The sequence below is a fragment of the Microbacterium sp. GXS0129 genome (genome assembly GCF_044769785.1).
Lineage (GTDB): Bacteria > Actinomycetota > Actinomycetes > Actinomycetales > Microbacteriaceae > Microbacterium > Microbacterium nymphoidis.
Map to the genome: position 1 here is coordinate 451,697 of NZ_JBIZVZ010000002.1, position 56,821 is coordinate 508,517.

The following is a 56,821-nucleotide window of genomic DNA, read 5'->3' on the forward strand; positions in this document are numbered from 1 at the left end:
TGGACGAGAACCGCGCTCCGAGCTCCTTCGCGACCACGCGCGCCACGATCTGACGCACGGCGGGCGTCCCCAGGACTTCCTTGGTCTGTCCTTCGAACTGCGGCTCCGGAACGGTGACGGTGAGCACCGCCGTGAGGCCCGCCAGCACGTCGTCCTTCTCCGGCTTGTCGCTGCCGGACTTCAGGCGCCGCGCGTTGGCGGCGACCTGGGCGCGGATCACTTTGAGGAGCTCCTGCTCGAAGCCCTGCTGGTGCGTGCCGCCCTTGGGCGTGGCGATGATGTTCACGAACGATCGCGTCGTGGTGTCATAGCCCGTGCCCCAGCGCAGTGCGATGTCCACCGAGCACTCGCGCTCGACGTCCGTGGCCTGCATGGAGCCGTCCGGCTGAAGCACGGGGACGGTCTCGTGGAAGGTGCCCGACCCCTGCAGCCGCCAGGTGTCGGTGATGGGGGCATCGGAGGCGAGGAACTCGACGAATTCGGAGATGCCGCCCTCGTACCGGTGCAGCGACTCGTTGCCACCCTCGGCGCGCTTGTCGACGATGCGGATGCCCAGCCCCGGGACAAGGAAGGCGGTCTGTCGCGCACGCGTCTCCAGCTCGGCGAGCTGGAAGGCGGCGTCCTTCGTGAAGATCTGACGGTCCGCCCAGTACCGCACGCGCGTGCCGCTGACGCCCTTGCGCACCTTGCCCACCACACGCAGCTCGCTGCCGTCCGCGAACGGCGTGAACGGGGCGTCGGGGCGAGGCTCCCCCGCGTCGGCGAACGTGCCGGGCTCGCCGCGGCGGAACGACATCGCGTAGGTCTTGCCATCGCGGTCCACCTCGACGTCGAGTCGCTCAGACAGCGCGTTCACGACCGACGCACCCACGCCGTGCAGACCACCGGAGGCGGCATAGGAGCCGCCGCCGAACTTGCCGCCCGCGTGCAGCTTCGTGAAGACGACCTCAACGCCGGTGAGACCGGTGCGGGGTTCGACATCGACGGGGATGCCGCGACCGCGGTCCTGGACCTCGACGCTGCCGTCATCGCGCAGGATCACATCGATGTCGGCGCCGTTTCCGGCGACCGCTTCGTCGACCGCGTTGTCGATGATCTCCCAGAGGCAGTGCATGAGCCCCGGCGATCCGTTGGATCCGATGTACATGCCGGGGCGCTTGCGGACGGCTTCGAGGCCTTCCAGCACCTGGAGATGATGAGCGGAGTACTCGGCAGTCACGATCCCCATCGTAATTCGCACCGCCGACGCCGCCCGCCAGGCGCGCGGATCTGCGCCGCGCCCGCGTATTCCTGCGGAACGCCGCGTACGCGGTGAGCGAAACACGCGGCCGGACGGGCCCCGCAGACGCCGCACGTGGTTGACTGAAAGCAGTCTTCAGCCGCGCACCCGATCAAGGAGGCACCCGCGATGAACACCACGCTCACCCCCGCCGAGCCGACGGTCTACCGGCTCACCGCGATGGACCGCTGCGATTCGTGCGGCGCCCAGGCTTACATCGCCGCCGAGGTCAACGGCTCAGAGCTCCTCTTCTGCGCCCACCACGGGCGCAAGTACGAGGCCAAGCTCCGCGAGGTCGCCACGTCCTGGCACGATGAGACCGCGCGTCTCGCCGAGGCCAACTGACTCACGAAGAAGGGGGCTCCCGCTGCGGCGGGAGCCCCCTTCTCATATCCGGATGCTCATGCGCGGTAGGTGCGCGGAAGGTCCGATGCGAGCCGAAGGACGATCTCCTCGCCGATCGTGCCCAGACGCTCCGCGAGATCGGTGGCGGAATCCGCCGGCGCCGTACCGAACAGCGTGACCACCTGTCCCGCCTCCGCGTTGTCCCAGTGCGGGATGCGCAGCGTCTCGGCCGCGATCTCCGTCACGGGGAGCCGTCCCCCCGGGGTCGCCGCGGTCAGCACCCCGGCAGCTGTCGACATGAGCCCGGTGACGTAGCCTGCACCGATGATCGTGTCCTTGCGGCCGACCTTCTCAACCTCCGCCTGGAGCGATCCCACGATCGCCAGCCCCAGCTCGGCCTCCGACGGACCGTCGGCTGAGCGGATGCCGTAGTGGAAGGCACCGATGCGCACCATGTCATATCGGAACTCGGGGCGGGCGAAGGCGGCGGCGCTCGCCGCCAGGTGCAGCTTCTGCGGGGCGAGCCCGGCAGCACGCGCCTGAGCCACGGCAGCATCGAACACCGCCCGAGCGTCGTCGTCATCGGCATCCGAGGCTTCGCCGATGTGCGACCAGATGCCGACGACCCGTACCAGCCCGAGGGCCTCCAGCTGGGCCGCGCGATCCACGAACACGGGCCACTCCTCCGGCCGCACGCCGTTGCGGTGCAGCCCGGTGTCGATCTTCAGATGCACATCTGCGGTCACGGCCCGGGTCTGAGCGACAGCAGCCACATCCTCCAGGAGCGCGGCGGAGCCGACCCCGATGTCCAGACGCGCCCCCAGTGCGTCAGCCACATCGTCCCGTCCCGCCAGCATCCACGCGAACACGCGCGCGTCGGGCGCCAGGGCGCGAACGGCCACACCCGTGCACACGTCCAGAGCGCCGAACCACGTGACGCCCTCGGCGACGGCGCGGCTCACGACGCTGTCGAGACCGTGCCGGTAGGCGTCATCCTTCACCACGAGCATCGCCTCCGCCGGGGCAACGCGCTCCCGCACGGTGCGGATGTTGGCCGACAGCGCCGCCAGATCGACCACGAACTCTGCACTCACGCCACGACCTCCCGACGCGCCCGGTTGCCGATCGCCGGCAACAGCTCCTCCAGACCGAGCCCAGTGAGGGAGATCCACTCCGCCCAGGCCGGCTCTCCGCGGTCCGGGTCGCCGAGGAACACGACTTCGCCGCCCGGCGCGACATCGGACGCCCCGACGTCGACGACGCAGACGTCCATCGCCACGCGCCCCACGATCGGGCGGCGGTCACCGTTCACCGTGACCGCCAGGCGATTGCCGAGCGAGCGCACGATGCCCTGCGCATAGCCGCCGGTCACCAGCGCCACCCGGGTGTCCTCGGACGCCGTGAACGTGTAGCCGTAGGACACGCTCTCACCCGCGCGCAACACCTTCACACCCAGGACGTCGCCGCTCAGCGTGACCGCCGGCCGGGTCTGCGGGAGGGCTCCCGCGGCGACGGCCGCCGTCACCACAGCGAAGGTGGGCGGAACCTCACCCGCGAAGGCCGAGGGCCCTGCGTCATCCACGATGCCCGCCAGCGACTGTTCCCGAGCCACGGCGGTGATCAGCTCGGCGCCGAGTCCCCACCCGTCGTGGCGCGCGTCGGCGTACACCTCACGGGGATGACCGGAGAGGTTCGCGGCCACGGCGGAGCGGGACACGCGCAGGATGGGATGGGTGCGGCCGATGAGGTCGTGCGCGGAGGTCATCGCATACGGCCTTCCGTGCGTTCGGAGGGGGCGTTGTCGTGCATAGGAGCCTTTCGGATGCGCTTCGGGACCGGGCGCCGAATGGCGGATCTCCGGTCCATCTGCCGTGCGGACACCGCCGTCGATCCTAGTCGCCACCGCTCCGCAGCCCCTGTGGATCCTGCCCGGATGCTCAGGGGCGCGCGATACCCGCCGGTAAACTGAGGGCGAGAAATCAAAGGAGCACCATGGCCTCGTCTGCCTCATCCCTCCCGGTGCGCGTCAAGTACGCGGTCGATCGCGCGCTGCGCATCAACACCGGATCGCTGATCGCGCGCGCCAAGGAGACCGCCGCGCACCACCACCGTGCGGTCCCCGCCGTGGTGCTGGACATGCTGTGGTCCGCGGCTCGTCACGACGTCGGCTTCCAGGACTACGTCGACTACGACTTCGCGATCCTCAGCCGTGCCGAGCGCGCCACCTACATGACGCACCCGATCTCGAACCGCATGTCGCAGCTGCTCGACAAGCCGGAGGGGCGCGCAACGTTCCACGACAAGATCGCGTTCAACCGCGCGTTCGCACCGTACCTGGGCCGCGAGTGGCTCGTGCTGGGTGAGAACCCCGCGTCGGACGCGGACGCGCTCCAGGCGTTCGCCGAGCGCCACCCCACGTTCATCGCCAAGACCCCGCAGGGCTCCGCAGGTCTCGGGGTGCACCGCTACCAGGCCGCGGAGGTGTCCGATTGGAAGGCCTTCACTGCGGAGCTCGTCGGACGCGGTGAGCTGCTGATCGAGGAGGTCATCCTCCAGCACGAGGACATCGCAGCGTACTGCCCCGGAACCGTGAACACGACCCGCGTCACGGCGTACTTCGACGGCACCAAGACCCACATCCTCGCAGCGGCCCAGAAGTTCGGACGCGGCGCGGTCAGTGACCAGATGTCGTTCGGCGGCTTCTACACGATGCTCGACGACAACGGTCACGCCCGCAGCGCCGGCTACGACTCGCACGAGAACGTCCACGAACTCCACCCCGACACCCACAAACGCATCGCCGACTTCCAGCTGCCCATGTGGGATGAAGTCGTCGCGTACGTGGACCGCATCGCGCGCGTGATCCCGTCGATCCCCTACGTGGGCTGGGACATCGTGGTGACCCCGAACGGGCCTGTCGTCATCGAGGGCAACTGGGCGGCCGGCGTGTACGAGAACAAGCCGAGCGTGAGCGGCATCCGCACCGGACACCGCGAACGCTATCGCGCGGCCACAGGTATCTGAGGCACCGAGAAACGCAGAAGGGGCTCCGTCACGAGTGACGGAGCCCCTTCTGCGTTCTCAGGCCTTGCGGATCACGCCGAGCGGCGTGGACTGGTGTCCCTGGCCCAGCGGATTGTCCTTGAGGATGCGCACGAGGCGCTGCTCCCCCGCCTTCGACAGCGTGGAGCCCAGGATGTTGCCACCCAGGTCGTTGATGTCGACCACGGCCACATCGGCCGGAGTCTTCAGCAGCGCCTTGAGGTGCGCCGCAACCTCGGCCGGACGCTCCGGTCCGAGGACCACGGCCTTGTTGTAGGGCGGGATGGTGCCACTGGTGGGCCCATCGATCGCTCGTGCCTTGTCTCCCGCGATGCGGTAGAAGTCGCCCTTGCGCCCGAACGCCTTGGTCACTGCGGCGACGGCCGCAGCGAACAGGATCTTCGGGGTGCCGCACTCGCGCAGCGCCATCTCCATGGTCTCGGGCATGCCGAGACCGATGCCGTACGGGGTGCGGGTGACGTACTTGGAAAGGAAGTGCGCCAGCTTTCGCGGCGTGATGTCTTCCACCAGGTAGGAGCGCCCCTGCGTGATCGCGACGATCTTCTCGGTCACGAACAGCGTGTCGCCGGGCACCAGGGTGCCCTCGGTGACGTACTGCTGGATGAATGCATCCAGGTCGTCTCCCGGCATGACGACATGCGTCTTGATCGGAAGCCGCTGGAACTGCTCGCCGTCGACCTCGATGAGGAGGTTCTTGCCTTCGTTCGCCTCTGCCATGCTCTTTCCCATCACTCCAGGTAGTCCCGGAGCGACTGTGAGCGGCTCGGGTGGCGAAGCTTCGCCATCGTCTTCGATTCGATCTGACGGATGCGCTCGCGCGTGACACCGAACGTGTCGCCGATCTGGTCCAGGGTCTTGGGCTGACCGTCGCCCAGGCCGAAGCGCATGCGGATCACGCCCGCCTCGCGTTCGCTCAGCGAGTCCAGCAGGCTCTCCAGCTGGCGCTGCAGCATGGTGAAGCCCACCGCGTCCGCGGGGACCACCGCGTCGGTGTCCTCGATGAGGTCACCGAACTCGCTGTCGCCGTCCTCGCCGAGGGGCGTGTGCAGCGAGATCGGCTCGCGGCCGTACTTCTGCACCTCGATGACCTTCTCGGGGGTCATGTCGAGCTCACGCGACAGCTCCTCGGGCGTGGGTTCGCGACCCAGGTCCTGGAGCATCTGGCGCTGCACGCGGGCGAGCTTGTTGATGACCTCGACCATGTGCACCGGAATGCGGATGGTGCGAGCCTGGTCGGCCATGGCGCGGGTGATGGCCTGGCGGATCCACCACGTGGCGTAGGTGGAGAACTTGAAGCCCTTGGTGTAGTCGAACTTCTCCACGGCGCGGATGAGGCCGAGGTTGCCCTCCTGGATCAGGTCCAGGAACTGCATGCCACGACCGGTGTAGCGCTTGGCGAGCGAGACCACGAGTCGGAGGTTGGCGCCGAGCAGGTGGCTCTTGGCACGCTGACCGTCGCGGGCGACCCACTGCAGGTCCAGGCCCAGCTGGCTGGACTTCTCCGCCGCGGACATCTTGGACAGCTTCTCCTCGGCGAACAGGCCCGCCTCGATGCGCATGGCCAGCTCGACCTCCTGCTCCGCGTTCAGGAGCGGGACCTTACCGATCTGCTTCAGGTAGTCCTTGACAGGGTCGGCGGTGGCGCCGGAGATCTGAGTGGAGTAGACGGGGACATCGTCCTCGTCGGAGGAGGAGATGACGATGGCGCCCGTGGGCAGCGGCTCGGTGGCGACGGGCTTGGTCGCCCCCTCCTCGTCGTCCTTCTCCTCGGTGGTGTCATCCGACTTGTCGTCGACGATCTCCGCCTCGACGTCGACGTCTTCCGCATCGTCCTCGTCGGGCTCGTCCTCTTCGGACTTCTTCTTGCGTCCGCCGGCCGCCTTCGCGGTGGTCGCGCGAGGCTTCTTGGCCGCAGGCGTCGCGGCGGCCTTTCCGGTCGTCTTCGCAGCCGCCCCGCGCTTGGCGGCGGGCTTGGCTGCGGCCGCCGTGGCGGTCTCGTCCGTCTCGGTGTCCTTCGCTGCGGTCCGCGTGGTCTTGGTCGTGGCAGGGGTCACGGTTCACCTTTCACCGGCGTGCTCCGGATGTTTCACACACACGTAAGACCCTTGTCAAGTCCCTGAGCCTTTCAGCTCGTGGGGTCGACAACGGGTCGGTCCCCTATTGTCTCACACGTCGGCGCGGGGAAACACCAATCGACGCGTTCAGGAAAACGCGTTCGCGGCCCCCGGTATTCCCGGGGATCGTGGCATGCTGCGGCGTGTCGGGGCTCAGCCCAGACCGGAAGCACCCTTGTCCTCGTCACCGGGCCGGTTGGCGAGGAATCGCTCCAGTTCGGCCGCCAGTTCGTCGGCGCTCGGAAGAGGAGCACCGTCCAGGAGCGTCTCGCTGGTGTACTCCCCCCGCTCCATCTCGTGGAACTGACCCGCTCGATACGCGTCGTAGCGCACCTCGAGAGCGGCGATCATGCGCTGCAGCTCCTCGTTGTCGGCGATCTGCTCCTCCACCTTGCCCAGGAAGTCGCGGTTCGCCTCCACGATCGGATCGGTCGCGAACACCAGTCCGGTGGCGGCCGTCATCTTCTCCAGTGCGACCAGCATCGCACCGGGGTACTCGGTGTCGGCCAGATAGTGCGGAACGAGGAGGACGAGCCCGGCGATCGAGGTGCCGTTCTCTGCGAGGCGGTACTCGAGCAGGTGTCCCGCTGTGGCGGGAACCTGCGTCTCGGGCTGCCAGACCGACAGCGCGGCAATGAGATCCTCCCGGTTCCCCGAGACCGTGACACCGATGGGCCGCGTGTGCGGAACCGGCATGCCGATCGCGTGCACCCACGTGACACCGGACACCCTGTGCTCGGCGGCGAGGTCCAGCACCACGTCGGCGAACGCCTCCCAGGCGAAATCCGGCTCGTAACCGGACAGCAGCAGGAACTGCTGGCCCAGCACGTCGTGGGCGAGCGAGAGCTCCAGCCGCGGCGGACGGTAGTCGGTGAGGTGATCGCGCACGAAGGTGACGATCGGTCGACGCGCCCGGTAATCCAGCAGCACATCGTTGGAGAAGCGCCCGAGCACGTCTGCGGTGCCATCCTCACGGAAGCGGTTGATCAGGCCCGCCACGGCGCCGCCCGCATCCGTGAAGCCGGTCATCAGAACGACCAGCGGAAGGCCGGCCGGAACGGCACGCGGAGGAAGAACGCGTTCGAAGATCTCGGAGGGCTGGGGCATCCTTCCATGCTACGAGGACCACGGCCACCGAGGGCCGGTGCCCCGACCGCTGTCAGCGAACACACCGACGCGACGAGACCGTGCTCTCCCTAGGATGGGGGCATGTCGGTTCCCGAGATTCAGCTGTCCTCGTCCCTGTCATTCGAACCGGAGGCCGAGGCGACTCTCGTCCTCGTCCCGGCGCTGCCGGCCCCCGATGCCCTCGCCGCCTGGCCCGGACTCGCCGATGCCCTCACGGCGATCGGCTTCTCGGGATCGTTCGCAGCTTTCACGCGTGTGCCGCTGCTGTCGCTCACCGACAAGCCCCTCGCCGTGGTCGGACTCGGCGATCGCACGGACGCTGCAGGCGTGCGTGATGCAGTCGGCGCGGGAGTGCGCTCCCTGACCGGCTTCTCCTCCGTGCACGTCCACCTGGACGCCGCGCCCGCAGGCACCGCCACCGCCGCCGCCGAGGGCGCACTGCTGGGCGCCTACACGTTCGACTCCTTCAAGACGTCGGGTCGCACGGAGCGTGCCACCAGCATCACCGTTCACACGACGGAGCAGGTGGACACCGCAGCAGCGGTGAGCATCGCGGAGGCCGTCGCCCTGGTGAAGGACCTCACCACCACCCCCGCGGAGTGGCAGAGCCCTCAGCAGCTGACCGAGTCGGCCCTCGCCGCCGTCGACGGGCTGCCGGTCGAGGTGACCGTCTGGGACGAGGAGCGCCTGGCCGCAGAAGGATTCGGTGGCATCCTCGGTGTGGGTCAGGGCTCCGACCGCCCGCCCCGCCTCGTGCGGCTCAGCTACTCGCCGGCGGACGCCACGCGTCACGTCGCCCTCGTCGGCAAGGGCATCACCTTCGACACCGGCGGACTCTCGCTGAAGCCCGCGTCGTCGATGGTGGGCATGAAGGACGACATGTGCGGTGCGGCCACGGTGCTCGCCGTGGTCCGCGCTGCCGCGCAGCAGCGGCTGTCCACCCGTGTCACCGCCTGGATGTGCATCGCAGACAACATGCCGTCCGGCCGCGCCATCCGCCCCGGTGACGTGCTGCGCATGTACGGCGGCCAGACGGTGGAGGTGCTCAACACGGATGCAGAGGGACGCCTCGTCCTGGGCGACGGCCTGGTGGCCGCCAGCGAGGAGCACCCGGACCTGATCATCGATGTCGCGACGCTGACCGGAGCGATCATGGTGGCGCTCGGCAACCGCCACACCGGTGTGTTCGGCGATGACGAGGCCGTGGAGGCGTTCCTCGATGCCGCTGCCGCCGCGGGCGAAGACGCCTGGCCGATGCCGCTCCCGGACTTCATGGAGAGCGACCTCGACTCCCCGATCGCCGACATGCGAAACGCCAACATGGGCAGCCGCAACGGAGGAGCGCTCTTTGCCGGGCTGTTCCTGCGCCGCTTCGTGGGTCCGGTGTCCGACGAAGAGGACGCGCCTCGCATCCCGTGGGTACACCTGGACATCGCTGCATCGTCCCTGAATGACTCCGCCCCGTTCGGCTACACCGACAAGGGCGTCACCGGAGCGACCGTCCGGTCGATCCTCGAGCTGATCTCGCGCTAGCCACAAGCCGCGCGAGTGCGAACTGGAGATCCCATGACAACCCACACCTTCGACGTCGTCGTCCTCGGCGCCGGCAGCGGCGGATACGCCGCCGCTCTGCGCCTCGCCGAGCTCGGCAAGACCGTCGCCCTCATCGAGCGCGACAAGGTCGGCGGCACCTGTCTGCACCGCGGCTGCATCCCGACCAAGGCCCTGCTGCACGCTGCGGAAGTGGCCGATACGGTACGTGAAGCGGCCCAGTACGGTGTCACGGCGCAGCTGGACGCGATCGACCCCGCGGGGGTAGCGGCCTATCGCCGCGGGATCGTGGCCAAGAAGCACAAGGGGCTGGAAGGGCTGCTGTCAGCCCGCAAGATCACCACTGTGAGCGGCTCTGGCCGACTGGAAGGCGAGCGCACGGTGCGCGTGGGCGATGACCTGTACACCGGCACCGAGCTGATCCTGGCCACCGGCTCCTACAGCCGGACCCTCCCGGGCATCGAGATCGGCGGGCGTGTGCTCACGAGTGAGCAGGCACTGGAGCTCGAGGTGATCCCGGAGCGGGTGCTCGTGCTGGGCGGCGGGGTGATCGGTGTCGAGTTCGCCAGCGTCTGGCGTTCCTTCGGTTCCGATGTGACGATCATCGAAGCGCTCGACCACCTGGTTCCCAACGAGGACCTGGCCGTGAGCAAGGGCCTGGAGCGTGCGTTCCGCAAGCGAGGCATCGCCCAGAAGCTGGGGGTGCGCTTCCAGTCCGTACAGCAGTCCGACGAGGGCGTCACGGTCACCCTCGAGGACGGGACGACGCTGGACGGCGACTATCTGCTCGTCGCCGTGGGCCGCGGCCCCGCGACCGCGGACCTCGGCATCGAGGAGGCCGGGATCACGCTGGATCGCGGATTCGTGATCGTCGACGAGCGTCTGCACACCAACGTGCCCGGCGTGTGGGCAGTGGGCGACATCACCCCGGGCCTGCAGCTGGCACACCGTGGATTCCAGCAGGGCATCGCGGTCGCGGAGCGCATCGCCGGACTCGATCCCGTCGCCGTGCCTGACTCGCAGGTGCCGAAGGTCACGTACTCGCACCCCGAGGTGGCCTCCGTCGGCCTCACGGAGGCGCAGGCGGCCGACAAGCTCGGAGCCGATCGCATCCGCGCCTATGAGTTCAACCTCGCCGGCAACGCGAAGAGCGAGATCATCGGGACGGGTGGATTCGTGAAGGTCATCCGCGAGGTCGATGGCCCGGTGATCGGCGTCCATCTGCTCGGCGACCGCGTCGGCGAGCTCATCACCGAAGGACAGCTCGCCGTGGCGTGGGAGGCGTTCCCCGAGGATCTCGCACCGCTGCTGCACGCGCACCCGACCCAGAGCGAAGCCCTGGGAGAGGCGTTCCTCGCGCTGTCCGGAAAACCGCTCCACGCGCTGTGAATGGTCGCCGACTGCACCAGGGCATCACTAAGCTGGGTATAGACGTTCTGCATTTTTTGAAGGAGAAATCGACATGAGCACATCCGTCGTCCTCCCCGCTCTCGGTGAGAGCGTGACTGAGGGTACGGTCACCCGCTGGCTCAAGAAGGTGGGCGACACCGTCCAGGCGGATGAGGGTCTTCTGGAGATCTCGACCGACAAGGTCGACACCGAGATCCCGTCGCCCGTCAGCGGCGTGATCGAGGAGATCCTGGTTCAGGAAGACGAGACCGTCGAGGTCGGCGCCGTCCTGGCGAAGATCGGCGATGGCAGTGCCGCACCGGCCGCTGCCCCCGCACCCGCCGCCGAGGAGCCCGCCGCAACGCCGGCTCCCGCAGCGGAGGCACCCGCCCCCGCGGCGGAGGCACCGGCTTCCGCAGCGGAGGCTCCGGCGGCTGCCCCCGCCGGTGACGCCACGCCCGTGAAGCTGCCCGAACTGGGCGAGAGCGTCACGGAGGGCACCGTCACCCGCTGGCTGAAGCAGGTCGGCGACGATGTGGCCGTGGACGAGCCGCTGCTGGAGATCTCAACCGACAAGGTCGACACCGAGATCCCGTCGCCGGTCGCCGGCACGCTGCAGCAGATCCTCGTGAACGAGGACGAGACCGTCGAGGTGGGCGCAGTGCTCGCCCTCGTCGGCAGCGGCGCACCCGCTGCTCCGGCTCCTGCCGCCGAGGCTCCCGCTGCTCCGGCACCCGCCGCTGCTCCGGCACCCGCCGCTGCTCCGGCGCCCGCCGCCGCACCCGCGCCTTCTGCTGCTCCGGCGCCCGCCGCCGCACCCGCGCCTGCTGCTGCTCCGGCACCCGCGGCGCCGGCTTCGTCGGGTGATGAGAAGGTGTACGTCACTCCCCTCGTGCGCCGCCTCGCTGCGCAGCAGGGTGTCGACCTCGCGTCGGTCACCGGCACGGGCGTGGGCGGACGCATCCGCAAGGAAGACGTGCTCGCCGCAGCGGCTGCTCCGGCCGCCCCGGCTGCAGCCCCGGCTGCTGCCGCTCCCGCCGCCGTCAAGCTGGAGGCGTCGCCGCTGCGTGGCACGACCGCTCCGATGAGCCGCCTGCGCAAGGTGCTCGCCGAGCGCGCCGTGGCATCGATGCAGCAGACCGCCCAGCTGACCACGGTGGTCGAGGTCGACGTCACCAAGCTTGCGAACTACCGCGACCAGGTGAAGGGCGACTTCGTCGCCAAGACGGGCGACAAGCTGTCGTTCCTGCCGTTCTTCGCTCTGGCTGCGGCCGAGGCGCTGAAGGCGTTCCCGATCATCAACTCGACGGTGAACGAGAACAACGAGATCGTGTACCCGGCTACGGAGAACCTCTCCATCGCCGTCGACACCGAGCGTGGTCTGCTCACCCCGGTGCTGCGTGACGCGGGGGACAAGAACATCGCCCAGATCGCGCACGAGATCGCCGATCTGGCGGGTCGTACCCGTGAGAACAAGCTGAAGCCGGACGAGCTGTCGGGTGGCACGTTCACGCTGACCAACACCGGTTCGCGTGGTGCGCTGTTCGACACCCCCGTGGTGTTCCTGCCGCAGTCTGCGATCCTCGGCACCGGCGTCGTGGTCAAGCGCCCCGGCGTGGTCACGGTGGACGGGAAGGACGCGTTCTCGGTCCGCTCGTACGTCTACCTCGCGCTGTCGTACGACCACCGCACCATCGATGGCGCCGACGCGGCGCGCTTCCTGGGCGCGGTGAAGGCCCGCCTCGAAGAGGCGAACTTCGCGGCCGACCTCGGCATCTGAGCAACGAGAAGGGCCCCGTGGCGATCCGCCACGGGGCCCTTCTCGTTGTTCGCGAGGAAGCGCATTCATCGCGGCCAACGCAGAAGGCCGGCCCGTTCTGTGCAGAACGGGCCGGCCTTCCGTCGTCTCAGCGGGCGTATCCGACCGTGAGGTCACCGGCGGCGACGCTCAGCTGCAGCGAGTTGGGTGACGAGTCGGACGTGTCCACATCCACCGTCAGATCTCCGAACGCACCGTCCCGCTCCACGTCGTAGGTTCCGCGAGGAATGCGCACCTCGGCACTGCCCGCGGTGACACTCACGCTCGTCTCACCGGGGACGGTCCCCGTGACGTCCGCGACGAGGCGCCCGGCGCTGATCGACAAGTCCAGCGCGTCCGCATCGTTGACCGCCACCTTCGCGCTTCCCGCATTGACGGTCGTCGACAGGTCCCGCGAGGAGCCATCGTACGTGAGCTCGCCGGCGTTGACCGTGAGATCGAGCTCACCGAACCCGCCCGTGACAGTGGCCCGGCCGGCGTTCAGGGTCACGGACGCGTCCACCTGGCTCTCCAGCGATCGGGGCAGCACGATGTCTGCGTGAACGTCGCCGTCGTTGCGGAAGCCGAACCAGCGCCAGCCACGCCACCCGTCGTCCTGCGCGATCACGAGCTCACCGTCACGCACGTGCATCCGCCATCCGTCAGCGGCGCGTGAGCCGTTGGAGGAGACGTCCAGCGTGGCTTCGCGAACATCGTCGAAGCGCACGCTCACCGTCCCCGCATTCATCTCGATGTCCACCTCTTCGACGCCATCGACCGCGCTGCTGGTGGAGTACGCGCCGGGGCCCGCCGGGGAGGCGACGGCCGCCACCGCGCTGGTGCCGATGGCGCCGGCGACGATGACAGCGCCCACCACGCCGATGCCGATCGCGACACCACGGCCGCGATGTGGGCCGGCGGGCGCCGGTGCTGTCTGTGCGCCCGGAGCGGGCGGTGTGGGGTTGGCCGGGAAATCAGTCATGGTGTTACTCCTCAGGAGGTGGCGTCGAGATGGGCGAGCACGGCGAGGACCCGGCGGTTGCCCGCGGCGTCCTGGTCGAGGTCGAGTTTGGTGAAGACCGCCGAGATGTGCTTCTCGACGGAACCCTCCGAGATGTGAAGGGCACGAGCGATGGCTTGATTGCTGCGTCCCTGGGCCATGAGGGCCAGAGTCTCACGCTCTCGGTCAGTCAGCCGGTCGAATCTGCTGTCCTGACGGCGGCGGGTGAGCAGCTGGGAGACGACCTCTGGGTCGAGAACGGTCCCGCCCGCGGCGACCGTCGCCGCGGACTCGAGGAAGTCCGCGACATCGGTGACCCGATCCTTCAGCAGGTACCCCAGCCCTCCGGTGCTGGAAGCGATCAGATCCGTCGCGTAGCGCTCCTCGACGTACTGGCTGAGCACCAGGATCGGCAGCCGCGGATCGCGTGCCCGCAGGCTGATGGCCGCGCGGATGCCCTCGTCGGTGAACGTGGGCGGCAGCCGGACGTCGAGGATCACCAGATCCGGGGCACCATCGACCACAGCGTCATCGAGGCCGTGCGTGTCGGCCAGCGCCGCCACCACGGTGTGCTGGGAGTCTTCGAGGATGCGGATCAGGCCGTCGCGGATGAGGCCCGAGTCCTCGCAGATCAGAATGCGCATGGCTGCTCTCCGGTTGAGGGTATGCGGATGGAGGGGATCATGCCTGGCACGGCAGGCTCACATCTATGGTGGTGGGCCCTCCGACGGGGCTGCTCAGGGTGAGCACTCCCCCGGCCGCGGCGATCCGGCCGCTGATGCCGTCGATGCCACCGCCAGGCACACGACGCGCGCCACCGCGACCGTCATCCTCGATGCGCGCCCAGAGCATCCCGCCCGGCCGCTCCAGCACCGTGACCCGGCACTGGGTGGCACCGGAGTGCTTGGCGATGTTCGTGATGCTCTCGGCCACCGCGAAGTACATCGCGGACTCGACCTGGGCGGAGTAGCGGTGTGGTGCGCGAACGTCCAGCGTGACCGGGATCGGGCTGCGCGCCGCCAGCGCAGACAACGCGGCATCCAATCCACGATCCTCCAGCACCGCCGGGTGAAAGCCCCGTGCCAGCTGTCGCAGCTCGGTCATCGCGGCCTTCGTTGACGTGTGCGCCTCATCGATCAGATCGATCGCGGCCTGCGGGTCCGACTCGACCTTGGTGCGAGCGAGGCCCAGGGTCATGCCGATGGACACCAGCCGCGGCTGGACACCGTCATGCAGATCCCGCTCGATGCGGGTGCGCTCGATGCTCGCTGCGCTGACCGCGTCGTCACGGCGCCGTGTCTCCGTGGCGACGGTGCGCTCGAGCTCATGGATACGCGACGGTGCCAGCATGGCAGTGGAGATCCCGCGATGAGCGCGCGTCAGACCCCACACCCCGGCCAGGCAGACCAGGATCGCACCGATGCCGATGAGCGCGGCGGCCCAGGTCGGTGGGAAGAGCGTGCTGTTCGGCAGCATGAGGGGATCAGCGGCAAAGGACCCACGGATGGCGTACACGAGGTAGGAGGCCACACCGCCGAGGAGCCAGAGGGCTACTCCGCCGAGGAAGGTGATGATCAGGAAGTGCAGGAGACCGAGCCAGTTGCGGCCGTCCGTGACCTGGAGCCACAACGTGTGGGGCACCCGCAGCCAGTCGGTCCGCGGCGAACGGCGCAGAGCCCGCGGCGGCAGGTCGAAGCCGTACAGCCCGCTGACGCGCAGTTCCTCGAAGCGCGCCACCCCGGGAAGGCACACCGCGAACAGCGCGAGGAACAACAGCCCGATACCCAGGACCAGCAGGAATCCGATGCCGAAGCCGACGAACACGCCCAGCAGAGCGAGCACGAAGGGTCCGATCAAGCCCAGGGTGGCCAGGTGGCCCGCGGCCAGCGCGTCTTGCGCGAGTCGTTTCTTCATACCTCCACGCTAGGCGGCACGCCGTCCCCGTACAGCCCGGGAACCCGGAACACTTGCGGGGGTTATCCCCCACGGGTCACCCGCCGCCGTAACCGTGCCGGGCGGACAGTCTCGCCGCGGGAGCGGCGGAGGCGGTCACCCCGTCACGGTCGTCGCTTCCCTGACCCGCCATGCCCCATCCACCCGCTCGATGCTGATCAGGCTCGCCACCGCGTCATCCGCAACCACGCGCAGCACGGCGACGCCGCCGAAGTCCTCGAGGAGCTGGATCTCGCCACCCGCCGGCACCCGGGCCATATCGACGCCTTCGGCAAGGAGCGGACCACAGCTCTGCTGCGGGCGGCACTCTGCGACAGCAGCGAGGAGTGCCGCCGCGGTGGCGACCACTTCCGCATCCCGGGACGATGTCGAGCCAGCACCATCTTCCGCGGGCAGCGAGGGCGCCGGCTCGGGGGCCGTCGGCACAATCGCTGTCGGCTCGGCTTCGGATGCCGAAGCGCCGTCTGTCGGGCGGCCCTCGCCGCCGGGCGTGCCCTCTGCGCCCTCGATCACGGTCGCTGACGTCACCTGCGGCTCCGCCGGCGATGCGTCCGGAGCAGTGCTGCCTGGCCCCGCAGAGGGCGGAGCCGAGGCCGCTGCAGCCGCGTTCTCACCGCTGTCGCCATCTGGCTGCGGCCATAGCAGACCGACCGCGAGGATCGTGGCGGCCAGTGACGCCCCGACCAGCAGGGGCGTGCGACGGGAGCGCTGGTGAGGCTCTCTTCGTCGATCCCCGCGGTGAAGCAACCGCGTCCCCGCCGCCCGCGCCCCGTCCCACCAGCGCGCCGCCGGGCCTGAGCGAGACTGCTGTCCCTCGCCGGCACCGATGAATCGCGGCGCGGTGACCTCACCGTCGCTTTCCCCCTGCGGCCTCAGCTCCCGCGCGCCGAGAGGGCGCAGTGTCAGGGGATCCGCGATACGGACGAGCAGAGGCCGGGGCGCACACGCCTCGAACATGCTCTCCTCGAGCCGGACAAGAACGGCGACCGGCGAACGCACCCGAATGGAATCCGCTGCCTCGGTGGCCAGTCGGGCGACGACGCGATCCGCACAGGTGCTCGCGAGTACGCCCAGCAGCTCCGCCGTCTCCTCTCGCGCCGCCGCGCCTTCTCCGACCGCGAACAGCGGCTTGCCCTGGTCCGTGAGCCACCATCGGCCGTGCGGCACCGCAATGGGGTCGTCACCGAATCGCGCGGGCAGAGCGGCCTCGGCGCATCCGCGCATGAGACTCACCGCCAGAGTGACCCCCTCTCCCCCGGACAACGGCTCATCCGCCCGGGCGCGAAGATACGATCCGACGGTCACCACGCACCACGGCAGCACCGCATCGTGACCGTCCGCACGCCGGGCCACATCGCGGGGTGCAAGCAGATGTGCCGCCGGCGCGTCTCGCCACCATTGCGTGGGCACGGTGTCCACGTCTGTGAGAAGCACCGTATTCTCGCCTTGCGCGGCGAGGACGCCCGCGATCGGGACGTCCGGTGGCGCAATGCGGCGGATCGGCCGGTAAGTACTGTCCAGTGGGTTCTGCATCATCGCCCCACTGTGCGCGTCGGCGCTCCCGGGCTCCTGCGCCGTGCTGCGCGTCGTGCACGAACGCGACCGGGCATACGGGTGGGGAGGAACGGGTGCCGTCGCCCGGTATTCTGGGAGCATGGCCGCACGCAGCACAGCCCCTGAGAAACGTCAGGGCTTCTTCTCCCAGATCAAGACGCTCTTCACCTTCACCAAGGACGTCTTCCCCTGGCTGCCGTGGGTTCTCATCGGCATCCTGGTCCTCGGTGCCGCGCTCGGCGTCGTGGTGGGCTTCCTGATCCCGCCGGCAGAAATCTGGAGCATCATCCTCTGGGGCATCACCGGCCTCATGCTCGGTGTGCTCGGCGCAATGATCACCCTCACCCGTTTCGCCACGCAGGCGATGTACCGCAAGCTCGAGGGCGTCCCTGGCGCCACCGGGCACGTGCTCAGCACGGGCCTCGGCCGCTCATGGACGGCCAGCGATGAGCCGGTGCAGGTCAACGCCAAGACGCAGGAGGCTGTCTACCGCACCGTCGGTAAGGGTGGCATCGTGCTCGTGGGCGAGGGCAGCCGTTCACGCCTCACGCGACTCATCAACGAGGAGCGCAAGAAGGCGGACCGCGTTGCGCACAACGTTCCCGTTCACGTGCTCTACGTCGGTCACGACGAGGAGGGCCTCGCGCTCAAGGATCTCGCGAAGGCGATCAAGGCCCTGCCCAAGTCCACCGACAAGGCCACGCGCGTGGCGGTCATCCAGCGGCTGGCGTCCATGCAGACGGGTCTGGCCTCGATGCCGATCCCGAAGGGCATCGATCCCACCAAGGTGCGCGCACCCCGACCGCGCTGAGGTTCCAGGCATACGACGAGGCCCGCACCATGTGGTGCGGGCCTCGTCGTATGCCTGGAACCTCAGCGGGTGCAGATGAGGATCGTTCCGGCTGCCTTGTCGTGCAGACCGCGTTGATCGGCATCCCAGATGACCGCGGGGATAACCAGGACGAGCAGGACCGTGCGGATAATCGGGCGCCAGAGGCCCGTCCAGGCGCCGTCAGCGCGGATCAGGCGCATGCCCATGACCCGGTGTCCCGGACTGCCGCCGAGCGTGGGGATAAAGAGAATCTGGACGACAGCGAAGATCGCCATGACGATCGACGGGTTGAAGTCGAGGAACGGGATCGGCTCGACGCCGGCCCCTCTGTCCAGCGGAGGAAAGAACGCGATCGTGATCATGACCGCACACAGGTAGTCGATCAGCAGCGCCACGAGCCGGCGCCCGGCACGAGCGATGCTGCCCGGTCCCTGCTGCGGCATTCCGAGGCGTTCGCCGGGGTAGGTCTGGGGAGAAGCGCTCACTTCACCAGTCTATGAAGCGCTCTGTAACAAGCCGGAAACATCCGGGATACGCGTGAGCAATCCCGTGCCGCTAACTTCATCCTCAGCTCCCCTCTCAGGGCCGCTCGAAAAAACGAATCTGGAGTGCGCATGTTCCGCGAACCATCCGAGGTACTGGCTTACATCAAGGAGAACGACGTCAAGTTCCTTGACATCCGTTTCACCGATCTCCCCGGCGTGCAGCAGCACTTCAACATTCCCGCTGCCACCGTGGACGAGGACTTCTTCGCCAACGGCCAGCTCTTCGATGGCTCCTCGATCCGGGGGTTCGCATCGATCCACGAGTCGGACATGCAGCTGATCCCCGATGTGACGACGGCGTACATCGACCCGTTCCGCGAGGCGAGCACACTGGTCATGGTGTTCGACATCTACAACCCGCGCACCGGCGAGATCTACAGCAAGGACCCGCGTCAGGTGGCGAAGAAGGCGGAGAAGTACCTCTCCTCCACCGGGATCGCCGACACGGCGTACTTCGCTCCCGAGGCGGAGTTCTACATCTTCGACGACGTGCGCTACTCGATCACCGCCGGTGAGAGCTTTTACAAGGTGGACTCCGAAGAAGCCGCGTGGAACAGCGGACGCAAGGAAGAGGGCGGAAACCTCGGCAACAAGACCCCCTTCAAGGGCGGCTATTTCCCGGTGGCTCCCGTCGACAAGACGGCCGACCTCCGCGACGACATGACGCTGCGTCTCATCGACGCCGGGTTCGAGCTGGAGCGCTCGCACCACGAGGTGGGCACCGCCGGACAGCAGGAGATCAACTACCGCTTCGACACGATGGTGTCCGCGGCCGACGACATCCTGAAGTTCAAGTACATCGTGAAGAACACCGCCGAGGAGTGGGGCAAGACGGTCACGTTCATGCCGAAGCCGCTGTTCGGCGACAACGGCTCGGGTATGCACACCCACCAGTCCCTCTGGCTCGACGGCAAGCCCCTCTTCTTCGACGAGAAGGGCTACGGCCAGCTCAGCGACATCGCCCGCTGGTACATCGGCGGACTGCTCAAGCACGCCAACGCCGTCCTCGCCTTCACCAACCCGTCGCTGAACTCCTACCACCGCCTGGTGAAGGGCTTCGAGGCTCCGGTCAACCTGGCGTACTCCGCCGGCAACCGCTCCGCCGCCATCCGCATCCCGCTCACGGGCTCGAACCCGAAGGCCAAGCGCATCGAGTTCCGCGTCCCGGACGCGTCGGGTAACCCCTACCTCGCCTTCGCGGCCCAGCTCATGGCCGGAATCGACGGCATCAAGAACCGCATCGAGCCGCTCGAGCCGATCGACAAGGACCTGTACGAGCTTCCGCCCGAGGAGGCCGCGAACATCCCGCAGGTGCCGAACTCGCTGCTGGACTCGCTGGAGGCCCTCCGCGAGGACCACGACTTCCTGCTGGAGGGCGGCGTGTTCACGCAGGAGCTGATCGACACCTGGATCAACTACAAGATCGAGAACGAGATCAAGCCGATCGCCGCTCGCCCGCACCCCTACGAGTTCGAGCTCTACTACGGCGTCTGATCGCCAGCACGCACTCATCGGGTCCGCCCGACGAGCCCTGATGAACCCGCCTCGGCATCGCGCCGAGGCGGGTTCTCGTCTATCCCGTCAACCGACGGCTGTCGCTCGCGACGCCACGGCTGTGCACGCTCCGGGGACCGCACCGAGGGGGCTCGACGTCCCGGCTGACCGGCCGCTCACCCGCCGTACCGACGGAGCGATTGCGCTCGCGCGCCCTCGAGTGGGAGGCTTGCTCACAGCCGGTCGAGGCGCGGGTGGAAAAGACTCCCGATCAGGGATATCCGCCCGTTGCACCTCATAGGATGAAGGAGTCCGAAACCTGATCCGGGGGGATCATAGGGGGGTGCCGCTTCGGGGGAAGTGCACCAGGGTGTATCGGAACACCTGACGGACGATGGCGTGTGCGCCGAGCCCTCCACCTCTTCTCAGGCGCACACGCCCTCTCCTCGGCGCCGAGACGCCCCCGTGCCCGGCGCTGGCATCCCTTTCCCGCGAGGCTCCCCGTCGAGCAACGTGCCCTGACGTTTCGTTCGAGCAACCTGGTTCCTCGTTCGAGCAAGGTGCGCTGACACTCCTTCGAACCAGTCGCGCTGCACCTCCAGCGGACACGTTGTGCGACCTCTCCGACGGACGCTTCGCCGTCGTATCCTGCTGCGGACGTTCCGCCCTCGCATCCCCTGCGGACGTTCCGCCCTCGCATCCCCTGCGGGCGCTTCGCCCTCACATCCCCTGCGGGCGCTTCGCCCTCACATCCCCTGCGGGCGCTTCGCCCTCGCATCCCCTGCGGACATTTCGCCGTCGCATGTCCGGCGGCAAACCGCATCGGCACCTCCGGCGGGCGCAAAGGAGGCGCACGCAGCTCTCGCCGCGTGCGCCTCCTGTCTCCAGATCAGACCTGTGTACGTCGCCGTGCCAGCAGCACCATCATGCCGAGCAAGAGCACCCCGATGCCGACGCCACCGAGCGCGGCCGACGCGCTCGCGTCATAGCCGGTCTGTGGGAGCCGCGAGGGCGTGGATGTGACGGTCGGTTCCGGCGTGACGGTCGGTTCCGGCGTGACGGTCGGTTCCGGCGTGACGGTCGGCTCCGGCGTGACGGTCGGCTCCGGCGTGACGGTCGGCTCCGGGGTCACGGTCGGCTCCGGCGTGACGGTCGGCTCCGGGGTCACGGTCGGCTCCGGGGTCACGGTCGGCTCCGGCGTGACGGTCGGCTCCGGCGTGACGGTCGGCTCCGGGGTCACGGTCGGTTCCGGCGTGACGGTCGGCTCCGGCGTGACGGTGGGCTCCGGCGTGAGGGTCGGCTCCGGTCCGGCGCACACGCGCGTCGCGGTGTTGCTGTCGGCCCCGGAGTCCAGGCGCGCCGTGTTGCTCACCGCCACGCACTCACCGGCACCTACGGGGACGTCGAGCGTGTAGCTCTCCGTGAACTCGGCGCCCTCAGCCCAGGTGTACGGACCGAACGAGCGATCGCCGATCGCGACGGTGTCCGCCATGGCGACGTCGGTCACCGTCGCAGTACGACCGATCTCGGTGATGCCGTAGACGACATCGTCCGAGCCCGATTCGGACGCCGATCCGGACGACACCGTCGCGGTCACCGTGCGGTCGAGGTCAGACCCCGGAGATCCCGCGCAGGAGTAGTCGAGCACGAGCTCCTCCCCCGCGGCGATGACTCGATCGCTGCCGTCCGTGACGGTGCATGTGAGACCGGCGCCGTCGGTCGCCGCCGTCACGGTCACGGTGCGGGTCACCGCGTCTGCGGGGTTCACCACACGAATGGTTCCCCCCAGGCGGGCGTCGGTATCGCGCACCGTGGTGGCCGTCGTCTCGACCTCGTACTCGATTCGCGCGACACCGGACGTGGGATCGGGACGGATCGGCGCCGGCGTGGTGACGTGCTTGGCGATGTCCCAGGCGAACGTCCGCGTGAGCGACGCCTGCGCGTCGACGACGAGTTGCATCCGCACCGGAATCACCCCCGCGTCCAGGGCTCCGATGTCCTCGCTCCGTGCGAGACCCACCGGTGCCACTGCGCCGGTGGCGGGGTCGGCGTCCGAGTCGGTGGCGGAGTCGTCCCCGACCAGCGGATCCGTGATGCGATACCCCTTCGCCGCGAGATCATCCCGGTCGAAGACCACCTGATAGTCCGCGCTGTGCAACTGATCGAAGCGGTAGCGACCATCCGGTCCGGTCACCGCGGTGCGGAATTCGGATGCGGTGTCGCCGTCGCGGTAGAGCTTCACCTGCACTCCCGCAAGGATCGCCTCGTCCGCCTGCCTGATGCCGTCTGCGTTCGCATCGATCCACGCGAGACCGGCGATGGAGCTGGCGACCACGCGAACGGGGTCCGCGGTGCGCACACCTAGCGGGATCGTCTGATCGCGCTGCGGGTCATAGACCAGCCCGGATGCGTCGTTGTGGTACTCGTCGCCCTTCAGCTGTCCCGACACGACGAATCGGAGGTCGATGGCGCCGTATCCCTGAGTGCTCGCCTCGATGTTCGGAACGATCACGCGCACCGCGGTCGCACCTGCGGGCCAGGACGCGGGGTCCGCGGGGTTCACCGTTGTCCAGGTGACCCCGCTGGCCGGCGCCGCACCCACGGTGGCGGGCGGCGCGGTGGTCAGCTGGACCCGCGTTCCCGGCTGCAGAGCCGAGCCCAGGCGTTCGAGCCCGACGAGCTGCGCCGAGCCGTGGAATGCGGAGCCACGACCATCGGCGTCATAGGGAAACACGTCGACGAAGGTTCCCTGCCCCAGGTCGTAGTTGTTGTAGTTGACCCACTGCACCCGCCACGCGGCGGGTTCGTCCTCGACCTCGATCTCGGGGTCCGAGATCAGCTGCTTCGAGAAGAATGCGGCTTCCGGGGTCGTGGCAACCACGGTCGCGGTGTCCGAGTGCCTCTTCGGGAACACTCCGGCGCCCACCTCCGGATCAGACCCGGTGGCCGTCACGGTGGCGGTGTTGGTCACCGTGGCGCGATACGGGTCACCGGGCGGTGGCAGGAGCACCCCCATCGTCGCGGCATAGGCGATCGGCGGCAGTACGGCGTCGCTGGTGATGGCGGATGCCGGCGTGAAGTCCAGGGTGATCCCGCGCACGTCGTCCGCCGTGTACGGGACAGCATCCGGGCCATAGTCGGCGGGCGTCTGCGTCACACTCCAGAACGGGTCCAGAGAGGAAAGGTCCACCCCCACCACTCCGATGTCGAGCCGGTCCACCACATGCAGGTCAGGGACCTCTCCCGGCAGGAAGGTACCCGCGGGGGTGGTGACCGTGGGCTGGATGACGTAGTCGATCGTCCCCTCAGGCATCACCTGGGACTGCTGTGCGTCCTTCGCGATCCGCAGCACGTTGCCGATCACGGTGGCTGCGACGTCGTAGGTCGTTGTCTTCGCCAGTTCCGTCGCCTGCCAGATGGTGCGCGTGGGCAGCACATCGCCCACTTGCCCGACGACGAGCATGGGGACCTGGGAGAACATCAGCCTGGACTGCGGGAAGTTCGCATTGAAGTTCTCGCCCGTGAACACGCCAGGGCGGAGGAACCGCGCACCGCTGATGAGCGCCGGATCGAGCGTGGCGCAATCCGCCCAGGTCATCGTCGCGGTGGACGTCGCGTTCGTCCCGTCATAGTCGGTGGTGCACATCAGCGAGTAGGTCGACGGATCGAGGGCACGCGATGCGGGTGCAGAACTCGCGGGGCGCATCGCGCCGAGCACGGCACCGTCGAGGTGAGCCGTGTCGATGCGCTGCACCGCGGGATTCCACAGATGCACGCTGGTCAGGTCGGTGAGCGTCGGTGCCGACGGAGAGAGAGCCGCTTCACTGGTGAAGGAGCCACCGACACCGATGAACCCGCCTGATGTCCCGGTACCGGTGGAGAGCAATGCCCAATCGTTCTGGGAAGCGGATGCCACGATGGGGTGGCCCGTGCTGTTCTCGGGGTAGGCCGCGCTCAGCGAAGCGGTCGGTGTCTTGGGCGTGAAGTACGCCGATCCCCAGTTCGAGTCGTACACCACGCTCTGGCACGCCAGATGAACCGCGGCGGTGTTGTTGGTGGGATCGGAGTCCGCGATCGGACGTCCCTGGCCGTCCTGCCAACCGGCCGTCGGTGCGACAGTCGCGCGAAGATCGGCACTGCATCCGTAGGAGTCGGTCAGCACCTGCTGCGGCGTGTACGAGTAGATCACGAGCTTGTTGCCGTTGTCCGCGAGCATCGCGTCGCACGCCGGGCTCTTCTTCATGGTGATGGTGACCGTCTGCGCGGAGGACGACGGGTAGTACTGGTTGTTGTTCGTCGCCGACGGCGATACGTACACCCAGCACCCCGCGCCCTGGACGTTCGGCGTACCGGAACCCGTGCGCGGCATCTGGAACTGTGATCGCGGGCCGGTGTACGCCACCGTGAAGGTGATGTTTCCCTGCGGATCGGCATAGCCGGTCTTGGCGATCGTGTCCGGGCGCAGAGCCACATCCCAGCGCTGTGCGAGTGCTGGTCCGGCGCCTCCTGTGCCGCCCCATTCAGTCGCGCCACCGCTGAACCACCAGCTGGGCTCCTGAGTGGGCTGACCAACGGCCTGGATGGAGATGTCCGCGCTCGCCACCGATCGCACCGTGATGGGGGTGACGTCATACGCGTGAGTCCCCGCGGAGTCCGTCACCTGGAGGCTGGGCGCCCAGGTGCTGCCATCAGCGCACCCTTCGCCGGCCTTCACCTTGAACGACACCCGCACGGTGCCACTCGGCGCCTGTGACCAGGTCACCCGGATGGCGTCGGCGTCCGGGTGGGAGACGGCTCCGGTCGACTGTCCGCCGTCCAGATTCCAGGTGAGGGCGCTGTCCAGAGACCCATCCCACAACCAGCAGGGCGGCTTGGTGAGGGTCATGGTGGACTCCCCCACCGCATCCGTCGTGGTGGCCTGGATGCGCAACTCGACGAGATCGCGCACAGCCACGATGCCGTTGTCGTTCGAGGAGTCCACAGGATTGTTCGTGAACGAGAATCCGTCGGCGACGTTGTCGAACTGCACGGACTGAAACGCGCCAGTCGGCGCCGCAACGGCGGCCGTGGGCACGAGCAGGGCGATCAGCAGGCTCGCTGCTGCGGCCAGCACCGCGATGACGGTGCTGGCCTTGCGGCGCTCTCTCACGAGCGAGTCGAACGACGTCGAGCAGTTGCGACACCGGCCAGGAGCACGCCGGCCGCGATGATGCCGATGGCGACACCCGCAGCGCCGGACGCATCCTCAGATCCCGTCTGCGGGAGGTGAGGTGCGACGGACACCGTGGGGCGCGGGACGGGCGGCACCGCGGTGGAGGTCGGCGTGGGCTCGGGCGTGACGGTCGGCGTGGGCTCGGGGGTCACGGTCGGCGTGGGCTCGGGGGTCACCGTGGGAGTGGGAGTGGGAGTGGGCGTCGGCGTCGGCGTCGGCGTCGGCGTCGGCGTCACGATCGCGGTCTTCGTCCAGCAGCGCTCGTCGGATGCGGGCAGCACCGGGATGACCGTGGTCACGGGCAGCGCGGCGACACCGTCCGGCGCGGTGTACTCGGTCACCAGAGTGGAGCTCGCGCCGGCAGGAGCGGCGAGCACCGCGGTCTCCGCTGCGTCAGCCGTTCCCGGCGTCGCCCCGTCCACGGAGACGGTGATCGTGCTGGGGTCCGACCCCACCGGGGTGACGTCGTCCGGGAGGATGCCGTCGTCACGGACCCAGGCCGTCAGGTTGAAGAGATCGCGCCCGAAGTCCGTGGGAGTGTACCGGTAGCCGTCCTCTTCGTACTCGGTCAGATCCGCCCCGCAGAACTCGCCGGAGAAGGCCAGTTCGAGTTCGGGCCGGGTGATCGACAGCGGCGTCACCGCGGTGGGCGACAGGTGCGGCGCATCGGCGGCGGTGCCCTCCTTCAGGTAGAAGGACAGCTGCCCTTCGCCCGGCACATCGGAGTTGACGGACACCGTCACGGTGCCCCGAATGCCGCGCGGCACCGATCCGCCGTACTGCAGGATGATCGGCTCGACGTCTGTGGTGAAGTCCGCGATGGAATGGCCATCCAGCGCCGACGCCTCCGCGTTCATCGCGGCGATGATCGGCGCGTAGCGCTCACAGGCCACCGGATCGAGGGTGGTGTCGCAATCGAACCGGAAGGTGTACACGGCATCGGCGGTGTCGGTGAAGTCACCGGTGTAGTCGATCACCGGCATCGGGTACGCCACGGCGTCGCTCTGGATCGTGTAGACCACCTTCATGTCGTCACGGGTCTGGCCGACGCGGCCATGGACGGTGTAGCTGCCGTCGATCGGCGCGGGATCCGCGTTCTGGGTGCTGTAGGTCACCGAGATATCGGATTCCGCAGCGTTCACGGGCACGGAGACGAGCACGGGTACCGCGGCGAGCGCGACGGCCGCGGAAGCGACGACGGCACGGCGTGTGTGACGAGTTTTCATTTTTCTCCCCCCAAGGAGTTCGCGTTCGCAAGTCGGGACGAACGAGCAATTCCCACGTCTCGGGTCGACGCGGAAAGGACATCGATCTGCCACCCCTGACACATCGATTCCGCTGAACATACCGTCCCGGACCGCGGCCGACAACCCTCGACGCGACCGAGAGCGAGCGGAGCGGGAATATTCCACCCGACATTCGACCGCCCCGCACTTATCGCTCCCCCACAGCGCTGCACCGTCTGACGAGCAGGCCGTGCGAAGCGGGAGAGCGGCATCGTGCGGGAAGGGATCATCCACCCACATAGACTGACCTCCACTTGGGAGGCGGACCCGACCCGTCTCGCACACTTCCCTCGCGTCATCCGACGGCGCGTGGACGCAGGAGGTAACGATGTTGCGTGCGTCAGCCACGGCGATCGTGGATGCGATGCTGGTCGACACGCCGCCCGCCTCGATCCAGGACTACGAGATCGTGAGGGCGGCCACACCCGCGCAGATCGCCGCGCTGGACCGAGATTCCCGTCGGCTCGTCGAGAGCGCACGCCTCACCACGTTCTCGCGCTTCGGCCACGTCTCAGACGCGAAGGCTGCGGCCGAGCGACTGGAGACCGACCTTCGCCTTGCCGCCAACGGCCCGCTCACCGCGCGATCAGCGATTCCCGTCCTATCTGCGCTCGCGGAGGCCTACCTCGCGGCAGGTAACCCGTCGGAGTCGTTGCGGCACTCCTCTGCTCTCGCGCAACTCGATCTCTCCGCCGAGCCGAAGTGGCGCTACCGCACCCTGGGCCTCCTGGCGGCGGCCGCAGCACTTAACGGCGATCACAACGAGGCCGAGGCCGCGCTCGCGGGCATGACGGCGCTCATCGCGGAACAGGGCTGGGATCCGGATTGCGCCGACTACATGGGCGGTGTCGCCGAGGGCATCCTCGCACTCATGTCGATGGATGCCGAACGAGCCTCCCGTGTGGCGCGACGCCTGCGCGTCCTGTCGCGACTCGAGCCGATCACCGTTTCCCTCGCGGACGTCATGGAGAGCCTCTCCTGGGCGCTCAACGGCGATCCCTATACCGCCATGGCGATAGCCACGCGCGTCGCCCAGGGGATCTCCCTCCCCAACGGACCGAGACTCGTCACGCAGTACAGCAGGCTTCTGCAGGCCTTCATCCTGCTGCGCATGGGCGAGCCGCTTCGTACGCTGAGCGTCCTGGAGGGCATGGAAGCGGGTGAATTCCACCTCATCTGCCCGGGAAGTCTCCGTGCGGTGGCGCACATCACCGTCGGCGACTATCGCGCGGCGCTCCGGGACACCGGTGACTGCGTGAAACGCCGACTCGAGCACAACCTCTGGCTGCTGCCGCTCGTGCTCCTCTGCCGGGCGATCGCGCACGTCCGGCTGGGCAACACTCTGGCCGGGCTCCGTGAAGCAGCAGCGGCTGCGGCGTACGGACGCCGCGCGGATCTGTCCGTGATGTTCTCGTTCCTGCCGGGCAATGAAGTGGCAGAGCTCCTGGACGCGATCGATGCGACGATGCCGGACGTGGTCGACACCGCCCAGCTCCGTCTCACCCTGGCCCGCTCCGGCGGTGCCCAGTCGCCCTACGGCTCCTTTCCCCGTCTCTCGGAGCGCGAGAAGGTGGTGGCGCACTATCTCCGCACGGAGTTGAGCTTCCCCTCGATCGCTCAGGAGCTGTTCGTCTCGCCCAGCACCGTGAAGAGTCAGGCGCTCGCCGTCTATCGCAAGCTCGGCGTCGACGGGCGTGACGAAGCGGTCGCGGCGCTGGAGGCTGCGGGGTTCTACGAGACGTGAGGATGTTCGCTCACACCGAGAGCGTGTAGGTGCCCGGTGCCTCCCCCGCCGTCACACGAACGCGGCTGAGGTCCGCGACGCGCGGGGCGTCCACCGTCGAGCGCAGGTTCGTCTCCCCGACAACCACGAGCTGAGCGCCCGCCGACCGCACCGCGGCGACCCCGGCATCGGCATCCTCGAAACCGACGCAGTCCTCGGCGGCAAGCCCGAGGAGTGATGCCCCGAGAAGGTAGCCGTCGGGGTGCGGCTTGCTGTGCTCGACCCGCTCGGCGGTGACGATCACGTCCGGCATCGGCACACCCGCCGCGCCCATGCGCGCGAGAGCCAGCGGCAGGCTCGCACTCGTCACCAGAGCCACCGGCGCTCGCTGTTCCCGGAGTGCACCGAGGAGCGCTGCGGCACCGGGGATCTCCACCACGCCGTCGAGACGGGTCTCCTCTTCGGTGTCGACGAACCGGAGCGCTGCGGCAGCGACATCTGCCCCGCGGTCGGCGAGGAAGTGGTGGATGGTCGTCCGGGACTGGCGCCCATGACCGAATGCGTGCAGTTCGGCGAGGTCCAGCCCGTACTGCGCGGCCAGTTCCGCCCAGACCGCTTCCACGACGGCCGTGGAGTCCACCAGCGTCCCGTCCATGTCGAACAGGAAGCCCCGGGCAGTCAGCGTGGTCATCGTCTCTCCTCGGTCGGTGGGTGGGAACGGGCGCCTCTCACCCGTAGAACAGCTTCTCGAACACCCGGCGGGAGCGGCGGGTCGCGGCCAGGTAGTCCTCCTCCAGTTGCGAGGCTGATCTCGGCGGATACCCGAGCAGACGGGCGATCCCGTCCAGCTGGCGGCGGTCGACGGGCAGCACATCGCTGGTGCGCCCGGTGAGCAGCGTGTTCGCGGAGCGCAACCGGCTCGACAGCAGCCAGGCTGCCCGCAGACGCTCGGCGTTGGCATCGGTGACAATGCCCTCTGCCTGTGCAACCTCCAGTGCGTCGAGCGTCGAGGTGGTACGCAGGCCCGGCACGCGATGTGCGAACTGCAGCTGCCACAGCTGCACCAGCCACTCGACGTCGCTGAGGGATCCCGGGCCGAGCTTCAGGTGCCGCTTGCGATCGACGCCCTGCGGCAGTCTCTCGTTCTCGACGCGCGCCTTGATCCGCTTGATCTCCCGGACGGCTGCCGGGTCCGCCCGCTCGGGGTAGCGCACTTCGTCCGCCAGCGCGAAGAACGCATCGATCAGGTTGCGGCTGCCCGCGGCTCCCCGCGCCCGCAACAGCGCCTGAGCCTCCCAGGGATGCGACCAGCGCCCGTAGTACTCGCCGTACGCGTCGAGTGAGCGCGCCATCGGTCCGTTGCGCCCCTCGGGGCGCAGGTCCGCGTCCAGATCGAGAGGAACCCGCGGATCCTCACTCAGCCGGCGCAGCTCCGACACCAGTTTCAGCGAGAGCTGAGTGGCGCGTTCGCCGGGCAGCCCCTGTGGGTCGTAGACGAACATGATGTCGGCATCAGAGCCGAAGCCGAGCTCGCGTCCGCCGAAGCGGCCCATCGCGATCACGGAGAAGTCCAGCGATGCGTCCTCGATGGCCACGACTTCACGTCGGGCCGCCCGGAGGGTCGCCTGAATCGTCGCCTCCGTGATCGCGGTGAGGGACTCGGCCAGCTCCGTGATGGTGGTGACATCGAGCAGCGCGGCCATCGCGGTGCGCAGCAGCTCCCGCCGGCGCAGGGCGCGCACCGACTTCATCGCCTCCTCGCTCGTGCTGTGCCTGTCCTGGATGGCGCGTGCTTCGTCCAGGAGAGCCTGGCCCGAGCGCGGGCGCAGCAGTTCCGGGTTGTCCAGCCACGCGACCGACTCCGGAATCCACTCCATGAGCTCGCCCGCGTACCGTGAGGAGGTCAGCACGCGCGTCAGGTGCTCGGCGGCCTGGGACGAGTCGCGCAGCATGCGCAGGAACCAGGGCGTGTCGCCCAGCCGCTCCGAGATCCGCCGGAACGCGAGCAGCCCGTAGTCGGGGTCGATCCCCTCGCTGAACCAGCGGAGCATCACGGGCATCAGGTGCCGCTGGATGGTGGCCTTCCGGCTGAGCCCTGAGGTGAGCGCGCCGATGGTCCGCAGCGCTCCGGCAGGATCACGGAAGCCGATGGCAGCCAGACGGCTGTGTGCTTCATCGGCGGTGAGGGCACGTTCGTCGGCGCTGAGCCCCGCCACCGCGCTCAGCAGCGGCCGGTAGAACAGGCGTACGTGGATCTCCCGCACCTGCCGTCCCAGCTGCTCCCACATCGACTGGATCTCCTCGCCGGTCTCGGCGAGACGCGAAGCACGGGCGAGGAAGCGCAGGCCCTCGGCGGTGCGCGGCATGAGATGGGTGCGACGCAGACGATGCAGCTGCAGTCGGTGTTCCCACACCCGCAGCACGCGATAGTCGCGAGCGAACGCGGCGGCGTCCTCGCGGCCGATGTACCCTTCGGCCACGAGTGCGTCCAGGGCCGCGACGGTTCCGCGCTGACGCACGGCCGCGTCGCTCAGCCCGTGGACGAGCTGGAGGAGCTGCACCGTGAACTCGATGTCCCGGAGCCCCCCGGCGCCGAGCTTGAGCTGGTAGCCCTGGTCCTCGGCGGCGATGTGCTCCATGACGCGCTCACGCATCCGTTGCACGCTCTCGACGAAGTTCTCCCGCGCCGCGCTGCTCCACACCTGCGGTGCGAGCGCGGAGACGTAGTGTTCGCCCAGCTCCAGATCTCCGGCGATCGCACGAGCCTTCAGCAGCGCCTGGAACTCCCAGCTCTTCGCCCAGCGCTCGTAGTACGTGAGATGGGATTCGAGACTGCGCACGAGTGCGCCCTGCTTGCCCTCAGGGCGCAGGTTCGCATCGACCTCCCAGAGCGCCGGCTCCGCCTCGGTTCCGGACAGGCCGCGCATCGTCTCCACGGCCAGCCGCGTCGCGGCGTCGATCGCCCGGGGTTCGGAGATCACGTCCTCGTCGCTCGTGCCGCCGACGAAGATGACATCGACGTCGCTGACGTAGTTGAGCTCACGGGCGCCGGTCTTTCCCATGCCGACGATCGCGAGCCGCGTCGCGGCGATCTGGTCATGGCTGAAGGCCGCGAACGATCCGCCGCTCACGCGGGTGCGAGCTACGGCAAGCGATGCTTCGAGGGCGGCGGCGGCCGCATCGGCCAGGGCTGCGGCGACGTCGTCGAGAACGGCGACAGCGTCGGGGGCCGCAAGATCGAAGGCGGCGATGCGAGCCAGCATGCGGCGGTAGCGGATTCGCAGGTCGATCCATGCTGACTCGTCGCCGCGAGCAGCGAACCCGTCGACAGCACCCACGGCGTCGAGCAGTTCGTCCCGCAGCTCGTCCGCGGTGGGGAGCCGCTCGGGGACCTCGGCGAGACCGGCGAACTCCGCAGGCCTGCGGAACACGAAGTCGCTCAGCCCCTCCGAGGCACCGAGAACCCGCCAGAGCGCCTCGATCCGATCCGGTGTGCGCGGAGCGCGGCGTGCGGCCTCAGGGTCACGCCGCGCGACGCGCAGGAAGCCGCGCAGCGCGGCGTCCGCGTCCGCCGCGACGCCCGCGGATGCGGCGAGATCCACGGTGTCGATCCCGGTGAGCTGGGACAGCTCCGCCAGCGCGTCGCGCGCCTCGCTCAATTCGGTGAAGCCGCGTCGGGCCAGCTCCGTCAGCGACAGGACGCGTTCCCGCTCCACAGCGGCCTCAGAGCATCTCGAGGTTGGTCTTCAGCTCGAACGGGGTGACCTGAGCGCGGTAGTCCGCCCATTCCTTGCGCTTGTTGTTCAGCACGTACTGGAAGACCTGCTCGCCGAGCGTCTCGGCGACCAGCTCCGACTCCTCCATGTACTCCAGCGCGTGATCCAGGCTCGCCGGCAGAGGCGAGTAGCCCAGCGCGCGCCGCTCCGCGTCCGTGAGCGACCAGACGTTGTCCTCGGCTTCAGGCGGAAGCTCGTACCCCTCCTCGATGCCCTTGAGGCCGGCCGCCAGCATCAGCGCGTACGCCAGATACGGATTGGCCGCCGAGTCCAGGGCGCGGTACTCGATGCGCGTGGACTGCGTCTTGTTCGGCTTGTACATGGGCACGCGGATCAGGGCTGAGCGGTTGTTGTGGCCCCAGCAGACGAAGCTCGGCGCCTCGTCGCCGCCCCACAGACGCTTGTAGGAGTTCACGAACTGATTCGTGACGGCTGTGATCTCGTTCGCATGACGCAGCAGTCCCGCGATGAACTGCCGTCCGATGCGGGAGAGCTGGTACTGCGCACCCTCTTCGTAGAACGCGTTGGTGTCACCCTCGAACAGCGACATGTGCGTGTGCATGCCGGATCCCGGGTGGCCGGATAGAGGCTTCGGCATGAAGGTGGCGTACACGCCCTGCTCGATGGCCACCTCCTTGATGACGGTGCGGAACGTCATGATGTTGTCCGCCGTGGCCAGCGCGTCGGCATAGCGCAGATCGATCTCGTTCTGGCCCGGGCCGCCCTCGTGGTGGCTGTACTCCACCGAGATGCCGATGTCTTCCAGCATGCGCACGGAGCGGCGGCGGAAGTCGTGCGCTGTGCCACCGGGCACATTGTCGAAGTACCCTGCCGAGTCGACCGGCACGGGGATCCCGTCCGGGCCGAGCTGCGAGGACTTCAGCAGGTAGAACTCGATCTCCGGGTGGGTGTAGAAGGTGAAGCCGGCGTCCGCCGCCTTGGCCAGCGCACGCTTGAGCACGTGACGCGGATCGGACACGGCGGGGCGGCCGTCCGGGGTGGTGAGGTCGCAGAACATCCGCGCGGTCGGGTCGGTCTCGCCCCGCCAGGGCAGGATCTGGAACGTCGCGGGGTCGGGCTGGGCGAGCAGATCGGACTCGTAGGTGCGGGTGAGCCCCTCGATAGCCGATCCGTCGAAGCCCAGGCCCTCCGCGAAGGCACCCTCGACCTCGGCGGGCGCCAGGGCGACGGACTTCAGCGTTCCGGTCACGTCGGTGAACCACAGGCGGACGAATTTGACTCCGCGCTCCTCGATGGTGCGAAGAACGAAGTCGCGCTGCTTGTCCATTCAGATCCTCTCCTAGCCTGGTGTCAGACTACTGGGCCGCCGCCCGCTCACGCCTCGTTCGCGACGCGGGGGTTCATGAACCCCAGGAGTCCTCCTGGGCCTCCTCCTCGGCCCACGCACGCGAACGGGCCTGCAGGACCTCGGGGGCGTTCGCGGCTTCGGCCGCGGAGCGGAACGGCCCGATGCGGTCGTATCCGGGCGATTCCATGCCCTCCTCGACAGCACCTGTCTTCGGGTTGAACCAGAACGTGCCGGCTTCGGCGGGATCGGGCAGATTCGTCTCGGACATGGGTCCTCCTTCGTCACGTTCAGCCTACGGTCGGGCACCCCCGCGCGACCAGCATCGTGCGGCGCGTCACGCCAGTAGGCTGAACGCATGACTACTTCGCGTGCGATCGGTGTCGATATCGGCGGCACCGGCATCAAGGCCGGCATCGTGGACCTGGAGAAGGGGGAGCTCATCTCGTCGCGCGTTCGCGTATCCACTCCCGAGGGTGCCGAGCCGAAGGACGTGCTCGCCGCGGTCCAGCAGGTGCTCGAGACGCTCGAGGTCGCCGATTCCGACCTCCCGCTCGGCGTTGCCTTCCCGGCCATCGTGAAGCGCGGCATGACGCTCTCAGCCGCCAACATCTCGCCGCTGTGGGTCGATTTCGAGGCGGAGAAGTTCTTCGAGAGCGGGCTCGGACGCGACATCACTTTCGTGAACGACGCCGATGCCGCCGGGGTGGCGGAGGTGCGTCACGGTGCAGCGCGCGGCCAGCAGGGACTCACGATCCTCACCACGCTGGGCACCGGCGTCGGCTCGGCGTTCCTCTACGACGGCGTGCTGATCCCGAACACGGAACTCGGTCACCTCAAGCGCAAGGAGAAGTCCATCGAGAAGTGGATGGCGTACTCGGCGAAAGAGCGTGACGAGCTGTCCTGGAAGCAGTGGGCCAAGCGGCTGCAGGAGTTCTACGCGCACGTCGAGTTCATCTTCTCCCCGGACCTGTTCGTGGTGGGCGGTGGTGTCTCCAAGCACCCGGACGAGTTCCTGCCGCTGCTGGATCTGAAGACCCCGATCGTCCCGGCCGTGCACCGCAACGCCGCGGGGATCATCGGCGCGGCGAGCCTCGCGGGCGACGGCCACTGAGATCAATCCCGGCAGGAGGGCTCCGTCGCCAGGCGGGGCCCTCCGGCGTCTCCCGGGGTGCACGGTCTGGGCCCGCGGGGCGTCCGGTGGGGTGAACGGGCCGGCCGATACGCCGGGTTCTGTCCGGTGACGAATCACCGTGACGGCCATCTCTCTCGGCGACACGTTGCCGTGCCGCTCCAGCGACCTACCCGAGGACTCGGCGAGCCGCGTCAGCATCCTCTGTCTGGTCTTGCTCCGGGTGAGGTTTACCGAGCAGATCGTGTCACCACGACCCCTGGTGGTCTCTTACGCCACCCTTTCACCCTTACCGGGACGAATCCCGGCGGTCTTCTCTCTGTGGCACTGTCTCGCGGATTACTCCGGGTGGGTGTTACCCACCACCCTGCTCTGTGGAGCCCGGACGTTCCTCGGTGCGGTTTCCCGCCACGCGACCGTCTGGCCGACCCATTCGCCTCCAGTCTACGCCGGGCGCCCCGCTACTTCGACGCGTCCTCGCCGATGCGCAGGTCGAGTCGGAAATCGAGCGGGAAGTCGCCGAACAGCAGACGTCCCGCGGCGTCGGCAGCATCGCGGACGACCTGAGCGGCCGCATCGGCGAGGGGCGTCGGAACGTGCAGCATCACCTCGTCGTGCAGGAAGAACGCCAGGTGCGCGCGGGTGGCGAACGCCGGGCCGGAGCCCGGCGCGGCCTGTTGGAGCCCGACGCCCGGAAGCTTGTCCAGACGGGTGCGGATCTCCGCCACCCAGACCAGCGCCCACTCGGCAGCGGTTCCCTGGACGACGAAGTTGCGCGTAAACCGTCCGCGATCCTTCGCCCATCGGCGAGCCCGCTCCTCGTCGCTGGCGCGGGCATCGGCGTCCGACGCGCGGCGCTGAACACCGACCCAGTCCTCACCGGGTTCCGGGGAGGTCCGGCCGAGCAGGGTAGACACGCGTCCACCGTCTTCGCCCGTGCGCGCGGCGTTGTCGACGAGGGCCATCGCCCGGGGAAAGGCACGGCGCAGGCGCGGCACCAGGCGGCCCGCTTCTCCGGTCGTCGAGCCGTACATCGCCCCGAGCACGGCGATCTTCGCCTCCTGCCGTGTTGCCACCACACCGGCTTCCACCAAACCCGTGTAGAGATCGCGCCCTCGCGCGGCCTCCGCCATGGCTCGGTCCCCCGACAGCGCGGCCAGCACCCGTGGCTCCAGCTGCGAGACATCCGCGAGCACGAGCGACCAGCCGGGATCGGGCCGGACGGCGGGGCGGAGCTGCCGGGGCAGCTGGAGAGCACCGCCTCCAGCGGATGCCCAGCGCCCGGTGACCACCCCACCGGGGATATAGACGGGACGGAACCGCCCGTCGTGCACCCACTCCGCCAGCCAGGCCCGGCCGTTGGCACTCTGCAGGCGAGTGATCCGGCGGTACTCCAGCAGAGGAGCGATAGCGGGGTGGTCGACCTCCGCCAGCTCCCATTTGCTGGTGGACTCGACGAGGATGCCCGCCCGGTGCAGGCCGCGCAGCAGCTTCGGCTGGCTGTCGAGACTCAGCGCCGGATCCCCGAGCATCTCACGCACCTGCGCCCCCAGTTCGGCGATGCGGCGCGGCGTGCCCGTCGCGTCGCGTGATCCGAGCTCGTCGTCGAGGATCGCCTCATGTGTGGGTACGTGCCAGGGAAGGCCGGCAGCACGCAGCTCCGCCGCGATGAGGGCACCCGCGGACTCGGCCACCGTGAGCAACCGCAGGCGGCCGTCCACGCCGTCGAGCAGGGCGCGCTGCCGGCCGAACTCCGCGAGGGCCTCATCGATCCCGTGGGGCACACCACGAGCAGCGTCGTCGAGGTCGAACAGCGCGTCCGCGCGCGGTGCCTCGATGTCGACCGGCGCGTCCCACCCTGACGGTGCGCGAAGCCGTTGCGCGGCGGCATCGGCGGCGGGCACCAGGATCGAATCGCGCAGGATCGCATGGCACAGCCGCAGATCCAGACACCGCTGTACGCGCACTCCCGCCGCCAGCAGCTCGGGATACCAGTGCGCGGTGTCGCTCCACACCCAGCGGGGGCGGGCGGACAGCTCGCGCTCCGCGACCCACTGCGGCAGCGCGGCGCGCGTGAGGACGATCCGATCGATCTCGTCCTGGTCGCGGAGAGAGACCTCCACCGTGTCTCCGCGCGAGCCGATCACGGCCCAGGACGCGGCGGCGAGTGCCGTCATCGGCGCAGGCGCGTGATCACAGCCCCGACTCGTCAGTGCGGACGAGGATGGCCCCGCACTGCGGGCAGAAGAGGACCTCGTCCGCCGCTGCGGCCGCCACCTCTGCAAGGTCGCTGCCGGAGAGTTCCATGCGGCACGCTTCACACATGCGCGCGCGCAGCAGGCCCGCTCCGTTGCCGGTGCGAGCGAGCCGCTCGTACTGGGCGAGCAGCGCCTCCGGCACCGTCCCGGTCACGGCCTCGCGATCGCGACGCAGCTGCTCCACCGCGATCGTCGCGTCCGCAACCTGGGCCTTCGCCCCCGCCGTGAGACGGGATCCCTCCGCGTTCGTCTCGGCGATGAGCGCCTCCTGCTCGGCCACGCCTGCCTCCGCGGCCTCGAGCTTCTCCATCGCTTCCAGCTCCGCGTCCTCCAGGTCGCTGAGGCGCTTGGCGAGGCTCGCGATCTCGTTCTCGAGCGCAACAGCCTCCTTGGCGGACGCTCCGGCCAGACGGTCCATGTCGCGCTCACGGCGCGCCCGGGCGGTGGCGACATCGGACTCGATGCGTCCGATCTCCGTCTTGAGATCATCCCGGACACCGATGCGCTGCATGAGCTCCTGCGTCTGCGTGGCGCGCTGCGAGGCGAGCTCGGCGATCCGCGACGCATGCGCGGGATTCGCTCGCTGGTGCTCAGCGTGCTTCAGGCGACGGTCGATGTCCGCCACGTCGAGGAGGATGCGCTGGTCTGCCTGGCTCGCTTTCACTCCACCAATCTACCGTGCGCGCGCGGCTCTCACCCGTCGGCGGAGCTGCTCAGTCGATGTCGAGGAAGCCGAGCACAGCACCGCAGTGGAGGCACCGGAACCCGAACACGGCGAAGCCCGCCTGGTGCTGTGCCACCAACTCGATCGCCTCCGCCGTGACGCCCAGCGCGTCACGGCGCTCGGGCGCAAGCAGACGCAGCCCCTCGGCATCGAGCTCTCCGATGAACGCGGCTGCGTCACCGCAGTGCGACTGCCATTCCTCGGGTTGATAGGTGGCGAAGCCCGGCGTCCGGGTCGCCACGTCATGCTGGATGCCAGGGGCGATGCCCGCCTCATCCAGGGCCCACGTGTCGACGAACCGCGCTCCCGCGCGAGCCCCTGAGCCGTCCGCGATGCACCATGGGCAGATATGAGCGAACTCGGCGCGACCGTACGGGCGCGGGACGTACTCCCAGCCGCGGCGCCGCTCACAGCATGAGCATGCATTCGGCGAGCGTCGAACGGATCCGGTCGCCACCGGGTCGGGGTGGTAGCGGAATACGGGCAGTTCCTCTCCCGTATCGAAGGTCGTCGGGTCAGGCGCGAGCTCGTCCACACCCAGGTCCAGCGATTCGATGGGCGCGAACTGCATCTGCCGGAACAGGGTCATGCCCAGTCGCCCCCTGTTGTCCGGGTCCGGGAGCAGGGCCAGTCGCTCCACCTCACTCCAGCCGACACCGATGACCACGGCGTCGGACGGGAACGGCCGGCCCGGCTCCGGCTCTCCGAAGCCGGGAGCCGAGACGCGATCGACGGCGCGGGCGATGGCCGTCGCACGGGCGATGTCCTCGGCCGTGCGCATCATCCGCTTGCGATCGCCATCGTCTCGCACCGGCAACATCCGCCAGCGACGACCGGTCGTTCCGGCCGAGTCGTCGAGGATGAAACCGTTCTCGGAGAGGAGTCGCTCTCGCAGCCACTCCGGGAGGCGGGCACCCACCGAAGCCTCCACCCGGACGATGTCCTGCTCACGCGCCCCGCTCACACGAACGCCACCATCGCGGCGCCTGCTCCTGCCAGGCCCCAGCTGATGAGGCTTCCCACGAGGAACTCCTCCGCTTTGGAGCCTTCACCGGCGTTCTTCGAGATCTCCGGGAACCGGACGATCCCCTTCGCGGCCATCAGCGCAGCAACGACCCCCTGCGCTCCGGCAAGCGCCAGCGCGACGATGATCCACCTCTCCAGCGGACCGATCAGCCTGCCGCCGCGCATCTCGCCGGGGCGAAGCGGATCCGTCAGCCATCGGGTGCGCAACGCGTCACGGATCCGGGCTGCGAGGGTCGGCGCCCCCTGCTGGGTGTGTCCGGCGGAGGTGATGAGCGACGGTTCCTCGGCGACACGCGCACGACGCAGCGCCCCGCGGCAGATGAGGTTCGCGCTGAGCCCGAGAAAGAGGGCGACTCCCACGACAGCGACCGGCTTGGCGAACGGGATGGCGGTCGTGACCACGTATCCGAAGGTGCCGAAGCTCCCCACCAGAGGCAAGCCGGTGCCGCCGGCGATCATGATGCCGGCGATCACGGCGATGTATCCGAGCACAGATGCAGCCCAGAGGCCGGCGAGCACCGGCCATACGAAGGTGAGCACGGCGAGCACCGGCGCATAAGCGGCTGAGACCTGCATCGGCAGCACGGCGATTCCGACCAGCAGTGCCCACACCGCGATCACGACGACCCTCACGGTGAGCGAACGATTCCCGCGCTGCGCGCGCGTGATCAGCCATCCGATCATGTCGGCACCCGCGATACCCACCACGAGCAGTGCGGCGACCATGTTCACGCGCGACCTCCTGTCCACAACGACTGCACCGTCACCAGCGTGGCCGCGCCCGAGCGGCGTGCGCTCTGCGACACGGCGGATTGGGTGATCCCCTCCGCCTCCGCGATCTGTGCCTGAGACCGCCCGGCGATCATGGCGCGTGCGATGCGCGCCTCCCGGGGCTTCATCGACCCGATGAGCTCATCGCGCAGGAGCAGCGCGGCATTGGTGTCGGCGGGCTCGTCCTCGCCGTCTACCACCCACGCACGGGCGCGTCCCGTGCGTCCGGCGAGCCGGTGCACGGTGTCGATCGCGCGGCGCGCCGACCACCACGCGCTGCCATCGTAGATCGGGATCTCGTCGGCGGCGCCGGAGACGATGCGGGATCGGCCTCGCCCGATTCCGAAGCGCACGTCCGTCCCGGTATCGACGGCCTCCAGGCGCACCAGAGTCGTGGCAGCACACGCGTCCGCCACCGAGGAGTAGGTGGCCTGGAACTCGTCGCCCGCCGTGGACCACAGTGCGAGCACGGGCGGGACGCTCTCCTCCACCCGGCGGAACAGGGCATGAACGTTCGCCTGTACCGCCGCCCGGTCGTCGGCGCGACGAGAGCCGACGATGTCGACGATGATCGCTACAGTCTCGGTCATGCATGAAGTATATAGCTTATATTTTCGCTTTATAAGCCATGTACTTCTTCGAGAAGCTCAGGCGCGCGCGTCGTACTCCGCCCGAGAGGCTTCGATTCCCTCGCGATGCTCGATCGCCCATTCGGCGAGAGCCAGAGCGAGTTCGACGAATCCTCGCCCCCGATCGGTGAGTTCGTACTCCACCCGCGGCGGAACCTCCGCGTGCACCGTGCGCGTGAGGAGCCCATCGCGCTCGAGCTGACGCACCGTGAGGGTCAGCATCCGCTGGGATATGCCGGGAATGGCGTGGAGCAGTTCCGTGAAGCGCAGACGCTGCCCCTGCAGCGCACCGATCACCAGCACCGACCACTTGTCCCCCACCCGGTCCAGCACTTCGCGCACGACGCGGCCGTGGTCGGCCGGCCCGCGACCGTTGCATGCCGCCCCGTACGCGCTGGGCTCGACGATCGATGTCACCTGCTTACCTCCGTGTGCCTTTTGTATGCATCCCTCAAGTGACGCATCATGAGGTCTGTTACTCATCGTAACTCTGTTCACAGAAGGAACCATATGATCATCGCCCTCTGGGCCGTCAACGCCCTCCTCACTCTCGCCTTCCTCGGTGCCGGGGTCAACAAGCTCGTGAAGTCGAAGGATGCCCTCGTCGCGTCCGGCATGGCGTGGGCGAAGGGATTCCCGCCCGCCTCACTGAAGGCGATCGGAGCGGCCGAGGTGGTCGGAGCACTGGGCCTGATCCTGCCGCTCGCAACCGGCGTCGCACCGATCCTCTCCCCCACCGCTGCCACGTGCCTCGCGGTGATCATGCTCGGTGCCATCGTCGTCCACCTCCGTCACCGCGACGCCCTCAAGGTCACGCTTCCGTCGGCGGTGCTCGCGGCCTTCTCGATCGTGAGCGCCGTCCTGGGCTTCCTCGTGGTCTGAGCGGTGCATAAGTGTGGGGCTGATATCAATGAAATATCAGCCCCACACTTATACCCGAGGATCGTCTCCCGGCTGCCGTCGCGGGCCCGAGAGGACAGACCGCGAGGGCCTTGAGGCCAGCGCGGCAAGTCCGGCGTCGAACGGCGCTGTGCGCAGAGTGCATGCCATATGACAGCACTGGTCGGTCAATCCTCGGCAAGGCGCCGCGCCAGCGTCGGATAGTCGATGACCACACCATCGCGATCGACCGTGAGCTCCGCATCGAAGTCCCGGCTCCGACTGGTGTATCGAATCGAACGCGCGGAGGCTCCATCGGGCACCTCGGCGCCATAGAGCTGGCCGCTGCGCAGCACGCGAAGGGAGGGCACCTCGACCCACGCCATCACGAGCGACACCGCCTCAGAGGCGTGTTCCAGGAGTCCCAGGCGCCGGATCGGCATGACGTTGGTCAGAGGGCACAGGCCGAGGTCGCAGTCAACCGCGCCGTCGAGCACGCTCGGGTCCGGGATGCCGAGGTCCGGAAGATCGACGGATCCGTGCGCCTCCCCTGTCGTTCGCCAGTGTCCGTCCCCGGTGCGGCTGAGAACCAGGGATCTGTGCCACCCCTCGCCGAAGCTCGACACCGCGAGCTCCTCGGTGATCCATCCCTCGCTCACGCGGAGGCTCCATGCCGTCGAATAGCCGGTGGCTACGGATCCGCCGTGAGCGCGAAGGCTCTGATCCCCGAACCGGACGACGGCCGACTCGACACGACTCGTGTCGTCCACCCCGCGCCAGCGGTACCGCCGCAATTCCATGCCGACATGTTCCCACGACGGCGCACTGTATGCCCAGGGTCGCCGCACCGTCAGGACACCGCGGCCTCGCGGGCGCGGAACCACAGGGTGGGCTCGCCCAGCGCGCATGGTGGTCGCGGCGTCGGTCGCCGATTCCCGGTCAGTCCCACGCTTGCTCACCCACGGTGTGTGCTCAGCAGCCGTCTCCGCCCGATAGGATGGACGGCGAGGGCCTTTAGCTCAGCTGGTAGAGCGCCACGTTTACACCGTGGATGTCGTCGGTTCGATCCCGGCAGGGCCCACCACATCATCAACAGCCGCGACCACGCGCTCCCGCGTGGTTCCGATCCGTCACTCATCCCGCTGCGTCACGCGAGCGAAAGACCAGCCACGACGCCGCGACGAGAAGCAGGGTCCCGGCTGCCATCACGGCCCGGCCCGGGATCGGTTCGAGGAGTCCGACTCCCGGATGAGGCGACGCCGCCCATCCCACCCATGACGGATGTCACGGGTGGGCATGACATCACGACACTTCTGCGCGAAGCGCGACGCGGGTTGGCTGGAGGTATGCGCAAGCCTCTGTGATTCGCTCGCGCCGAATCGGCAGGGACGGGGCCGGCCGCCGCTGGCTGACATCGTGGCCCGGCTGCGGGACGTGGCAGCACGCGACGATGTGGAGTGGGTCCGCGTCGCGCTTCATGATGACACACAGCTGGACGATGCGGACGGGGACGTGATCGCGGAATCCGTCCTGTTCGCCACCACCCTCCCGACCACCGAACTGGAGGAAGCCGTCGACATCGCCTGGCTGCACAGCGACGGCATTGTCGAATCCGACGAGTCGTCCCTCGAGGACTACACCGAGGTCCCGGCTGTCCCCGGCCACCATCGCGTGGTGTTCCTGGTCTGGGACTGACGCGGAAACGGGCCCGTCCACATCAGGACAGCGCGGCCTCCCGGGTGCGGAACCACAGTGTGAGCTCGCCCAGCGCCCGTGCCGTGGTCGAGGCATCCGTCGCCGATTCCAGGTCGGCGAACGAGTCGCGGAATCCAGCGGGAACGGGCTCGACACCGCGACGGAACGAACGGTAGCCCATGCTCCAATCCGCGAACTTCCGCTCCGTGATCGGCTCCGACACCAGGATTCGCACGTCGTGATGACGGGAGTCGCGCCCAATCCGCTCAATCAGGCTCTCGATGACCGACGGTGCACCTTCGAGGACCTGGATGAACCTGCCATCCCGGAACAGCAGCATGCCGGTGATGTGATTCTCCGTATTGAACCGCCGGAATTCGACGAGGAGCTGGGCGAGCGCTGTCTCGCGGAACGGCTGCGAGGCGGTGCTGGCGTAGACGAGGGTGATCAGACCCTCACGGTTCGCGGTCACGGGGTCACTCCTTGGGCGTCGGCGCAATGCCGGGTCTGGTCGGTCGACTGCAGGTTCGTGACCGCGGAGGTCGCCTCGCGAAGCGAGGGGAAGTCGCCGACCGGCTGCGAGTGCGAGTCGTGCGCACGGAAGGTGCCATCGGGCCGGCGGTCGACGAACCCGAGGAAGTCACCCCCGCGACTGCCCACATGGAATCCGTCTTCGACACATGCCCACAGGACATCGGATGGGTACTGCTGTGCATCTGCCACAGCTTGATCGTATGGCTCTCCGGCCCCGCACCTGCGCCACGAGGTGCTCCAGCGTGCTCGCGGGTGTCCTTAGGATCGGAGGGTGAGCGAAGCCGAGACCCCGATCCCCCGGCCGGGAGCCGTCTATTTCGTCGGGCGCGCGGTGCTGCGCCCGCTCTTCACCGCTCTATACGGCGCGCGCACCAGCGGTCGCGAGCACGTGCCGCCGACCGGTGCGGTCCTTCTCGTCGCCAACCACCTGTCCGGGTGGGACACCGTGCTGATTCCGACGGCCGCATCGCGTCCCGTCCAGTTCCTGACCAAGTCGAGCCTGTTCACCCGACCCGGCCCCCTCGGGCGTGTCCTCCGCTGGTTCTTCACGTCGATCGGCGGCGTTCCGGTGCTTCGCACCGCAGGGCAGGCGGCACAGGCCGCCCTCGACTCCGGTGCCCGTATCCTCCGTGCCGGAAGCGTCTTCGCGGTGTTCCCGGAAGGTTCGCGCTCGCGCGATGGGCGCCTGTACCAGGGGCGCAGCGGGGCCGGCTGGATGGCGCTGGAGACCGGGGCGACGGTGGTGCCCGTCGGAGTGGTCGGAACGGCAGACATGGCCTTGTTCGGCCCCCTCCGCGGGCGCCCGCGCCCCGAGGTGCGCTTCGGCGCTCCGCTGGATCTCAGCGATCTGGAGGGCATGCCCCGCGGTGCCGCACGCCGTATCGCCACCGAACGCATCATGGCGGCCATCGCCGCCCTCACCAGTCAGGAGCGCGCGGACGAGGTGAACGGCTCGAGCCGGGACGCCGGCGCATAGCCGTTGCCCGCGCAGGCCGGGGAGCCTACCGTGAGGCCATGCGCACGCTCCGCTACTACATCAATGTCACGCTCGACGGTTGCGTGGACCACCGCGAGGGCAACCCCACAGAGGACGTGAACCGTGCCGCCACCGCGAGCATCGCCCGTGCCGACGAGCTCCTGTTCGGTCGTGTCGTCTACGAGATGATGCGCGATGCCTGGCGCGATCCGCTGCCCCCGGGCACGCCTGCGTGGGAGATCGAGTTCGCGGAGACGATCGGCCGCGCCCGCAAGAGCGTCTTCTCACGCACTCTCCCCTCCGTGGACTGGAACGCCGAACTGCTGCGCGGGGACCTGCTCGCGGCGGTGGCAGCCCTGAAAGAGCGAGCCGGCGGCGAGATTCTCGTCTCCGGGGTCACCCTGCCCACCGCGCTCGCGCAGCTGGACCTCATCGACGAGTACGAGTTCCTCGTGCAGCCGCACGTCGCTGGCCACGGTCCCTACCTGCTCGAGGGACTGACGAATCGGCCGGGCCTTGAGCCAGTGCATCGGGAGGAGTTCCCATCCGGGGCCGTCCTCACCCGCTTCCGCCGAACCCGCTGACCCTCCGCGATGACCACACGCGGCGTGCGGCGGAATGTGGGTAGGCTGGTGATGCGCATGCCGTGTGATGTCTACAACACCTCCCCGTGCGCCGATCCGCCCCTTTGGCATGATCTGCCAGTACGACGAAAGGTCGCCCGGTGACTGTTCACGACCAGGATCCCTACAGCCAAGAACCTCTCGACAGCGATCCCGAAGAGACCGCCGAGTGGCAGGAATCCCTCACCGATCTCGTTGATGCCAAGGGCCCGCAGCGCGGCCGGGAAATCATGCTCAGCATGCTCTCCACCTCGCGCGAGCTGCACCTGGGCGTCCCGATGGTTCCCACCACGGACTACATCAACACGATCGCGCCCGTCAACGAGCCGGAGTTCCCGGGCGATGAAGAACTGGAGCGCCGCTATCGTTCCTGGATCCGCTGGAACGCCGCCATCATGGTGCACCGCGCGCAGCGTCCCGGCATCGGCGTGGGCGGGCACATCTCCACGTACGCCGGAGCCGCCACCCTCTACGAGGTCGGCTTCAACCACTTCTTCCGCGGCCACGGTCACCCGGGCGGCGGCGATCAGATCTTCATCCAGGGTCACGCCTCCCCCGGCATCTACGCCCGCTCCTTCCTCGAGGGCCGCCTCACCGAGGCCCAGCTCGACGGATTCCGTCAGGAGAAGTCGGCAGGCGCCAACGGCCTGCCCTCGTACCCGCACCCGCGTCTCATGCCGGACTACTGGCAGTTCCCGACGGTCTCGATGGGCCTCGGCCCGATCAACGCCATCTATCAGGCGATGACCAACAAGTACCTCACCAACCGTGGCATCAAGGACGCCAGCGACTCGCACGTGTGGGCGTTCCTCGGCGACGGCGAGATGGACGAGGTCGAGTCGCGTGGCCAGCTGCAGGTGGCGGCCAACGAGGGCCTCGACAACCTCACCTTCGTGATCAACGCCAACCTCCAGCGCCTCGACGGTCCGGTGCGCGGTAACGGCAAGATCGTGCAGGAGCTGGAGAGCTTCTTCCGCGGTGCCGGCTGGAACGTCATCAAGGTGGTCTGGGGCCGGGAGTGGGACGAGCTGCTCGCCCGTGACAAGGACGGCGCGCTCGTCAACCTGATGAACGTCACCCCGGACGGCGACTACCAGACCTACAAGGCCGAGTCCGGCGCGTTCATCCGTGAGAACTTCTTCGGTCGTGACCCGCGCACGCTCGAGATGGTCAAGGACTACACCGACGACCAGATCTGGGGCCTGCGGCGCGGCGGCCATGATTACCGCAAGGTGTACGCCGCCTACAAGGCCGCGATGGAGCACAAGGGCCAGCCCACCGTCATCATCGCCAAGACGGTCAAGGGCTACGGCCTCGGCCCGCACTTCGAGGGCCGCAACGCCACGCACCAGATGAAGAAGATGACGCTGGACGACCTGAAGCTGTTCCGCGACACCATGCACATCCCGGTGTCCGACGCCCAGCTCGAGGCGAACCCGTACCTCCCGCCGTACTACAACCCGGGCGAGCAGGACGAGACCACGCAGTACATGCTGGAACGGCGCCGCTCCCTCGGTGGATTCCTCCCGGAGCGCCGCACCACGCACGTGGGTCTGGACCTGCCCGGCGACGACGCCTACAAGCTCGTCAAGAAGGGCTCCGGTACGCAGGAGATCGCCACGACGATGGCCTTCGCCCGCCTCCTCAAGGACCTGTTGCGCGACAAGAACATCGGACACCGCATCGTCCCCGTCATTCCCGACGAGGCCCGCACGTTCGGTATGGACGCGTACTTCCCGACCGCCAAGATCTACAACCCGCACGGCCAGAACTACGTCTCGGTCGACCGCGAGCTGCTGCTGGCGTACAAGGAGAGCCCGCAGGGTCAGATCGTCCACGTCGGCATCAACGAGGCCGGCGCCACCGCCGCGTTCACCACGACGGGAACCTCGTACGCCACGCACGGCGAGCCGCTGATTCCGGTCTACATCTTCTACTCGATGTTCGGCCACCAGCGCACCGGCGACGCCTTCTGGGCAGCGGGCGACCAGATGGCGCGCGGTTTCGTCATCGGCGCCACCGCCGGACGCACCACGCTCACCGGTGAGGGACTGCAGCACGCGGACGGGCACTCGCCGCTGCTGGCCTCCACGAACCCGGCCACCATCGCGTACGACCCGGCCTACGGCTACGAGCTGGCGCACATCGTGCAGGCGGGCCTGGACCGCATGTACGGCGGAAACCACCCCGACCCCGACGTGATGTACTACATCACCGTCTACAACGAGCCGATCGTCCAGCCCGCCGAGCCCGAGGGCGTCGACGTGGATGGCATCCTGCGCGGCATGCACCGCATCTCCGAGGCCACGGGCTCCGGCCCCCGCGCTCAGCTCCTCGCCTCCGGCGTGGGAGTGCCGTGGGCGCTGGAGGCGCAGCAGCTGCTGGCCGACGACTGGGGTGTGTCTGCAGACGTCTGGTCGGTCACCTCGTGGGGAGAGCTGCGCAAGGACGGCCTCGCCGCCGATGAGCACAACTTCCTCCACCCGGAGGAGGAGCCGCTGGTTCCCTACGTCACGCGTCGCCTGAACGAGGCCGAGGGCCCCGTCACCGCGGTGAGCGACTACATGCACGCCGTGCAGGATCAGATTCGTCAGTGGGTGCCTCAGCGCTTCGCATCGCTCGGTGCCGACGGCTTCGGTTTCTCGGACACCCGCGCAGCGGCGCGTCGCTTCTTCAAGATCGACGGCCCGTCGATCGTGGTGCGCACGCTGCTGTCGCTGGCCGAGGACGGCAAGATCGACCGCTCGGTCGTGAAGGCCGCCATCGACAAGTACGACCTGTTCAACGTGAACGCCGGGACCAGCGGAAACGCGGGCGGCGAGAGCTGAGAGCGGTGGCGAACGCGCCCGCCGGGGACATCCCCCAGGACAAGGCCGAGACTCTCGCGTGGTTGCGCAAGATCTCGGGCGACCTGGCGACGGTGACCACGAAACGCCTCGAAGAGAGGCTGCCGTGGTACGCCGAGATGCCCCCGGCGCGGCGCTCGTCCGTGGGCCTGGTGGCGCAGGCCGGCATCACGTCCTTCATCCAGTGGTACGAGGACCCCACCTCCACTCCGTGGATCGCGGCGGACATCTTCGCCGCCGCTCCCCGTGAGCTCCTGCGCAGCGTCAGTCTGCAGCAGACGTTGCAGCTCATCCGCGTCACCGTGGAGGTCACCGAGGAGCGCGTCGCCGGACGCGGCGGTCACGTCCACGAGGCGATCCTGGAGTACTCCCGCGACCTCGCCTTCACCGCGGCCGACGTCTACGCCCGCGCGGCCGAAGCGCGCGGTCTGTGGGACGCGCGCCTAGAGGCCCTGGTGGTGGACTCGATCCTGACCGGCGAGACGGACGACGAGCTTCCCAGTCGCATCGCCGCCCTGGGCTGGCACGGCCACGGCGAAGTCAGCGTGCTGGTGGGCACCACACCCGCGATGTTCGACATCGATCAGGTCAGACGCACCGCCCGCAAGCTCGGCGTGGACGTGCTGGTCGGCGTTCAGGGCGCCCGGCTCGTGCTCGTGATCGGGCGTGCGCAGGATCCGGCTGCCGACACGGAGCCCGCCGAGGGCCGGCCCTTCGTCGACATCGCCCAGGCGATGGAGCCCTGTTTCGGCTCGGGCCACCTGGTGCTGGGCCCCACGGTCCCCGCCCTCGTGGACGCGAGCATGTCCGCGCGCGCGGCCCTCGCCGGATTCGCCGTCGCCAGCGGCTGGCGTCACGCGCCACGCCCGGTCGAAGCCGACGACCTCCTTCCCGAGCGCGCCCTCGCCGGCGACCCGCTGGCACGGACCACGCTCGTCGAGCGCATCTACCGTCCGCTGCTGGCCCACTCGGCAGACCTCGTCGCGACGCTGTGGAGCTACCTGGACAACGGCCGGTCGCTGGAGGCGACGGCCCGTGAGCTGTTCGTCCACCCGAACACCGTGCGCTACCGGCTGAAGCGGGTGAGCGAAATCATCGGCTGGGATGCCACCGGGCCGCGCGAGGCCCTGATCCTGCAGACCGCCCTGATCCTCGGCTCGATCGGGGCCGCAGACGGTGTGCGGCGGCGACCGACACGCCGCAACGGCCAAATCCTGTCGACTTCACACAAACAGTGATCGATTTTCTGTGAGGAGTATGCCAGCGCAGGGCGGAATTCCTTGGCAAACTGAATCAGTGATCGTCCTCGCATGCCCTGGTCAGGGCTCACAGACTCCCGGATTCCTCACCCCCTGGCTCGAGCTGGCGGGCGCTCGTGAACGTCTGGAGGCGTACTCCGACGCCGCCCAGGTCGACCTGATCGCGCACGGGACCGAGTCCGACGCCGACACCATCCGCGACACCTCCATCGCGCAGCCGCTGATCGTCGCGGCCAGTCTCCTCGCGTTCCACGCGCTGGGAGATGCTGCCTCCCGCGCAGGCGGTGTGGCGGGCCACTCGGTCGGTGAGGTCGCGGCACTCGCGGCGACGGGCATCGTCTCGGACGAGCACGCGATGCACCTGGTGGGCGAACGCGGACGCGCAATGGCCGCAGCCGCGGCGGAGGCGGCCACCGGCATGGCCGCCGTGGTCGGCGGCGTCGAGTCCGATGTACTCGCAGCCATCGCCGACGCGGGCCTGGAGCCGGCCAACTTCAACGGAGGTGGTCAGATCGTCGCCGCCGGATCGGTGGAGGGCCTCGCAGCCCTCGGCGACAATGCCCCGCGTGGAGCTCGCGTGATCCCGCTTCAGGTGGCCGGAGCATTCCACACCCGCTACATGGCCTCGGCGCGTCCCGCGCTGCAGAGTGCGGTCGAGGCCGCCTCAGCCGACGGCGTACAGGCCCCGGACCGCACGCTGTGGACCAACAGCGACGGCACAGTCATCACGGACGGGAACCGCGCCCTGGAGCTGATCGTCCATCAGATCACCTCCCCCGTGCGCTGGGACCTCTGCATGGCGTCCTTCGCCGATGCCGGAATCACCGGCATGATCGAGCTGGCCCCGGCCGGCGCTCTGGTCGGCCTCGCCAAGCGCGGCCTTCGCGGCGTGCCGACGGTAGCCGTCAAGACCCCGGACGACCTGGAAGCGGCCGTCGCGATGCTGAACGGAGAGAACGCATGAGCGTCACGCTGACCCAGGGGCAGGGCCCCGCCTTCACCCGGATCTACTCCTACGGCGCCGCCCGTGGCGAGAACGCGGTGACCAACGACGAGATCGTCGAGCCGATCAACTCGTCCGACGAGTGGATCCGCCAGCGCACCGGCGTGGTGACGCGCGTACGGGCCGTCGCCACCACGAGCGCCACCGACCTGGCCACCGCGGCCGCCGCCGAGGCCATCGCGAAGAGCGGCGTCGATCCGTCGGAGATCGACCTCGTCATCTGCGCCACCATCAGCAACGTGCAGCAGACCCCGTCGATGTCGGCCGTCGTCGCCGACCGCGTCGGCGCCAACCCGGCCGCCGCCTACGACAGCAACGCCGCATGCGCCGGCTTCACCTACGGCGTGGCCCAGGCCGACGCCCTGATCCGTGCGGGCGCAGCCAAGTATGCCGTGGTCATCGGTGCGGAGAAGCTGTCCGACGTCATCGACCCCACCGACCGGACGATCTCGTTCCTGCTCGGCGACGGCGCCGGCGCCGTGGTCATCGGCCCGAGCGACACCCCCGGCATCTCCGCGACGGTGTGGGGTTCGGACGGCTCCAAGGCCGACACCGTGGGCATGGACCACACCCTCGTGGAGTTCCGCGACGGCGAGGCGAAGTGGCCGACGCTGCGCCAGGAGGGTCCGAGCGTCTTCCGCTGGGCGGTGTGGGAGATGGCCAAGGTCGCCAAGCAGGCCCTCGAGGTCGCGGGTGTCCAGGCTTCCGACCTCGCCGCATTCGTCCCCCATCAGGCCAACATGCGCATCATCGACGAGTTCGCCAAGCAGCTCGGGCTGCCCGAGAGCGTCGTGATCGCCCGCGACATCGAGACCACGGGCAACACGTCCGCCGCCTCGGTCCCCCTCGCGACGCACCGCCTGCTCGAGGAGCACCCGGAGCTGAGCGGCGGCCTTGCGCTGCAGATCGGCTTCGGTGCCGGACTGGTGTACGGCGCGCAGGTCGTCGTCCTCCCCTGACGCGCTCCCCCCATAAACTGTTTCCGCCCATCCAACAACAAGGAGAAATCATGGCATTCACGAAGGACGAGGTCCTCGCTGGTCTTGCCGAGCTCGTCACCGACGAGACCGGTATCTCGGCCGACGAGGTCGCGCTGGACAAGTCGTTCACCGATGACCTCGACATCGACTCGATCTCCATGATGACGATCGTCGTCAACGCCGAGGAGAAGTTCGGCGTCAAGATCCCGGACGACGAGGTCAAGAACCTGAAGACCGTCGGCGACGCCGTCGACTTCATCGTCGCAGGCCAGGAGTAATTCCTTCGGCGTGCCGCAGCCGAACGCTGCGGCACGCCGCCCCTTCATGTCCCCCGCGGACCCAGGTCCCACCAGGACCGCCCCACGCTTTTCGCACAAACCAGGAGAGAGTGCATGACCAAGCGCATCGTCGTCACCGGAATCGGTGCCATCTCCGCGCTCGGCGCGACCGCCGAAGAGAACTGGAAGAACCTTCTCGCCGGCGTTTCCGGCGCCCGCACGCTCGAGCACGAGTGGGTGGAGAAGTACGAGCTTCCCGTGACGTTCGCGGCGGAGGCCGCCATCCGCCCTGAGGACGTCCTGCCCCGTCATGAGGCCAAGCGACTGGACCCCTCGTCCGCGTTCGCCCTCATCGCCGCCCGCGAGGCGTGGGCCGACGCCGGCTCCCCCGAGGTCGCCCCCGAGCGGCTGGGTGTGGACTTCGCCACCGGTATCGGCGGCGTGTGGACGCTGCTGGACGCCTGGGACACGCTGCGCGAGAAGGGACCGCGCCGCGTTCTGCCGCTGACGGTCCCGATGCTCATGCCGAACGCCGCAGCCGGAAACCTCTCGCTGCAGTTCGAGGCACGCGCCTATGCGCGCACCGTGGTCAGCGCGTGCGCCTCCAGCACCGAGTCGGTCCTCAACGCCTACGAGCACCTGCAGGAGGGTCTGGCGGACGTGGTCATCGCCGGTGGCGCCGAGTCGGCGATCCACCCGATCACGGTGGCCTCGTTCGCCTCCGCCCAGGCGCTGTCGCGCCGCAACGACGACCCCGCGCACGCCTCGCGTCCGGGCGCGATCGACCGTGACGGCTTCGTCATGGGCGAGGGCGCCGCGGTTCTCATCATGGAGACCGAGGAGCACGCGAAGGCTCGCGGCGCGAAGATCTACGGCTACGTCGTCGGCGGCGGCGTGACCGCGGACTCGTACCACATCACCGGCAACGACCCCGAGGGCACGGGCGCGGCTCGTGCCGTCGAGCAGGCGCTGGCGATGGCCGGTGCGAGCGCCGACGAGGTCACCCACATCAACGCCCACGCGACCTCCACCCCGGTGGGAGACCCCAACGAGTACGTCGCCCTCAAGCGTGTCTTCGGCGACCGGATCGACGAGATCCCGGTTTCCGCGACGAAGGCGTCGACCGGTCACCTCCTGGGTGGCACCGGTGCGCTCGAAGCCGTGTTCACCATTCTCGCCCTGCGCGACCGGGTGGCCCCTCCCACGATCAACATGACCGAGCCCGACCCCGCCGTTCCGTTCCGGCTGTCCGGCGAGCCCCAGCCGCTGGGCGACGGCCCGCAGCTCGCGATCAGCAACTCGTTCGGCTTCGGCGGGCACAACGCCGTCGTCGCGTTCCGCAACGCCTGATCCGATGTGACGAAGCCCCGCCGGTGATCCGGCGGGGCTTCTGTCGTACTGGGCGAAGGATTCGTTTTCACAGGCTCCGGGAGCGGATCACCGGTTCCCGTTACTCGCGCCTCCTCCGCACATCCTGGTGGTGTCAGCCGTTCGCCGATCGTCTCGGCGGCGGCTGACACCGAGCTTTCTATCCGACCTTGTGGAGCCAGATGACGGGCGACTCGTCGCTCGCCGCGCGGAACGGCTCCAGTTCCTCGTCCCAGGCGCTGCCCAGGGCGACATCCAGTTCCCGCTGCAGTTCGAACGCATCGCCGGCGGCGATCTCCATGGCATACCGGATGCGGTCCTCACCCAGCACCACATTGCCGGCGGTATCGGTCTGCGCGTAGTGGATCCCGAGGTCCGGCGTGTGCATCCAGCGACCGCCGTCGCTGCGCGGCGTGGGGTCCTCGGACACTTCGTAGCGCAGGTGCTCCCAGCCGCGGATGGCGGTGGCGAGAGCGGCGCCGCTTCCCGCGGGCCCCTCCCAGTAGAACTCGGCACGACGCGCGCCGGTGAGCACCGGCTGGTCGGTCCAGTCGAAGTTGACGGCGCGCCCGAGGGCGCGACCGACCGCCCACTCCAGGTGTGGGCACAACGCGCGCGGCGCCGAGTGAATGTAGATCACTCCGCGCGCCTGTGGTGTAGCCACGATCTCTCTCCGTTTCGTCAGGTGCGTCTTCCCCTACGACCTGATCCGAGCGATCTGCTACGTGCTGTTCGTTTTGAGAATCATCTCAGTTGGATCACGAAATCACAAGCGTGTCATTTCGGGATCACCGCCGGCGCGGCTTGTCCTCACCGGCGGCGGGCGCATCGTGTGTCACGTCGACCCGATCGAGCCCGCGGTGCGTCGTCCAGATGAGCTCCTTGCCCTCGGCGGCGTGATGCGAAGCACGCACCGCCCGGTTGTCCGCCCAGCCGTTCAGCCGATGCCCGGCGTGGCCGCGTACATGCTGGAACTCGACATCATCGAGCCCGGCGGCCCGACGATCCTCCCGTGCCTGCATGAGCGCCTTGAGAATGTCGACGTTCTTGGTCGGCTGCTTGGACGATGTCTTCCAGCCGCGCCGCTCGTGCCCGTCCATCCACTTCGTGTAGGTGTCGATGGCGTACATCGAGTCGGCCTGGATCACGAGATGCTGCACGTGCTGGTGGTCCCTGATCGCGTAGAGCACGGCGAGGAGCTCACCGATGTTGTTGGTGCCGGCGGGGATCGAGCCGGCGGCCCAGTGGCCGTCCTCACCGACCCACGCCCATCCGGCGGGGCCCGGGTTTCCCTTGCACGCACCATCAGTGGCCACGGTGTACCGGTCGATCCTGGTCACGCTCATCCTTCCGGCGTGCTGGAATTCCACACGCCCCTCCATCCTCCCATCGTCAGCCGCCCAGTCCGATCCGACACAGACACGACACCCACAGCGGGTACGATCCCTGACGAACTGCCAGCGCCGCATCCCCGGAAAGGAGCAGGAGGTGAACGGAGCGTCCGATGGCCGCGTGCGGGAAGGCACCGCCGCGGAGGTCTTCGGTGTGTTCCTCAAACTGGGTGCGACCTCCTTCGGCGGGCCGATCGCACACCTCGGCTACTTCAGAGCGGAGATCGTGCAGCGCCGGGCGTGGCTCGACGACGCGTCCTATGCGGACCTCGTCGCGCTGTGTCAGTTCCTGCCCGGTCCGGCATCGAGTCAGGTCGGCTTCGGGATCGGCCTTCACCGGGCGGGACTTCGCGGCGCCCTGGCCGCATTCGTCGCCTTCACTCTGCCGTCCGCGGCCCTCATGACGGCGTTCGCGTTCGGTGCGTCGCTCTTCGCGGGCACGATCGGGAGCGGGCTCCTGATGGGCCTGAAGCTCGTCGCAGTCGCGGTGATCGCTCAGGCGGTGCTGTCGATGGCGCGCACGCTGGCGCCTGACCCGATCCGCGCGACCATCGCCGCCCTCGCCGCAGCCGCCGCGCTGCTGCTGCCCGGCTCGTTCGGCCAGCTGGCGGCGATCACCGTCGGCGCGCTGGCCGGGTGGATGCTGTGCCGCACCACGGGCGGCGACGGGTCGTCGTCGCTCCACCTGCGCATTCCGCGCCGCCTCGGCATCGTCTCACTCGCCCTGTTCGCACTCGCGCTCCTTGGCCTTCCCGTCGTGGCGGGGGTCTCCGGCTGGAGCGGGGTGGCGTTCGTCGACGCCTTCTTCCGATCCGGATCCCTGGTGTTCGGCGGCGGCCACGTGGTGCTCCCGCTGCTGCACAGCGCAGTGGTCGACACCGGCTGGGTGTCGGAGGCGGACTTCCTCGCCGGGTACGGCGCCGCTCAGGCGATGCCGGGCCCGCTGTTCACCTTCGCAGCCTTCCTCGGCGCGCTCTCCCCCACCGGGCCGGGTGGCGTCCTCGGCGCGGTGGTCGCGCTGCTGTCGATCTTCCTGCCGGGATTCCTCCTGCTGCTGGGTGTGCTGCCGTTCTGGGAAACCCTGCGCTCACGCCCACGGGCACAGGCGATGATGCGCGGTGCGAACGCCGCGGTGGTCGGCGTTCTCGCCGCCGCGCTGTACTCCCCCGTATTCACGTCCGCGGTGACCGGCCCCGCGGAGTTCTGTCTCGCTTTGGTGTGCTTCGTGCTGCTCATCGCGTGGCGGACGCCGCCGTGGGTCGCGGTGATCGTGGGAGCCGTGGGCGGAGTGCTCATCGCCGTGGCGGGGTGATCGGGCTGCCCGCGCGCTCTCGCCTACAGTGAAGCCATGACTGTGCCCGAGTCCTCCTCCGCTGCGTCCGAGTCCGCCCCTCCGGGAGACGCGGAGGAGAACGCCACGAGCACAACGACGGCGAGCCCACCGACGGCGGACGAGATCCCCGTGACCGACCCGGAACCGCGCCGTCGACCTCGGTGGACCCGCATCGATCGCCCCTTCGCCTTCGGGTTCCTCGTGACGCTGGGCGGCCTGGCTGCGATCGTGCTGGGCGTCGCGTTGTCGAACCTCTCCACCATCCTCATCTACATCACCTTTGCGCTGTTCGTCGCCCTGGGCCTGGACCCCGCCGTGCGCGCGCTGGAGCGGCGCGGGCTCGCGCGCGCCTGGGCGGTCGTCATCGTGATCGCCGGTCTCGCCGTTGTGCTCGCCGTGATCGTGCTGGCGATCCTTCCGACCCTGATCGATCAGATCACCTCGTTCATCGCCTCCATCCCCGGCACCATCCAGGCGTTCCTCGCCAGCGACTTCTACGCCGCCCTGGAAGCCCAGTTCGGGGTCGGGCTCAACGATGTGATGACCGAGGTGCAGAAGTTCCTGAGCGACCCGTCTCGGATCGCACAGATCAGCGGCGGAGCCCTGCAGATCGGCGGGGCGGCGCTGCAGGTGGGCGCAGCGATCGCCAACGGGCTGTCCGGCGGCCTCATCGTGCTCGTGCTGACGCTGTACTTCCTGGCCACGATGCCGTCGATGAAGGCCGGGCTGCTGGCACTCGCCCCGGCACGGGATCGGCGAAGCATCGATCGTATCTCGACGCAGATCACCGATTCGGTGGGCGGCTACGTGATGGGAATGGTGTCACTCGCATTCATCAACGCGCTTCTGGTGCTCGTGATCTACCTTGTGCTGAAACTGCCGTTCCCTCCGCTGATGGCGACGGTGGCTTTCCTGATCACCCTCATTCCGCTGGTGGGATCGCTGCTGTTCTGGGTGATCGGGACGGGAATCGCGCTGTTCACCTCACCGCTGCTGGCGCTGGTCTTCGCGGTCATCTACTTCGTGTACATGCAGGTGGAGGCATACGTGATCACCCCGCGCGTGATGAATCGCGCCATCGCCATTCCCGGATCCCTCGTGGTCATCGGCGCGCTGGTGGGCGGGACGCTGCTGGGACTGCTCGGCGCGCTCATCGCCGTGCCGGTGACCGCCTCGATCCTCATCATCATCACGCAGGTCTGGGTGCCGCGTCAGAACCGCAAGGTCTGAGGCGAAACGGCTCACCGCCGGGACTCGCCCGCGGGGCCCCACGATCCTCGGCGATCTCAGGCGCGGTGGCGCGACCGGTAGACGGTGAGGGCCCGGCGCACGGATCGCACATGGAGCACGTCGGCGAGCTCGCCCACCTCACCGTCCCGCGCGATGCGTGTCGGCCCGTCGGGAAGCGTGATCTCCAGTTCCGGCGCGGACACCTCGTGGTACTGCCGCACCCGGCCCAGCTGGCCCGTGAGCGTGGCGAGCAATGCCACGATCCGCGAGCCCCGCGAGGAGACGTCGAGGATGCGGAGGTCGAGCAACCCGTCCTGCAGATCGTCCCGGCTGCTGGGCGCGAAGCCCTGCGGCTGATACTGGCCGTTGCCGAGGAAGAGCAGGCTTGAGTCGCGCGTTCGTCCGTCGACGGTCACCGCCACCGAACGGTTCTTCGACATCACCCGCCACCCTGCCACCAGCGCGGCCAGGGGCTTCCCGATCCGCTTCTCCAGCTTCTCCCTGATCCGCACGAAGTCGGTGTAGGCGCCGATGCTCG

The 56,821-nt window shown here is 68.7% G+C and carries 50 protein-coding genes, 1 tRNA gene, 1 other RNA gene and 1 pseudogene (2 of these 53 cut by a window edge); 23 read left to right on the plus strand and 30 right to left on the minus strand.

Annotated features, from left to right (window positions below; all coding sequences use genetic code 11):
* A protein-coding gene (locus ACIQJ5_RS08555) for a type IIA DNA topoisomerase subunit B (RefSeq protein WP_231090287.1) crosses the window boundary here: on the minus strand, window positions 1–1,228 show its 5' portion. It extends 860 nt beyond the left edge of the window; only the first 1,228 of its 2,088 coding nucleotides appear in the window; the start codon lies at window positions 1,226–1,228; the stop codon falls past the left edge of the window.
* A gap of 180 nt (window positions 1,229–1,408) precedes the next feature.
* Here ACIQJ5_RS08555 and ACIQJ5_RS08560 point away from each other — a divergent pair, with 180 nt between their 5' ends.
* Entirely contained in the window at window positions 1,409–1,624 is a 216-nt protein-coding gene (locus ACIQJ5_RS08560; protein WP_231090288.1) for a hypothetical protein, read from the plus strand.
* A 56-nt stretch (window positions 1,625–1,680) separates the two neighbouring features.
* On the opposite strand, the gene ACIQJ5_RS08565 is transcribed toward ACIQJ5_RS08560, so the two are convergent.
* Together ACIQJ5_RS08565 and ACIQJ5_RS08570 are read right to left on the minus strand one after the other, a co-directional pair.
* Entirely contained in the window at window positions 1,681–2,718 is a 1,038-nt protein-coding gene (locus ACIQJ5_RS08565; RefSeq protein ID WP_402842862.1) for an alanine racemase, read from the minus strand.
* Window positions 2,715–3,389, minus strand: a complete 675-nt coding sequence (locus ACIQJ5_RS08570; protein WP_231090290.1) for an alanine racemase C-terminal domain-containing protein — start codon at window positions 3,387–3,389, stop codon at window positions 2,715–2,717. The genes ACIQJ5_RS08565 and ACIQJ5_RS08570 overlap by 4 nt, the downstream gene beginning before the upstream one ends.
* Window positions 3,390–3,616: 227 nt before the next feature.
* On the opposite strand from ACIQJ5_RS08570, the gene ACIQJ5_RS08575 reads away from it, so the two are divergent.
* Complete coding sequence (locus ACIQJ5_RS08575; protein ID WP_402842866.1) at window positions 3,617–4,648, plus strand: sugar-transfer associated ATP-grasp domain-containing protein; 1,032 nt, start codon at window positions 3,617–3,619, stop codon at window positions 4,646–4,648.
* 57 nt (window positions 4,649–4,705) lie between these two features.
* Here the strand turns inward: ACIQJ5_RS08575 and ACIQJ5_RS08580 are convergent, their stop codons facing one another.
* From ACIQJ5_RS08580 to ACIQJ5_RS08590, 3 genes are all read right to left on the minus strand, one after another.
* A complete protein-coding gene (locus ACIQJ5_RS08580) occupies window positions 4,706–5,404 on the minus strand; it encodes a coenzyme F420-0:L-glutamate ligase (protein ID WP_231090292.1) in 699 nt (232 codons plus the stop codon).
* A gap of 11 nt (window positions 5,405–5,415) precedes the next feature.
* Window positions 5,416–6,741: an RNA polymerase sigma factor gene (locus ACIQJ5_RS08585; RefSeq protein WP_231090293.1), complete on the minus strand. Its 1,326-nt coding sequence runs from the start codon at window positions 6,739–6,741 to the stop codon at window positions 5,416–5,418.
* A gap of 213 nt (window positions 6,742–6,954) precedes the next feature.
* The gene (locus tag ACIQJ5_RS08590) at window positions 6,955–7,908 is read right to left on the minus strand and encodes a proteasome assembly chaperone family protein (RefSeq protein ID WP_231090294.1); all 954 of its coding nucleotides are present in this window, start codon (window positions 7,906–7,908) and stop codon (window positions 6,955–6,957) included.
* A 102-nt stretch (window positions 7,909–8,010) separates the two neighbouring features.
* Here ACIQJ5_RS08590 and ACIQJ5_RS08595 point away from each other — a divergent pair, with 102 nt between their 5' ends.
* From ACIQJ5_RS08595 to sucB, 3 genes are all read left to right on the plus strand, one after another.
* Complete coding sequence (locus ACIQJ5_RS08595; protein WP_402842871.1) at window positions 8,011–9,462, plus strand: leucyl aminopeptidase; 1,452 nt, start codon at window positions 8,011–8,013, stop codon at window positions 9,460–9,462.
* 33 nt (window positions 9,463–9,495) lie between these two features.
* Window positions 9,496–10,869, plus strand: a complete 1,374-nt coding sequence (lpdA, locus tag ACIQJ5_RS08600) for a dihydrolipoyl dehydrogenase (protein ID WP_402842874.1) — start codon at window positions 9,496–9,498, stop codon at window positions 10,867–10,869.
* Between the two features lie 73 nt (window positions 10,870–10,942).
* Window positions 10,943–12,649 carry a 2-oxoglutarate dehydrogenase, E2 component, dihydrolipoamide succinyltransferase gene (gene sucB, locus ACIQJ5_RS08605; protein ID WP_402842877.1) on the plus strand — a complete coding sequence of 569 codons (1,707 nt, stop codon included), beginning with the start codon at window positions 10,943–10,945 and terminating at the stop codon, window positions 12,647–12,649.
* A gap of 127 nt (window positions 12,650–12,776) precedes the next feature.
* Here sucB and ACIQJ5_RS08610 read toward each other — a convergent pair whose 3' ends face one another.
* From ACIQJ5_RS08610 to ACIQJ5_RS08625, 4 genes are all read right to left on the minus strand, one after another.
* A complete protein-coding gene (locus tag ACIQJ5_RS08610; protein ID WP_402842879.1) occupies window positions 12,777–13,649 on the minus strand; it encodes a hypothetical protein in 873 nt (290 codons plus the stop codon).
* Between the two features lie 11 nt (window positions 13,650–13,660).
* Complete coding sequence (locus ACIQJ5_RS08615; RefSeq protein ID WP_231090299.1) at window positions 13,661–14,311, minus strand: response regulator transcription factor; 651 nt, start codon at window positions 14,309–14,311, stop codon at window positions 13,661–13,663.
* A 37-nt stretch (window positions 14,312–14,348) separates the two neighbouring features.
* Window positions 14,349–15,581 (minus strand): histidine kinase, encoded by a 1,233-nt coding sequence (locus ACIQJ5_RS08620; RefSeq protein ID WP_402842882.1) that lies wholly within the window; start codon window positions 15,579–15,581, stop codon window positions 14,349–14,351.
* 135 nt (window positions 15,582–15,716) lie between these two features.
* The gene (locus ACIQJ5_RS08625; RefSeq protein ID WP_402842885.1) at window positions 15,717–17,156 is read right to left on the minus strand and encodes a hypothetical protein; all 1,440 of its coding nucleotides are present in this window, start codon (window positions 17,154–17,156) and stop codon (window positions 15,717–15,719) included.
* A 118-nt stretch (window positions 17,157–17,274) separates the two neighbouring features.
* On the opposite strand from ACIQJ5_RS08625, the gene ACIQJ5_RS08630 reads away from it, so the two are divergent.
* Window positions 17,275–17,985, plus strand: coding sequence for a DUF4191 domain-containing protein (locus tag ACIQJ5_RS08630; RefSeq protein ID WP_231090302.1), 711 nt, complete (start codon window positions 17,275–17,277; stop codon window positions 17,983–17,985).
* A 62-nt stretch (window positions 17,986–18,047) separates the two neighbouring features.
* Here the strand turns inward: ACIQJ5_RS08630 and ACIQJ5_RS08635 are convergent, their stop codons facing one another.
* Window positions 18,048–18,449, minus strand: coding sequence for an RDD family protein (locus ACIQJ5_RS08635; protein ID WP_269142931.1), 402 nt, complete (start codon window positions 18,447–18,449; stop codon window positions 18,048–18,050).
* A 171-nt stretch (window positions 18,450–18,620) separates the two neighbouring features.
* Between ACIQJ5_RS08635 and glnA (ACIQJ5_RS08640) the strand changes: the two genes are divergently transcribed.
* Window positions 18,621–20,045 carry a type I glutamate--ammonia ligase gene (gene glnA, locus ACIQJ5_RS08640; RefSeq protein ID WP_231090304.1) on the plus strand — a complete coding sequence of 475 codons (1,425 nt, stop codon included), beginning with the start codon at window positions 18,621–18,623 and terminating at the stop codon, window positions 20,043–20,045.
* Between the two features lie 1,055 nt (window positions 20,046–21,100).
* Entirely contained in the window at window positions 21,101–21,460 is a 360-nt protein-coding gene (locus ACIQJ5_RS08645) for a hypothetical protein (RefSeq protein ID WP_402843431.1), read from the plus strand.
* Window positions 21,461–22,029: 569 nt separating this feature from the next.
* On the opposite strand, the pseudogene ACIQJ5_RS08650 reads toward ACIQJ5_RS08645, so the two are convergent.
* Both ACIQJ5_RS08650 and ACIQJ5_RS08655 read right to left on the minus strand, forming a co-directional pair.
* Window positions 22,030–24,930 (minus strand): annotated as a pseudogene (locus tag ACIQJ5_RS08650) (SdrD B-like domain-containing protein); the annotation flags it as partial.
* A gap of 260 nt (window positions 24,931–25,190) precedes the next feature.
* Window positions 25,191–26,483 (minus strand): hypothetical protein, encoded by a 1,293-nt coding sequence (locus ACIQJ5_RS08655; protein ID WP_402842888.1) that lies wholly within the window; start codon window positions 26,481–26,483, stop codon window positions 25,191–25,193.
* 388 nt (window positions 26,484–26,871) lie between these two features.
* On the opposite strand from ACIQJ5_RS08655, the gene ACIQJ5_RS08660 reads away from it, so the two are divergent.
* Window positions 26,872–28,287: a LuxR C-terminal-related transcriptional regulator gene (locus ACIQJ5_RS08660; RefSeq protein WP_231090307.1), complete on the plus strand. Its 1,416-nt coding sequence runs from the start codon at window positions 26,872–26,874 to the stop codon at window positions 28,285–28,287.
* A 10-nt stretch (window positions 28,288–28,297) separates the two neighbouring features.
* Here ACIQJ5_RS08660 and ACIQJ5_RS08665 read toward each other — a convergent pair whose 3' ends face one another.
* The 4 genes from ACIQJ5_RS08665 to ACIQJ5_RS08680 form a co-directional block, all read right to left on the minus strand.
* Complete coding sequence (locus ACIQJ5_RS08665) at window positions 28,298–28,957, minus strand: HAD-IA family hydrolase (protein ID WP_402842891.1); 660 nt, start codon at window positions 28,955–28,957, stop codon at window positions 28,298–28,300.
* A 37-nt stretch (window positions 28,958–28,994) separates the two neighbouring features.
* Complete coding sequence (locus ACIQJ5_RS08670; RefSeq protein ID WP_402842894.1) at window positions 28,995–31,982, minus strand: bifunctional [glutamine synthetase] adenylyltransferase/[glutamine synthetase]-adenylyl-L-tyrosine phosphorylase; 2,988 nt, start codon at window positions 31,980–31,982, stop codon at window positions 28,995–28,997.
* A gap of 7 nt (window positions 31,983–31,989) precedes the next feature.
* A complete protein-coding gene (gene glnA, locus ACIQJ5_RS08675) occupies window positions 31,990–33,330 on the minus strand; it encodes a type I glutamate--ammonia ligase (RefSeq protein WP_231090310.1) in 1,341 nt (446 codons plus the stop codon).
* Between the two features lie 73 nt (window positions 33,331–33,403).
* Entirely contained in the window at window positions 33,404–33,619 is a 216-nt protein-coding gene (locus tag ACIQJ5_RS08680) for an SPOR domain-containing protein (RefSeq protein WP_402842896.1), read from the minus strand.
* 87 nt (window positions 33,620–33,706) lie between these two features.
* On the opposite strand from ACIQJ5_RS08680, the gene ppgK reads away from it, so the two are divergent.
* A complete protein-coding gene (ppgK, locus tag ACIQJ5_RS08685; RefSeq protein WP_231090312.1) occupies window positions 33,707–34,462 on the plus strand; it encodes a polyphosphate--glucose phosphotransferase in 756 nt (251 codons plus the stop codon).
* A gap of 92 nt (window positions 34,463–34,554) precedes the next feature.
* Here ppgK and rnpB read toward each other — a convergent pair.
* The 7 genes from rnpB to ACIQJ5_RS08720 form a co-directional block, all read right to left on the minus strand.
* Window positions 34,555–34,912: RNase P RNA component class A (gene rnpB, locus ACIQJ5_RS08690), an RNA gene on the minus strand.
* A 29-nt stretch (window positions 34,913–34,941) separates the two neighbouring features.
* Window positions 34,942–36,657 (minus strand): bifunctional 3'-5' exonuclease/DNA polymerase, encoded by a 1,716-nt coding sequence (locus tag ACIQJ5_RS08695; protein WP_402842899.1) that lies wholly within the window; start codon window positions 36,655–36,657, stop codon window positions 34,942–34,944.
* 16 nt (window positions 36,658–36,673) lie between these two features.
* Complete coding sequence (locus ACIQJ5_RS08700; protein ID WP_402842901.1) at window positions 36,674–37,402, minus strand: zinc ribbon domain-containing protein; 729 nt, start codon at window positions 37,400–37,402, stop codon at window positions 36,674–36,676.
* Window positions 37,403–37,451: 49 nt separating this feature from the next.
* Complete coding sequence (locus ACIQJ5_RS08705) at window positions 37,452–38,426, minus strand: CbrC family protein (protein WP_402842904.1); 975 nt, start codon at window positions 38,424–38,426, stop codon at window positions 37,452–37,454.
* Entirely contained in the window at window positions 38,423–39,220 is a 798-nt protein-coding gene (locus ACIQJ5_RS08710; RefSeq protein WP_402842907.1) for a hypothetical protein, read from the minus strand. Before ACIQJ5_RS08710 ends, ACIQJ5_RS08705 begins: the two co-directional genes overlap by 4 nt.
* Window positions 39,217–39,849 (minus strand): SatD family protein, encoded by a 633-nt coding sequence (locus ACIQJ5_RS08715; RefSeq protein WP_402842910.1) that lies wholly within the window; start codon window positions 39,847–39,849, stop codon window positions 39,217–39,219. The genes ACIQJ5_RS08710 and ACIQJ5_RS08715 overlap by 4 nt, the downstream gene beginning before the upstream one ends.
* 57 nt (window positions 39,850–39,906) lie before the next feature.
* Window positions 39,907–40,305, minus strand: a complete 399-nt coding sequence (locus ACIQJ5_RS08720; RefSeq protein WP_402842913.1) for a winged helix-turn-helix transcriptional regulator — start codon at window positions 40,303–40,305, stop codon at window positions 39,907–39,909.
* 93 nt (window positions 40,306–40,398) lie between these two features.
* On the opposite strand from ACIQJ5_RS08720, the gene ACIQJ5_RS08725 reads away from it, so the two are divergent.
* Window positions 40,399–40,770 (plus strand): DoxX family protein, encoded by a 372-nt coding sequence (locus ACIQJ5_RS08725; RefSeq protein WP_402842916.1) that lies wholly within the window; start codon window positions 40,399–40,401, stop codon window positions 40,768–40,770.
* Between the two features lie 185 nt (window positions 40,771–40,955).
* Here ACIQJ5_RS08725 and ACIQJ5_RS08730 read toward each other — a convergent pair whose 3' ends face one another.
* The gene (locus ACIQJ5_RS08730) at window positions 40,956–41,567 is read right to left on the minus strand and encodes a putative glycolipid-binding domain-containing protein (protein ID WP_402842918.1); all 612 of its coding nucleotides are present in this window, start codon (window positions 41,565–41,567) and stop codon (window positions 40,956–40,958) included.
* Between the two features lie 208 nt (window positions 41,568–41,775).
* On the opposite strand from ACIQJ5_RS08730, the gene ACIQJ5_RS08735 reads away from it, so the two are divergent.
* Both ACIQJ5_RS08735 and ACIQJ5_RS08740 read left to right on the plus strand, forming a co-directional pair.
* Window positions 41,776–41,851: transfer RNA gene (locus ACIQJ5_RS08735), tRNA-Val, on the plus strand.
* A 332-nt stretch (window positions 41,852–42,183) separates the two neighbouring features.
* On the plus strand, window positions 42,184–42,462 hold the full coding sequence (locus tag ACIQJ5_RS08740; protein ID WP_402842921.1) for a hypothetical protein: 279 nt from the start codon (window positions 42,184–42,186) through the stop codon (window positions 42,460–42,462).
* A gap of 22 nt (window positions 42,463–42,484) precedes the next feature.
* On the opposite strand, the gene ACIQJ5_RS08745 is transcribed toward ACIQJ5_RS08740, so the two are convergent.
* Window positions 42,485–42,934, minus strand: coding sequence for a BLUF domain-containing protein (locus tag ACIQJ5_RS08745; protein WP_402842923.1), 450 nt, complete (start codon window positions 42,932–42,934; stop codon window positions 42,485–42,487).
* Window positions 42,931–43,185 carry a hypothetical protein gene (locus tag ACIQJ5_RS08750; RefSeq protein WP_231090322.1) on the minus strand — a complete coding sequence of 85 codons (255 nt, stop codon included), beginning with the start codon at window positions 43,183–43,185 and terminating at the stop codon, window positions 42,931–42,933. Before ACIQJ5_RS08750 ends, ACIQJ5_RS08745 begins: the two co-directional genes overlap by 4 nt.
* Before the next feature lie 82 nt (window positions 43,186–43,267).
* Here ACIQJ5_RS08750 and ACIQJ5_RS08755 point away from each other — a divergent pair, with 82 nt between their 5' ends.
* The 8 genes from ACIQJ5_RS08755 to ACIQJ5_RS08790 all read left to right on the plus strand — a co-directional run bounded on the left by ACIQJ5_RS08755 (window position 43,268) and on the right by ACIQJ5_RS08790 (window position 52,311).
* On the plus strand, window positions 43,268–43,972 hold the full coding sequence (locus tag ACIQJ5_RS08755) for a lysophospholipid acyltransferase family protein (protein ID WP_402842927.1): 705 nt from the start codon (window positions 43,268–43,270) through the stop codon (window positions 43,970–43,972).
* A 38-nt stretch (window positions 43,973–44,010) separates the two neighbouring features.
* Window positions 44,011–44,556, plus strand: coding sequence for a dihydrofolate reductase family protein (locus ACIQJ5_RS08760; protein ID WP_231090324.1), 546 nt, complete (start codon window positions 44,011–44,013; stop codon window positions 44,554–44,556).
* 140 nt (window positions 44,557–44,696) lie between these two features.
* Window positions 44,697–47,423: a pyruvate dehydrogenase (acetyl-transferring), homodimeric type gene (gene aceE / locus ACIQJ5_RS08765; RefSeq protein ID WP_231090325.1), complete on the plus strand. Its 2,727-nt coding sequence runs from the start codon at window positions 44,697–44,699 to the stop codon at window positions 47,421–47,423.
* A gap of 5 nt (window positions 47,424–47,428) precedes the next feature.
* On the plus strand, window positions 47,429–48,679 hold the full coding sequence (locus ACIQJ5_RS08770) for a CdaR family transcriptional regulator (protein ID WP_231090326.1): 1,251 nt from the start codon (window positions 47,429–47,431) through the stop codon (window positions 48,677–48,679).
* Between the two features lie 58 nt (window positions 48,680–48,737).
* On the plus strand, window positions 48,738–49,664 hold the full coding sequence (locus ACIQJ5_RS08775; protein ID WP_402842930.1) for an ACP S-malonyltransferase: 927 nt from the start codon (window positions 48,738–48,740) through the stop codon (window positions 49,662–49,664).
* The gene (locus ACIQJ5_RS08780) at window positions 49,661–50,662 is read left to right on the plus strand and encodes a beta-ketoacyl-ACP synthase III (RefSeq protein ID WP_231090328.1); all 1,002 of its coding nucleotides are present in this window, start codon (window positions 49,661–49,663) and stop codon (window positions 50,660–50,662) included. The genes ACIQJ5_RS08775 and ACIQJ5_RS08780 overlap by 4 nt, the downstream gene beginning before the upstream one ends.
* A gap of 50 nt (window positions 50,663–50,712) precedes the next feature.
* Window positions 50,713–50,961: an acyl carrier protein gene (locus ACIQJ5_RS08785; protein ID WP_231090329.1), complete on the plus strand. Its 249-nt coding sequence runs from the start codon at window positions 50,713–50,715 to the stop codon at window positions 50,959–50,961.
* A gap of 114 nt (window positions 50,962–51,075) precedes the next feature.
* Window positions 51,076–52,311, plus strand: coding sequence for a beta-ketoacyl synthase (locus ACIQJ5_RS08790; protein ID WP_231090330.1), 1,236 nt, complete (start codon window positions 51,076–51,078; stop codon window positions 52,309–52,311).
* Between the two features lie 178 nt (window positions 52,312–52,489).
* Here ACIQJ5_RS08790 and ACIQJ5_RS08795 read toward each other — a convergent pair whose 3' ends face one another.
* Together ACIQJ5_RS08795 and ACIQJ5_RS08800 are read right to left on the minus strand one after the other, a co-directional pair.
* A complete protein-coding gene (locus tag ACIQJ5_RS08795; protein ID WP_231090331.1) occupies window positions 52,490–52,993 on the minus strand; it encodes a DUF3145 domain-containing protein in 504 nt (167 codons plus the stop codon).
* A gap of 124 nt (window positions 52,994–53,117) precedes the next feature.
* Window positions 53,118–53,669, minus strand: a complete 552-nt coding sequence (locus tag ACIQJ5_RS08800; protein WP_231090332.1) for a ribonuclease H — start codon at window positions 53,667–53,669, stop codon at window positions 53,118–53,120.
* A gap of 148 nt (window positions 53,670–53,817) precedes the next feature.
* Here ACIQJ5_RS08800 and chrA point away from each other — a divergent pair, with 148 nt between their 5' ends.
* Window positions 53,818–55,032 carry a chromate efflux transporter gene (chrA, locus tag ACIQJ5_RS08805; protein WP_402842937.1) on the plus strand — a complete coding sequence of 405 codons (1,215 nt, stop codon included), beginning with the start codon at window positions 53,818–53,820 and terminating at the stop codon, window positions 55,030–55,032.
* Window positions 55,033–55,068: 36 nt separating this feature from the next.
* Window positions 55,069–56,283 carry an AI-2E family transporter gene (locus tag ACIQJ5_RS08810; protein WP_402842940.1) on the plus strand — a complete coding sequence of 405 codons (1,215 nt, stop codon included), beginning with the start codon at window positions 55,069–55,071 and terminating at the stop codon, window positions 56,281–56,283.
* A gap of 56 nt (window positions 56,284–56,339) precedes the next feature.
* On the opposite strand, the gene ACIQJ5_RS08815 is transcribed toward ACIQJ5_RS08810, so the two are convergent.
* Window positions 56,340–56,821, minus strand: partial view of a bifunctional phosphatase PAP2/diacylglycerol kinase family protein gene (locus tag ACIQJ5_RS08815; RefSeq protein ID WP_402842942.1) — the final stretch only. Its footprint extends 1,015 nt past the window's final position; only the last 482 of its 1,497 coding nucleotides appear in the window; its start codon lies beyond the right edge, outside the window; its stop codon occupies window positions 56,340–56,342.

What these genes read in the sequence shown, in the direction of transcription:
- glnA (WP_231090310.1), bottom strand. Translation starts at nt 33,330, where the DNA reads ATGGACAAGCAGCGCGACTTCGTTCTTCGCACCATCGAGGAGCGCGGA.
- ACIQJ5_RS08660 (WP_231090307.1), top strand. Translation starts at nt 26,872, where the DNA reads ATGTTGCGTGCGTCAGCCACGGCGATCGTGGATGCGATGCTGGTCGAC.
- ACIQJ5_RS08785 (WP_231090329.1), top strand. Translation starts at nt 50,713, where the DNA reads ATGGCATTCACGAAGGACGAGGTCCTCGCTGGTCTTGCCGAGCTCGTC.
- ACIQJ5_RS08630 (WP_231090302.1), top strand. Translation starts at nt 17,275, where the DNA reads ATGGCCGCACGCAGCACAGCCCCTGAGAAACGTCAGGGCTTCTTCTCC.
- ACIQJ5_RS08575 (WP_402842866.1), top strand. Translation starts at nt 3,617, where the DNA reads ATGGCCTCGTCTGCCTCATCCCTCCCGGTGCGCGTCAAGTACGCGGTC.
- ACIQJ5_RS08810 (WP_402842940.1), top strand. Translation starts at nt 55,069, where the DNA reads ATGACTGTGCCCGAGTCCTCCTCCGCTGCGTCCGAGTCCGCCCCTCCG.
- ACIQJ5_RS08620 (WP_402842882.1), bottom strand. Translation starts at nt 15,581, where the DNA reads ATGAAGAAACGACTCGCGCAAGACGCGCTGGCCGCGGGCCACCTGGCC.
- ACIQJ5_RS08635 (WP_269142931.1), bottom strand. Translation starts at nt 18,449, where the DNA reads ATGCCGCAGCAGGGACCGGGCAGCATCGCTCGTGCCGGGCGCCGGCTC.
- ppgK (WP_231090312.1), top strand. Translation starts at nt 33,707, where the DNA reads ATGACTACTTCGCGTGCGATCGGTGTCGATATCGGCGGCACCGGCATC.
- ACIQJ5_RS08780 (WP_231090328.1), top strand. Translation starts at nt 49,661, where the DNA reads ATGAGCGTCACGCTGACCCAGGGGCAGGGCCCCGCCTTCACCCGGATC.
- ACIQJ5_RS08730 (WP_402842918.1), bottom strand. Translation starts at nt 41,567, where the DNA reads ATGGAATTGCGGCGGTACCGCTGGCGCGGGGTGGACGACACGAGTCGT.
- ACIQJ5_RS08570 (WP_231090290.1), bottom strand. Translation starts at nt 3,389, where the DNA reads ATGACCTCCGCGCACGACCTCATCGGCCGCACCCATCCCATCCTGCGC.
- ACIQJ5_RS08760 (WP_231090324.1), top strand. Translation starts at nt 44,011, where the DNA reads ATGCGCACGCTCCGCTACTACATCAATGTCACGCTCGACGGTTGCGTG.
- glnA (WP_231090304.1), top strand. Translation starts at nt 18,621, where the DNA reads ATGTTCCGCGAACCATCCGAGGTACTGGCTTACATCAAGGAGAACGAC.
- ACIQJ5_RS08560 (WP_231090288.1), top strand. Translation starts at nt 1,409, where the DNA reads ATGAACACCACGCTCACCCCCGCCGAGCCGACGGTCTACCGGCTCACC.
- lpdA (WP_402842874.1), top strand. Translation starts at nt 9,496, where the DNA reads ATGACAACCCACACCTTCGACGTCGTCGTCCTCGGCGCCGGCAGCGGC.
- ACIQJ5_RS08725 (WP_402842916.1), top strand. Translation starts at nt 40,399, where the DNA reads ATGATCATCGCCCTCTGGGCCGTCAACGCCCTCCTCACTCTCGCCTTC.
- ACIQJ5_RS08665 (WP_402842891.1), bottom strand. Translation starts at nt 28,957, where the DNA reads ATGACCACGCTGACTGCCCGGGGCTTCCTGTTCGACATGGACGGGACG.
- ACIQJ5_RS08590 (WP_231090294.1), bottom strand. Translation starts at nt 7,908, where the DNA reads ATGCCCCAGCCCTCCGAGATCTTCGAACGCGTTCTTCCTCCGCGTGCC.
- ACIQJ5_RS08625 (WP_402842885.1), bottom strand. Translation starts at nt 17,156, where the DNA reads ATGATGCAGAACCCACTGGACAGTACTTACCGGCCGATCCGCCGCATT.
- ACIQJ5_RS08695 (WP_402842899.1), bottom strand. Translation starts at nt 36,657, where the DNA reads ATGACGGCACTCGCCGCCGCGTCCTGGGCCGTGATCGGCTCGCGCGGA.
- ACIQJ5_RS08715 (WP_402842910.1), bottom strand. Translation starts at nt 39,849, where the DNA reads ATGACCGAGACTGTAGCGATCATCGTCGACATCGTCGGCTCTCGTCGC.
- ACIQJ5_RS08655 (WP_402842888.1), bottom strand. Translation starts at nt 26,483, where the DNA reads ATGAAAACTCGTCACACACGCCGTGCCGTCGTCGCTTCCGCGGCCGTC.
- ACIQJ5_RS08680 (WP_402842896.1), bottom strand. Translation starts at nt 33,619, where the DNA reads ATGTCCGAGACGAATCTGCCCGATCCCGCCGAAGCCGGCACGTTCTGG.
- ACIQJ5_RS08595 (WP_402842871.1), top strand. Translation starts at nt 8,011, where the DNA reads ATGTCGGTTCCCGAGATTCAGCTGTCCTCGTCCCTGTCATTCGAACCG.
- ACIQJ5_RS08615 (WP_231090299.1), bottom strand. Translation starts at nt 14,311, where the DNA reads ATGCGCATTCTGATCTGCGAGGACTCGGGCCTCATCCGCGACGGCCTG.
- sucB (WP_402842877.1), top strand. Translation starts at nt 10,943, where the DNA reads ATGAGCACATCCGTCGTCCTCCCCGCTCTCGGTGAGAGCGTGACTGAG.
- ACIQJ5_RS08790 (WP_231090330.1), top strand. Translation starts at nt 51,076, where the DNA reads ATGACCAAGCGCATCGTCGTCACCGGAATCGGTGCCATCTCCGCGCTC.
- ACIQJ5_RS08610 (WP_402842879.1), bottom strand. Translation starts at nt 13,649, where the DNA reads ATGACTGATTTCCCGGCCAACCCCACACCGCCCGCTCCGGGCGCACAG.
- ACIQJ5_RS08580 (WP_231090292.1), bottom strand. Translation starts at nt 5,404, where the DNA reads ATGGCAGAGGCGAACGAAGGCAAGAACCTCCTCATCGAGGTCGACGGC.